The organism is Caulobacter zeae (genome assembly GCF_002858925.1).
GTDB classification, from domain to species: Bacteria; Pseudomonadota; Alphaproteobacteria; order Caulobacterales; family Caulobacteraceae; genus Caulobacter; species Caulobacter zeae.
The window spans coordinates 1-53,648 of record NZ_PJRS01000015.1; the positions used below are offsets into that span (position 1 = coordinate 1).

Here is a 53,648-nt window from a genome sequence, read left to right on the forward strand (position 1 = left end):
CTGGCGGACGCGCCCTTGCCGGATCACGGCCTGTGACGCCTGGGACCCAACGAGCTGCGCCCGCCAGCCATCAGGCGACCGCCCGACCTACATCGCAATACACAGGGACCCAGGGGACTGGGCGCGGCGGGCGGATCAAGCGCCCAAAGCGCTCGCCGGGGCATTGCGGCCGCCCCTGGGTCCCGGCTCTTCGCTTCGCGGAGCCTGTCCTCGGGCGCGCTTCGCGCGACCCGGGGGGCCGGGATGACGATTGAAGGGAGGACGGGAAGTCGCCCCTACTTCTTACCCTTGTACGCCTTCACCGCGTCCATGGTCTTGGTCACGTGGCCCTGGAAGTTGAAGTCGCTGTAGGCCAGCAGGATCTTGCCGTCCGGCGCGATGACGTAGGAGGTGCGGTTGGACATGTTGTCCTTCAGGGGCAGCTTGACGTCGTAGTCCTTGATCAGGGCCGGGCTGGCGGCGGCCACCGCGAACTTGTCGCGGCAGTGCTCCTTCGAGAAGTCCTTGATCCGGTCGACATTGCCGCCGGTGACGCCGATCACGGTCGCGCCCAGCTTTTCGAACTCGGGCGTCGCCTCGGCGAACTCGTGGGCCTCGGCCGTGCAGCCCGAGGTATAGGCGGCCGGGAAGAAATAGAGCACCACCGGCCCCTTCTTCAGGGCCTTGCTCAGCTTGAACTCGAAGTCCTTGCCGGCCAGGGCGCCGGGGGCGGTGAAGTCGGGAGCCTTGTCACCGGGCTTCAGGGCGGCGAGAGCCGGAGCGGCGGCCAGCAGGCCGAGGGCGGCCAGCGAGGCGGCGAGGGCGAGGCGTTTCATCGTACGGGCTCCGAGAGGGATTGCGCGTTCAGCTACGGCGTGGCCCGCAATGTGGACGCACCCTTACGGAAAGCAAGTATCGGCAAAACAGCGGTCCGGCTTGCCCAGTCACCGGCTTTCCCCTAACCCTCCGCGCCCAAGACATTGAATTTTAGAGGAGCGGGCCGTCATGAGCATCGCCTTCATCTTCCCGGGACAGGGCAGCCAATCGGTCGGCATGGGCGTCGAGCTGGCGGAGGCCTTCGCGTCCGCCCGCGAGGTGTTCCAGGAAGTCGACGACGCCCTGGGCCAGAAGCTGTCCCAACTGATGCGCGAAGGTCCCGAGGGCGACCTGACCCTGACCGAGAACGCCCAGCCGGCCCTGATGGCCGTCTCGCTGGCCGTCACCCGCACGCTGGAGAAGGAATTCGGCGTCGGCATCGACCGCGCCGCCTTCGTCGCCGGTCACAGCCTGGGTGAATATTCGGCCCTGGCCGCCGCCGGCGCCATCAGCCTGGCCGACACCGCGCGCCTCCTGAAGCTGCGCGGCCAGGCCATGCAGCGCGCCGTGCCGGTGGGCGAGGGCGCGATGGCCTCGCTGATCGGTCCCAAGACCGACATCGCCCTGGCCGAGGCCGCCGCCGCCGCCGGCTCGGAAGTCGGCGTCTGCGTCGTGGCCAACGACAACAACAACGGCAACGTCGTGATCTCCGGCGCCAAGGCCGCCGTGGACAAGGCCATCGAGAAGGCCAAGGAACTGGGCGCCCGCGCCATTCCGCTGAACGTCTCGGCGCCGTTCCACTGCCCGCTGATGCAGCCGGCCGCCGACGAGATGGCCGCCGCCCTGGCCAGCGCCACGATCCTGGCCCCGCGCGCGCCCTTGGTGGCCAACGTCACCGCCGCCCCGGTCCACGACCCGGACGTCATCCGCAAGCTGCTGGTCGAGCAGGTCACCGGCCGCGTCCGCTGGCGCGAAAGCATGACCTGGCTGGCCGGCGAGGGCGGCGTCACCCGCTTCGCCGAGGCCGGCGCCGGCAAGGTGCTGTCGGGCATGGCCAAGCGCATCGCCCCGGACGCCGAGGCGACCCCGCTGAACAGCCCGGCCGACCTGGAAGCGTTCGCCCAGTCGCTCTGAAGTAGACGTCGTGGTTAGCCCTCGCCCTTCGACAAGCTCAGGGTGAGGGCTAATGTCCACGGCGGATCATTCGGGTCCTCATCCTGAGCCTGTCGAAGGACGAGGATCACGCACCCCAATCCCTCCGAACCGGAGAACTCAAATGTTCGACCTCACCGGCAAGACCGCCCTCGTCACCGGCGCCACCGGCGGCATCGGCGGCGCCATCGCCCGCGCCCTGCACGGCCAGGGCGCCCACGTCGTGCTCTCGGGCACCCGCGAATCGGCGCTGACCGAGCTGAAGAACGAGCTGGGCGAGCGCGCCTCGTTCGTCGTGGCGAATCTGTCGGACGCCGAAGCCGTCGACGGCCTGGTCGCCAAGGCCGAGGAAGCCGCAGGCAGCCCGCTCGACATCGTCATCGCCAACGCCGGCATCACCCGCGACGGCCTGATCGTGCGCATGAAGGACGAGGACTGGGACACCGTCATCAAGGTGAACCTGGAAGGCTACTTCCGCCTGGCCCGCGCCGCCGCCAAGGGCATGATGAAGCGCCGCGCCGGCCGCATCATCGGCATCACCTCGATCGTGGGCGTCACCGGTAATCCCGGCCAGACCAACTACGCGGCCTCCAAGGCCGGAATGATCGGGTTTTCCAAGGCCTTGGCCCAGGAACTGGCCAGCCGCGGCGTGACCGTCAACTGCGTCGCCCCCGGCTTCATCGCCAGCCCGATGACCGACGCCCTGAACGAGCAGCAGAAGGCCGGCATCCTGTCGACCATCCCGGCCGGCAAGCTGGGCGAAGGGAGCGATATCGCCGCTGCCTGCGTTTACCTGGCCAGCGATCAGGGCGGTTACGTCACCGGTCAGACCTTGCACGTCAACGGCGGCATGGCCATGATCTAGGCGAACGCCCGCCTTGGTCCACAACGGCCATGCTTCTTGGCGGCTGACCCGCTGGTCACCCGAAAAGGAACGTGATAGGCGGTGACCCGACATCTCACGGACGGTGAAACAGATTTCATACCGTCCGGGGGTAAACAGATTTCAAAACGAGGGACTAACAGAATGTCCGACATTCTCGAGCGCGTGCGTAAGATCGTCATCGAACACCTGGATGCCGATCCCGAGAAGGTCACCGAGAAGGCCAGCTTCATCGACGACCTGGGCGCCGACAGCCTCGACAACGTCGAGCTCGTGATGGCGTTCGAAGAAGAATTCGACATCGAAATTCCGGACGACGCCGCCGAGCACATCCAGACGGTTGGCGACGCCGTGAAGTTCATCACGGAAAAGACCGGCGCCTAAGGGCGTCGGGTTCGTACCCTTACGGGCGAACAAGACTATCAGCCGCCGCGCAGCACGGGCTATTGCCATCGTGCGCGCGGCGGTTTTCGTATGTGGCCAAGATTCGCGCCGCAACCTGGCCTAGGGCTTTCGCCTTTCGTCCAGGCCGGCGCGTCGGAAGGTTTGGGAGCAATCCATGCGTAGAGTCGTCGTCACCGGGCTGGGCCTGCTGACTCCTCTGGGCCAGGGCGTCGAAGTGTCCTGGAAGAACATCGTGGCCGGCAAGTCCGGCGCGGGTCGCATCACCGCTTTCGACCCGACCGACTACGCCTGTCAGGTCGCGTGCGAAGTGCCGCGGGTCGATGGTCGTGGCGGTGGCGGTCCGGACGTCGAAGGCTCGTTCGACCCCGACCAGACCATGAGCCCGCGCGACCAGAAGCGCGTCGACGACTTCATCCTGTACGGCATCGCCGCCGCGGACGAAGCCGTGAAGGATTCGGGCTGGGTTCCCGAGACCGATGAGCAGAAGTGGCGCACGGGCGTCATCCTCGGCTCGGGCATCGGCGGCCTGTCGAGCATCGCCGACACCGCGCTGGAACTGGAAGCCAAGGGCCCGCGTCGCGTCAGCCCGTTCTTCATCTCCTCGGCCCTGATCAACCTGATCTCGGGTCAGGTCTCGATCAAGTACGGCTTCAAGGGCCCCAACCACGCGGTCGTCACGGCCTGCGCCACGGGCGCCCACGCCATCGGCGACGCCGCGCGCCTGATCAAGTACGGCGACGCCGACGTGATGATCGCCGGCGGCGCGGAAGCGGCCGTCTGCAAGCTCGGCATCGCCGGTTTCATCGCCTGCCGCGCCGTGGCCACCGACTTCAACGACACGCCCGAGAAGGCCTCGCGTCCCTATGACAAGGATCGCGGCGGTTTCGTCATGGGTGAAGGCGCCGGCGTCCTGGTGCTCGAGGAATACGAGCACGCCAAGGCCCGTGGCGCGAAGATCTACGCCGAAGTGGTCGGCTATGGCCTGTCGGGCGACGCCTATCACATCACCGCTCCGTCGGAGAACGGCGAAGGCGGCGGTCGCGCCTTGGCGGCGGCCGTCAAGGATGCGGGCCTCCAGCCCTCGGACATCGACTACATCAACGCCCACGGCACCTCGACAATGGCCGACGGCCTGGAAGCCGGCGCCGTGGCCGCGTTCCTCGGCGATCACGCCAAGAACGTGGTGATGTCGTCGACCAAGTCGATGACCGGCCACCTGCTGGGCGCGGCCGGCGCCATCGAGTCGATCTTCTCGATCCTGGCCATCCGCGACCAGATCGCCCCGCCGACCATCAACCTCGACAATCCCGACGTCGACGTGCCGATGAACCTGGCGCCCCACAAGGCCGTGCCGATGAAGATCGACGTGGCCGTGTCCAACAGCTTCGGCTTCGGCGGCACCAACGCCTCCGTCGTGTTCCGTAAAATCTCGTGAGCCAAGTCTCGTGAGCAAGCCGCCGCGTCCGCAAAAGAAGGCCCAGGCGCCCAAGCGGGCGTCGAAGGCCCGCAAGCGGGAGACCGCCACCCTGGGACGTCGCCTGGCCGCCATGGCCGGCGGCGGCCTCGTGGTCGCCGCGGTCGCGGCTCTCGCCGTCGGCGGCGGGGCTGTCTGGCTCTACAGCGGGCCGGGCCCCAAGGCCAAGAACGGTGAATACACCTCGGTGGTGCTCCGCCGCGGCGCCAGCGTCTCGGAAATCGCCGGGGCCCTGGAAGCCGGCGGCGCCATCAACTCCTCGTCGCTGTTCCTGACCGCCGCCCAGGTCACCGGCGCGGCGCGTCGGCTGAAGGCCGGCGAATACGAATTCCCCAATCGCGCCTCGCTCTCCACCGTCCTGGCCATGGTCCGCGACGGCAAGGTCGTGCGCCACCAGGTCACCGTGCCCGAAGGCGTGACCTCGGAAATGGTCGTCGAGATCCTGCAGCGCTCGCCCGTGCTGGTCGGCGACGTGCCGACCCCGCCGGAAGGCGCCGTCCTGCCCGAGACCTACCAGGTCGAGCGCGGCGAGGAGCGGGCCGCCGTCCTGCAACGGATGATGGACGACCGCGACAAGGTGCTGAACGCCCTGTGGGAGCAGCGCCAGGCGGGCCTGCCGTTCCAGACCAAGGACGAGGCCGTCACCCTGGCCTCGATCGTCGAGAAGGAGACGGCCCTGGCCAGCGAGCGTCCGCGGGTGGCGGCGCTGTTCACCAACCGCCTGCGCTTGGGGATGCGTCTCGATACCGATCCGACGGTGATCTACGGCATCACCCGCGGCCGGCCGCTGGGCCGGGGCCTGCGCCGCTCGGAACTCGACACCGTCACGCCCTACAACACCTACAAGATTACCGGCCTGCCGCCGACGCCGATCGCCAATCCGGGCCGCGAGGCCCTGGCGGCGGTGATGAATCCGCCCAAGACCGACGAGCTCTACTTCGTCGCCGACGGCACAGGCGGCCACGTCTTCGCCAGGACCTACGAAGAGCACGAGCGTAACGTCGCCCAGTGGCGTCGCATCGAGCGTGAGGCCAAGGCTTCGGAAGCAGCAGGGAACTGACCATGGCGCTGTCGGGCATGACCGGGTTCGCGCGTGTCGAGGGCGCTCTGGGCGACTGGAGCTGGGCCGTCGAGGCGCGCAGCGTCAACGGCCGCAACCTCGAGACCCGATTCCGGGGCCCGCCGGGCCTGGAAAGCCTCGACCGCGCCGCCCGCGACGGAGCCCAGGCCCGCTTCCAGCGCGGCCAGCTGACGCTCGGCGTCCAGGCCCGCAAGGCCGAGGCCGCCGCCGCGCCTCAGGTCAATGTCGAGGTGCTGGAACGCTACCTCAAGGCCGGTTCGCCCTATGTGGCCACCGGCATGGTCGGCAAGCCCAGCCTCGACGGCCTGCTGGCCCTGCGCGGCGTCATCGAGGTCCGCGAGGACGACGAGGATCCCGAGGCCCGCGCCGCCCTCGAAGCCGCCATAGCCGCCAGCATCCACCAGGCCCTCGACGGCCTGAAGGTCGCGCGGCTGGAGGAGGGCGCTTCGCTCTCGCCCGTGCTGACGGGCCTCGTCGACCGCATCGAGACCCTCACCAGCCTCGCCGCCGCCGAGGCCGAGGGCCAGCCGGCCATCCTCAAGCAGCGCTTCGAGCGCCGCATGGCCGAACTGCTGGGCGAAAGCGCCTCGCAGGACCGCATTCTTCAGGAAGCCGCCGCCCTGGCGGTCAAGGCCGACGTCCGCGAGGAGCTCGACCGCCTGGTCGGCCACGTCGCCGCCGCCCGCACCTTGCTGGCCAGCGACGGCGCTTCGGGCCGGCGCCTGGACTTCCTCTCGCAGGAGTTCATGCGCGAGGCCAACACCCTTTGCAGCAAGTCGGCGCTGACCGCGCTGACGGCCCACGGCCTCGAGCTGAAGGCCACGATCGAACAGTTTCGCGAACAGGTTCAGAATGTCGAATAACCCGGCCGAAAAGCACGGGCGCAAGCACCGCGGCCTCCTCCTGATGGTCGTGGCCCCCTCGGGCGTGGGCAAGACCTCGCTGACCCGCCGCCTGGTGGCCGACCATGGCGACCTGCACCTGTCGATCAGCGCCACCACCCGCGAGCCGCGCCCCGGCGAGCACGACGGCCGGGACTACCACTTCGTCTCCAAGGACAAGTTCAAGGAGATGATCGAGGAGAACGCCTTCTTCGAGTGGGCCGAGGTCTACGGCAACTACTACGGCAGCCCCAAGGCCCCGATCATGGAGGCGCTGGAGGGCGGCGAGAGCGTGCTGTTCGACATCGACTTCCAGGGCGCCATGAAGGTGCACGAGCAGGCCGGTCCCGACAGCGTGCTGGTCTACATCCTGCCGCCGTCCCTGGCCGAGATGAGCCGCCGCCTGCACGCCCGCAGCCAGGACAGCGAGGAAGTCATCGCCCGCCGCCTGTCGCGTGCCAAGGACGAGGTCGCCGCCTGGGAGAAGTTCGACTACGTCGTACTCAACGACGACTTCGACAAGGCCTACGCCGACCTCGCCCACATCTACCACGCCGAACGCCAGAAACGCTCGCGCAACCCCTGGATCGGCGACCTGGTCGGCGACCTGCTGGCGGAAGATATCTGAGCAGATTCATTGCGTGATCCTCGTCCTTCGACAAGCTCAGGATGAGGATCAGGGTAGGCCTCGGCGCCGGAAAAACCTCACCCTGAGCTTGTCGAAGGGTGAGGTTTTCACCCCAATCAGTAATGAAAGCTGCCGCTCTCGCGCGGCTGGATCAGCTCGCGGGCCCGCAGCACGATCTGCACTGGCGTGAACGGCTTCATCATGTAGGTCGTCGCGCCCGCGCTCATGGCCTCGACCACGCGGTCCAGGCGCCGCTCGCCGGTCATGATCACCACCGGCACCTCGCGGCCCCAGTCGCTGACCCGCAGGCGGCGCAGCACCTCGATCCCGGTCTCGCCGGGCATGCGCACGTCCAGGAACACGATGGCCGGATGGCGGTCCTGGACGTCAGCCAGCAGCCGCTGGGCGTCTTCGGCGGTCTCCACCTCGAAACCGCCGCCTTCGAGCGCGGTCGACACGAACTCCAGCATCAGCGGGTCGTCGTCGATCACCAGGGCCAGGGGGCGCGAGGTCATGGGGAACTCCGGGGACGCGTCACAGCCAGACGCGGGACTGATTCTTGGTCGCCGCCCGCACCCGCGCCAGCAGGTCGGTGACGGAGAAGGGCTTGAGGACGTAGCCGACGGCGCCGGCCTCGACGGCCGCCTTGACGTTCGCCCCGTCGGCCGAGGCGGTTATCATGATCGCCGGCACGGCCTTCAACCGCTTTCCGGCCGCAGGCGGCGCAGCAGCGTCAGGCCGTTGATCTCAGGCATGGCGACGTCCAGCAGGAACAGGTGCGGCGGCCGGCGCAGGGCGGCGGTCAAGGCGTCCTCGGCGTTGTGGGCGACCTCCACCGCGAAGCCCTCCATCTCCAGCCGAAACCTGACGAACTCGGTCACCAGCGGGTCGTCGTCGACGACCAGGACCAGATGTTGCTGCTCAGGGGCGGGCTGCATGTGGTGAAGATTCCTCCACCCGCCGGCGAATGCAAGCCGTGGTCGAGCCTGCTCAGGCCTTCAGCAGGGCCGCGGCCAGGGCCTGGAAGCCTTCGATGGGGATCGTCTCGGCCCGCGCGTCGGGGTCGATGCCCGCCGCCTCGCACAGCGCGCCGCCGCCGATCGGCTTGAGACTGGAACGCAGCATCTTGCGGCGCTGGCCGAAGGCGGCCGCCGTCACCCGCTCCAGGGCGGAGACCAGGGCCTTGTCCGGCGCCGGTTCCAGCGGCACGAGGCGCGCTACGGCCGAGGCCACCTTGGGCGGCGGGGTGAAGGCGCGGGCCGGCAGGTCCATGACCACCTTGGCGCTGCACACCGTCTGCGACAGCACCGCCAGGCGTCCGTAGGCGTCGTCGCTGTCCTGGGCGGCGATGCGGTCGGCGACCTCCTTCTGGAACATCAGGGTCATCGACAGCGGCCGGAAGGGCCCCGTGAGCCAGTTGATCAGCAGCTGGGTGCCGACGTTGTAGGGCAGGTTGGAGACCATGTGCGCCGGGCCGCCATCCGCCAGCGCCGCCATGTCGGCCCGCAGGGCGTCGCCCTCGACCAGGGTCAGGCGGCCGTCGGCCGCGTCGGCCAACTCGCCTAGCAGCGGCAGGAAGCGGCTGTCCTTCTCGACCGCCACCACCTTGGCGCCGGTTTCCAGCAGGGCCCGCGTCAGGCCGCCGGGGCCGGGACCCACCTCGATCACCGTGTCGCCTTCACCCACCTCGGCCAGGCGCGCGATCTTGCGGGTGATGTTGAGGTCGAGCAGGAAGTGCTGGCCGAAGCTCTTGCGCGCCAGCAGGCCATGGCGCTCGAGCGCCTCACGCAGCGGCGGCAGGTCGGCGAGGGAAGGGGACGTCATCGCCTCCCTCTAGAGCCAAACGCCTCGAAAGCCTAGCCGGCTCTAGGCGTTGCGGCGCGCGGCGATGTCGGCGGCCAGGCGGATGGCGGCGATCAGGCTGTCGGGACGCGCCAGGCCTCGGCCGGCGATGTCGAAGCCGGTGCCGTGGTCGGGCGAGGTGCGCACGATCGGCAGGCCCAGGGTCACGTTCACCCCGCCCCAGAAGTCGAGCATCTTCACCGGGATCAGGGCCTGGTCGTGATACATGCACAGCACAGCATCGTAGGTCGCGCGGGCGTCGGCGTGGAACAGGCTGTCGGGGGGCGCCGGGCCGCGGGCGTCGACGCCGCGTTCGCGCAGGGCCGCGACGGCCGGGATGATCGTCTCGATTTCTTCGCGACCGAGCGCCCCGCCTTCGCCGGCGTGGGGGTTCAGCGCGGCCACGGCCAGGCGGGGCGCGGCGATGCCGAAATCGGTCTTCATGGCCTGGGCGGTGACGAGGCCCGCCTCGACGATGCGCTCGATGCTCAGCGCAGCCGGCACGCTGCCTACTGACTGGTGGATAGTCACCAGCGTGGCGCGCAGGTCGCCGGCGGTCAGCATCATCACGGGGCCCCGGGCGCCCTCGAAAGGGGCCGGCGCCGTCAGTTCGGCGAGGAATTCGGTGTGGCCGGGAAACTTGAAGCCCGCCTCGTAGAGCGGGGCCTTGGCGATCGGCGCGGTGACGAGGCCCGCCACGGCGCCGGAAAGCGCCAGGCCGACGCCCGTCTCGATCCAGCGGATGATCTGGCCGGCGTGGGCGCTGGAGGGCTTGCCGGCCACCACCGGCGACTGCAAGGGCAGGTCCAGCACCGGCAGGGCTTCGGAGAACACCTGGGCGGCCTCGACCGGACCGGTCACCGGTCGCACCTTCACCCCGCCGCCGGCGGCGGCCAGGCTCTGCAGGTCGCCGACGGCCATGAACACCGGGCCGCTCTCGCGGAGGGCGGCCCAGGCCTTGGCGATGATTTCGGGCCCGACGCCGGCGGGATCGCCGACGCTCAGGGCCAGGGTGTCTGTCTTCACCGGGTCTCGATGGTGGCGGAGTTGCGTAGGTCTCGCAGGTAACGTTTGGAGATCAGCGCAAGTTGCTGACCCTTAAGGCGATTTTCGATCTGGTCGTGCGACGGGGTTCCGCCGCCCGACTGGCGCTTGCCGCACACGGCGATCAGGTGCAGCCCGGCGTCGGTGCGGATCGGATCCGACACCTGGCCGACGCTCAGGGCGTTGGCGGCCTCTTGGAACGACGGAGCCAGGTCGCCGATCTCGGCTTCGCCGAGGTCGCCGGCGACGACGCCGTTCACCTTGCCGGCCTCGGCTTCCAGGGTCTGGCAGCTGGTCAGCTTGGGCTTCAGGCCGGCCAGCAGGGCCGTGGCGGCCTGGACGTCGGCTTCGGGGGCGTCCTTGGGCAGGCCGACGGCCACTTGCTTGAGGTCGACCAGGGTCGCCTTGGCGCCCGAGCGCTTGTCGCGCAGATAGACGATGTAGACGCCGTCCTTGACCGCGATCGGGGCCGACAGCTGGCCGGGGCGCAGCTGTTCGAGCGCGGCGTCGACCTCGGCCGGCATTTCGCCCGGGCTCACCCAGCCGGCGTCGCCGCCGTTGGCGGCCGTCGAGGCGGCCGAGAACTGACGGGCCACGGCCGCGAACGGCGCACCCTGCTGCATCTGCGTCACCAGCTGGCGAGCGCCGTTCAGCGCCACTTCCGAGCCGCCGACACGCACGGCGTCGATGAACACTTCGCTGACCTGGTACTGCGGCTTGCTGGCCGAATCGGCCAGGCGGCGCTCGAAGGCCTTGATCTGGTCTTCACCGATCCGCAGGCGCGAGCCGTAGCGGCCGCTGATCCAGTTCTGCCAGCTGCTTTCGGCGCGAATCTGGGCGCGCCAGGTGTCGGCGCTGACGCCCTGGGCGGCGAGGCTGGCCAGCAGCTGCTCGCCGGTCATCTTGTTGCCCTGGGCGATGCTGGCGATCTCTTCGTCGACCTCCTTCTCGGTCGAGATGATCGTGATCTTCTGTTCGCGCTCGACGCGACGCAGCTCCTGCATCTGCACGTGCTCGTCGATCAGCGAGCGCAGGGCTTCCTGTTCCAGCTGGGGCAGGTTTTCCTGGGTCGGCTGCAGGCCCGAGGTCACCATCAGCAGGCGCATGCGCTGCATCAGGTCGTAGGACGAGATGATGTCGTCGTTGACCACGGCAGCGACGCTTTCCGACAGCGGATTGGCGCGAGGCTCGGCGGCGGCCGCCGGCGGGGCGTCGACCAGCGGCGCGGCCTGTCGGGCCTGGGCGGGAAGGCCCGCCACGGTCAGGGCGAGGATGGACGCGGCGCTGGCCGCAAAAGTCGTCACGCTACGCGCAGACCGCATGGGTAGTGTCGTTCCTCTGGAGCCCGGCTTGGCCGGCCGGTCTCGATTTCAATGTCTTTGACGCGAAGAGCTTCGGGCAGGCCTTCGGCGGTCGCGTCTGGTTGCGCCGCGGGGACGCGTGCGGACGCCCGCACGTCCCCCCGGACGTAGGATTGCTTAGTCGCTGTACCCTGTATCACCCAATGTGGCGAGCGTTAGGCGCACGACGACCGAACGGTCAGGCTGGAGCCTGAGACCGCTCACCGTCGAGCTATAGCGGTCTTCCTGTTGGTAGATGATGTCGATGCGGATGCAATCGTCCGTATAGGCCACGCCCAGGTCGCGGCGACGCCAGGTTTCGGCCACCAGGTCCAGCTGGCCGAAGGCCGTCAGGGCCCACTTCTTGGTCAGTTGCAGCTGTCCGCGGGTTTCGAAGTTCTCCTGCCGCTCGCCGTTGGAGTCGACATTGTCCTTCAGGTAGCGGAACGAGCCCTGGATCCGCGAGGTGTAGGCGTCGGCGCCGGTTTCCAGGCGATTGATCTTGGTGGTGTCGGAGTCGAGACGCGTGCGGACATAGGCGCTGATGCCCCGCACCGGGGTGACGGTGGCCGCCACGATCCAGTCGGACGACTTGTCCCGCAGGCCCGTGCGGTCGGGCAGAAGGGGATCGTACTCGGTGCGGAAGCTGCGGCCGACCAGCACGCTGCCGCCGCGTCCGTCGGCCGTGTTGAAGGTAGCCCTGCCGCCGACGTTCATGCGGGTGCCGCCCTCGTAGAGGTCGAAGCCCGGCGACTTGTTGGTGCGGAACAGGTTGGTCTCGTCGAACTCGAAGGCCGAGCTGTCCTCGTTGTAGAGGTAGGTCGTGGCGCCGTTGCGGGCGACGACCACGGGCACGCTGGAGCTGTCCGAACCGGTGGCGATCTGCACCAGCGGTTCGAGGACGACGCTGCCGCCCTTCTTGAGGCCCTTGTACAGCGGCAGGCTCAGGTCGACCCCGGCCACGCCCATGGTGCGTGAGTAATTGACCTCGGCGTCGTCGCCGGCCGCCAGGGCCTCGGTCGTCAGGTAGACGCCCTTGATCTTGTAGGCGTCGCCGCGAACCTGGGCGAAGGGCTGGATGCGCAGGCCAGGTCCGACGACGGCGCTGGCGCGCCAGTCGGCCTGGGCGCTGGCCCGCGCGCTGTCGGCGCCGTCCTGGCCGCGATAGGCCGGCAGGCCGTAGGGCGACTCGCCGAACTGCGATTCCGAGCGATTGAGCAGCACGCCCGAGCCCTGCAGCCGCAGGCGGCCGAACAGCACCGGGGATTCGGGCTCCCAGCGGCCTTCCACCAGCGGGCCGATCAGCGGGAAAGCGCCGCTGTTCTCGAACTTGTTGCCCAGGCCAGTCGTGGAGTCGGTGCCGACCACGCGCAGGCCCTGCACCGAGACGGCCGAGATCGACAGCCATGAGCGGTCGTCCTGCCGCGACGCATAGATCTGCGACGTCAGGCGGTGATCCTCGCTCGTGAACAGGCCTCGCTGCTCATAGACGTCGTTGATGTCGTACTTGTCGAAGATCAGGGCGTCCGAAGCGCGCTCGGCGCTGAAGCCCCACTTCCACTTGTCGTCGATGTCGAACGCGCCCTTGGCCAGGATGTAGCTGCGCGTCGTGGCGTCGCCGAAGCGATTGCCGCGGTTGTCGAACTCCTTCTCGTACGTCGCCCCCATGCGCGCCTCGAGCATCCCCGAGTAGAAGCGCTTGCGGTAGTTGACGTTCAGGAAGGGGTTCACCTTCGTGTTGATCTGCGGGCTGATGATCACGTCCTGCGAGGGCGAGATCACCTGCAGGTAGGGCTGCTGGTAGGACAGGCCGCGGCGTTGCGACAGGCCCACCTTTGGCGTCAGGAAGCCAGAGCTGCGCGGCGCCTGCGGGTCGGGGTGCCAAAACAGCGGCAGGTACAGCAGCGGCGCGCCCCACAGGCGAAGCTTGGCGCCGTGATAGTAGACGATCTGACGGTTCTTATCCTGGACCACCTTGTCGGCCTCGATCGACCAGGTCGGGGTGGGCTTTTCGGCGCAGACGTCGCAGGGCGTGTAGATCGCCTGGTTGAGCTCGGTGACCTGTTCGTTGCGACGGATCGCGGTGGCGGCCGCTATCTTCACGTTCTGGTCCATGCGCGTGGAGAAGTTGCGCGCGAAGCCGGCGCGCATGTCCTTGTCCAGCGTCAGGTCGTCGGCGAACTGGGCCGTTCCATCGGCGTTGATCATCGAAACCTTGCCGTGGGCGGTCACCACGCCGGTCTTGGTGTCGTAGATCACTTCCTGGGCGCGCAGGGTGCGGCCCTGGTAGCGGACCTCGACCGAGCCGCGCGCCGTCATGGTCTGGGACGCGTCGTCGCGGATCAGCAGGTCGGATTCGAGATAGTAGCCCTGGTCGCCCAGGCCATCGTCGGGCGCCGCCGGCTTGGCCGGGACTTCCGGAATCGTGGCGAGCGGCTGCTGGGCCTGGGCGACGCCGTTTGCGGCGGCCACGGCCAGCCAGGCGACGCCGGCCATCAGCAGCTTGCGAACAGCCGCGCCCGGCGCTGGGCTTATATCGATCATCAGGGGCCTCGATGCCGGCGTCACAGACTCAACCATCCTCGGTATAGCAAAGCAGGGTCAGCCCCGCCAAAAGCGCCGCGACCGGAGGGGTCCAGGCGGCCAGGATCGGCCCCAGGACGTCGGCCTTGCCGAGCGCGCCGCACAGTTCGTTGAAGAAGAAGAAGCCAAAGCCGAGCGCAACGCCAGAGCCGGCGAGGGCCGCGAGGCCCCCCAGTCGCATCAGGCGCAGCGAGAAGGCCGCGGCCAGGATCGACATGGCCGCGAAAAGCAGCGGCGTGGCCAGCATCTGCTGCAGGCGCATCTTGAACGGCGTCGCCGAGAAGCCGGCCGCTTCGGTGCGGGTGATCGTCTCGGGCAGGCGCCAGAAGGCCACGGCCTGCGGGTTCTTGAAGCGATCGGCCGCGGTGCGCTCGTCCAGGTCCGACGGCACCGAGGCGCTTTCCGAGCGCAGGGCGCCGGCCCCGGGCGTGGCCTCGCTGACGCCGGTCAGGCGCCAGAAACCGGGCTCCAGTCGGGCTTCGGCCGCCTCATAGCGGCGGGTGAACACCAGGCTGCCGTCCGGCTTGACGTCGTAGACGAAGAACGAGACCCCGCGCAGGCGCACCGCGCCGTCGACCATGTCGCGCATGCGGGCTCGAATGACGATCTGGCGCTTGTCGTCGCCCTGGCGCAGCCAGGCGCCCTTGGGGGCGTTCTTCAGGTAGCCGGCCAGCAGGGCGTCGCGCTCGGTCTCGAACCGCGCGCTCATCGCCGAGGTCAGCGGGTTCAGCAGGGTGACGGTGACCACGCCCATGGCGAAGGCCGCGAAGGCCGCCGGCAAAATAAAGCGCCAGGCCGAGACGCCGGCCGCTCGCATGGCGATCAGCTCGCTGCGGCGGTTGAGGCCGACGAACGCGCCGAGGGTGCCGAACAGGAAGATGAACGGCGTCAGGGTCAGCAGGGTGGCCGGGGCCTGCAGCACGGTCAGGTACAGCAGCTGGCCAAAGCCCGCGTCTTCCGAACGCGTGCCGACGTTGCGGGTGATGTCGACGAAGGCGATCAGCATCACCAGCGCGCCCAGCACCGCCAGGGCCGCGCCCAGCGAGGCCAGCGTCTTGCGCAGCACGTAGCGCTCGAGCATGCCGATGCCGATCACGACACGCCTCCCAGCGGCTGCAGGCCGCCCCTCGTGCTGATCGGGACGTAGCGCTGGACCTTCTGGCGGAAGATCTGCGCCAGGCCCCACCAGGTGGCGGCGATCGGCACGGCGTATTGCAGGATGTTCAGCCAGGCCTGGTCGTCGCAGGCGGCCTGGACGCCGAAGCCCAGGATCCGCACCACGGCGGCCGCGGCGCCGACGGCTGCGATGCGCTTGCCATAGCCCATGCGGCTGAATGAGCCGCCGATCACGGCGGCCAGGGCCATGGCCATCATGGCGATGTTGTAGAGCGGACTGGCCAGCCGCGAATGGCCCTCGGCCAGCATCTTCACCCGGTTATGCTGCTCCCAGTCCTGGGTCATGTCCGGGAAGAACAGCTCGTGCGGATAGCGGTCGGCGATCTTGTAGTGCAGCAGCTCGTCGCTCTGGAACAGGGTCGACAGGTCGAAGACGTATTCCTCGAACGACAGGTAGTTCAGCACGCCGGCGCTGGAGAACTCCTGGTTCGAGCCCTTGCGCATGATCAGCACCGGCAGGTCGTTGCGCTTGGCGATCACGCCTTCGCGCGCCGTATAGGTGACCGAGCCGCCGTTGGGCTTTTCCTGGTGGATGAAGAGGTTCTTGATCAGGTTGTCGCGGTCGATGGTCTGGGCGTAGACCGTCAGGCCGGGGCCGGGTTCGGTGAACTCACCGGGCCGAACCAGGGTCGACGCCAGGTCCGTCTTCATGTCGAAGGCCGTTTCGCGGATCAGCCGCGCCGACCAAGGCTGCGCCCAAAGGCCCAGGGCCAGAGAGATCAGCGCCGCGAACACCGACAGCCGCATGGCCGGCGAGATGACACGCCAGCGGCTCATGCCGCCGGCGAAGCAGACGACGATCTCCTGCTCGGTGTGCAGGCGGTTCAGCGCCACAAGGGCGGCCACGAACAGAGCGATCGGCATGATGATGTTCAGGAGCTGCGGCAGGGCCAGCAGGATCATCTTGGCGAAGATCAGCGCCGTCTGGCGCTGCTCGACCAGGATGTCGAATTCCGAAAGGCTGCGCGCCAGCAGCGCCAGCGCCGCCAGGGCCGCGGTGGCCAGGATGGTCGGCCCGACCAGCTGTCGGAAGAGATAGCGTTCGATCAGGCGCATGCAGGGGGTGATTTCGGGGGCTTCACGGATTCGCGCGGCGAACCCCGGCGTTGGCGTGTTCTACACGTCTGGCTCGGCTTGGCACAACCGAAGACATCATGTGGGACGGCGTGACGGGGCTGTGAACGGCGACGGTCTTTTCCCAAGGATCGGCATGGACTATGCCGGGCGTTCACGTCCTGTCGCGTCGGATCGCGGCCTTCTTGAGGCCGCGCCGTGATCGGATCTCCCGCTTCCTGAGGAGCGCTCAATGCGTATCGAGTTCGTCCCCGCCGACAGCCAGGCCGGCGCCACCGCCGCCCTTGCGGTTCTCGCCTACGAGGCGGCGGCCCTTTCGCCCGAGGCCAAGGCCGTCAACGACGCCGCTGGCGGCGCCATCGCCCGCGCCGCGGCCGGCGGCCGATTCATCGGCGCCAAGGGCCAGGTGCTCGACATCGTCGCCCCGGCCGGCCTGGACGCCGCCCGCGTGGTGGTGATCGGCGTCGACGGCGCCGGCGTCGTCGAGCCTGAGACGGTCGAGATCGCCGCCGCCCACGCCTACAACGCGGTCAAGACCTCGGGCGTCACCGAGCTGCTGCTCAAGCTCGGCGGCGACGCCGAGACCGCCGCTCGCGTCGCCTTCGGCGTCAAGCTGGCCGCCTATCGCTTCGACAAGTACCGCACCACCGAAAAGGCCGAGAAGAAGCCCTCGGTCGCCACGGTCAAGGTCGCCGCCGCCGACCCGGCCAAGGCCCAGAAGGCCTTCGCGGCGCTCGAGCCGATCGCCGACGCCATCCTGTTCAGCCGCGACCTCGTCTCCGAACCGGCCAATATCCTGCATCCGGAAGAGTTCGCCGCCCGCGTGAAGGGCCTCGAAAGCCTGGGCCTCGAAGTCGAGATTCTCGGCGAGAAGGAAATGGCCGCACTGGGCATGGGCAGCCTGCTCGGCGTCGGCCAGGGCAGCGTCCGCGAAAGCCAGCTGGTCATCGCCAAGTGGAACGGCGCGGCCGACAAGTCGGCCCAGCCGATCGCCTTCGTCGGCAAGGGCGTCTGCTTCGACACCGGTGGCATCTCGATCAAGCCGGCCGACGGCATGGAGGACATGAAGTGGGACATGGGCGGCGCGGCCGCCGTGGCCGGCGTCATGCACGCCCTGGCCGGCCGCAAGGCCAAGGTCAACGCCATCGGCGTGCTCGGCCTCGTGGAGAACATGCCCGACGGTAACGCCCAGCGTCCCGGCGACGTCGTCACCTCGATGTCGGGCCAGACCATCGAGGTCATCAACACCGACGCCGAAGGCCGCCTCGTTCTGGCCGACGCCCTCTGGTACACGCAGGACCGCTTCAAGCCGAAGTTCATGGTCGACCTGGCCACCCTGACCGGCGCGATCATCATCTCGCTGGGCAACGACTATGCAGGCCTGTTCAGCAACAACGACGGCCTGTCGGAGAAGCTGCTGGCCGCCGGCGACGCCGAGCGCGAGCCGCTGTGGCGCCTGCCGCTGCCCAAGGCCTACGAAAAGCAGATCGAAAGCCCGATCGCCGACATGAAGAACATCGGCGGCCGCCCGGCCGGCTCGATCACGGCGGGCCTATTCCTGCAACGCTTCGTCAACGGCGTGCCCTGGGCCCACCTCGACATCGCCTCGACCGCCTGGCGCAAGGGCTCGTCCGACCCGACCGTGCCGGACGGCGCGGTCGGTTTCGGCGTGCGCCTGCTCAACCGCCTCGTCGCCGACGCCTACGAGGGCTGACCTTCTTGAGCGCCGCGCCCTGCGAGATCTGGTTCTACCACCTGGAGCGAAGCAGCGCCGAGCAGGTGCTGCCCGAGCTTCTGGAAAAGACCTTGGGGCGCGGCTGGAAGGCTCTGGTCCGGGGAGCGGACCCGGCGCGCCTCAACGCGCTGGACGCCCACCTCTGGACCTTTCGCGACGACAGCTTCCTGCCGCACGGCCTGGCCGAGGAGCCGCTGGCCGAACGCCAGCCGGTGCTGCTCAGCGCCGCCCTCGACAACCCGAACGGCGGCGATGCGTTGTTCCTGCTCGACGGCGCCGAGCCGGGGGATCTGGGCGATTTCGCCCGCTGCATCCTGCTGTTCGACGGTCGTGACGAAGAGGCCCTGCGGCTGGCGCGGGGCCGCTGGAAGGCGTTCAAGGCGGCCGGCCACCCGGTGTCCTACTGGCAGCAGGCCGAACGCGGATGGGAGAAGAAGGCATGAAGCGGCTCCTGATGGTTCTGGGCGCCACGATGGTCCTGGCGGCCTGCTCGACCAGCACGCCTGAGCCCGCGCCGCCGCCGCCGCCGGAAACCCCCGTGGCACCGCCGGCCATCGCCCTGCCCAAGCCGCCCGAGCCTGAAAAGGACCAGTGCGGCCTCAAGGAGGCGCAGGCCTTCGTCGGCAAGAACCGCACCCAGCTGCCGGCCCCGGTCGATCCCTCGCGCTGGCGCGTGGCCTGCACCACCTGCCCGGTGACCATGGACTACCGCGCCGACCGCCTGAACATCCTGTTCAACCCCGACACCGGGGTGGTGCAGCAGGTGAAGTGCGGCTGAGGCTGTTTCCACCATTCCCTCAAAGGTCGTCATCCCGGAAAGCGCGCAGCGCTTATCCGGGGGCCAGGGGGGGGGGCCGGGCGCGGCGATGAGGTTCGCATTTTCGGCGGTTGCCGCGTCGTTGCGCGCCGCCTCTGGGTCCCGGCTCTCTGCTTCGCTGCGGCCGGATGACGAGCACGGTGGATGCTTAGCATTTTCGCCTAACCATTTGTCCTGATGGACAAATGCGGAGTCCATCTAGACAGAATCCAAGTCCCCGGGCCAAGTCTCCGCGCGACGTCGCGGCGCTCCCAACCAGCCGTGCGCGCCTGGGGAGTTTGAGCATGAAGTTCGCCGCCGTCCTGGCCGCCGCCGCCTCGTTGCTGGCCGTTTCCTCCGCCTTCGCCGCCGATCCCGCCGCGCCGCCGTCCGGGCTTCAATGGCTGAAGGCGAAAGACGGCCGCATCGTCGACGAGACCGGCGCGCCGGTGATCCTGCGCGGCATGGGCCTGGGCGGCTGGATGCTGCAGGAGGGCTACATGCTGCGCCTGTCCAAGCTGGGACAGGAGCACGTCATCCGCGGCAAGGTCGCGGCCCTGGTCGGCGCCGACCGCGAGGCGGCGATCCACACCGCCTGGCTCGACAACCACACCACCAAGGCCGACATCGACTACATGGCCGCCGCCGGCTTCAATTCGGTGCGCCTGCCGATGCACTACGCGCTCTTGACCCTGCCGGCCGACCAGGAGCCCGTTCCCGGCGCCGACACCTGGAAGGAGGACGGCTTCAGGCGCATCGACGACCTCCTGGCCTGGACCAAGGCCGCCGGCATGCACCTGATCCTGGACCTGCACGCCGCGCCGGGCGGGCAGGGCAACGACCTGGCCATCTCCGACCGCGATCCGGCCAAGCCGTCGCTGTGGGAGAGCCCGGAGAACCAGCGCAAGACCATCGCCCTCTGGAAGAAGCTCGCCGACCGCTACAAGGACGAGCCGGCCATCGGCGCCTACGACGTCCTCAACGAGCCCAACTGGGACTTCGACAAGCCGGCTGCGAAGAACGGCTGCGGCGACGAGAAGCAGGACCTGCTCTGGGACTTCCAGCGCCGCGTCACCGCGGCCATCCGCGAGGTCGACCAGCGCCACCTGGTGATCATCGAGGGCAACTGCTGGGGCAACAACTACAAGAGCATGGGCAAGCCGTGGGACGGCAACATGGCCCTGTCGTTCCACAAGTACTGGAACCGCAACGACGAGGCCGCCCTCGAGCCGTTCCTGAAGCTGCGCGAGGAAACCGGGTTGCCGGTGTGGCTGGGCGAGTCGGGCGAGAACTCCAACGTCTGGTTCGCCGACGCGATCCGGCTGGTCGAGAGCCACGGCGTCGGCTGGGCCTTCTGGCCCCAGAAGAAGATCGGCTTCAACCAGCCCCTGCAGATCGAGGTCGGCCCCGACTACGACGCCGTGGCCGCCACCCTGACGGGCGAGGCCATGGCGCCCGTCTCGGCCGACAAGGCCTATGCGGTGCTGATGAAGCTGGCCTCGCACGACGTGCGCTTCGAGAACAACACCGCCTATCCCGACGTGCTCGACGCCATGCTGCGCCAGCCGCACGATGCGACGGCCCGGCCGTTCAAGCCGCATCGGATCGCCGCCAAGGGCGGGACGATCAGGGCCGTCGACTACGACCTCGGCCCCATCGGCAAGGCCTACTGGGACAAGGACGCCGCCAACTACCACGTCGCCACCGGCGGCGAACGCACGCTCTGGAACAACGGCCGCACCGGCCGCAACGACGGCGTCGACATCGCCCTCGACGGCAAGGGCGTCACCGATTTCACCGCCGGCGAATGGCTGCGCTACACGGTCACCGCCGACCGGGCCGGGACCTATGCGGTGCGTATCGAGGGGCGGGGACCGATGACCGTGTCGGCCAATGGCGGCGCCGGCGCAGCCTCAGGCGGTTCGGTGGGCCTGCTGGCCGGGACCAACGTGCTGGTGCTGAAGTCCGACGGCGCGGCGGAGGCGGTGTCTGTGAGCCTGAACCCTCTCCCATAGGGAGAGGGGCCCCCCCTGCGACGTCCATATCGCCTTCCAGCGCAGCTGGACGGCCGTTGGCGGCATGCAATACGAGTTTCAGCGCGATCGATCGCCGGCTTGGCCTGGCATCGCCAAGGCGCTCGAGGCGTACGAAGCGGAGGAAGCTCGGCGTAAGCGCCGCTAGCGCTTGCCCAGGCCCGGGAACATAGCCGCCTCGCCGTCGAAGACGCCCAGATAGCCAAGCTCGCCAAGCAGCGGCGTCAGGTCTTCCAGCTTGTCGGCCTGGGCGCGCGCCGTCGCCAGTTCGCTGGGGCGGCCGGTCTGGTCGTGCAGGCGATAGACCGTCCACATCTTGCCCTTGGGGGCAGCGGCGCCCGGGGCGAGATAGCGGTGCTCCCAGCCCACCAGGGCGGGCGTGCGGCCGATCTCGACGTCGAACGGACGGTCGCGGAAGGCCAGGTCCATCTCCAGCCGCGTGGCCTCGGCCAGGCGCTGGTCGAGCCAGGTCGCGAAGGCTTCCAGCACGGCGGCGGCCGACAACCCTTCGGGGTTGGCGACAACGTGGTTGCGGCTGGAAAGGGCTGCGGTCATGGCCGCATTGATAGGCCCGAAGGTCTGTCGGAACGGCTAAAGCTCTTGGTTTACTGGCGTTTACCGAGAGTTGCGGATCTAGCCCTCGGCCTCGGCCAGCTGTTCGGCCAGCTCCATCCAGGCGGCCTCGGCCTCGTCGAGCTTGGCCTTGGCGTTGTCGCGACGCTTTTCCAGCTCCGGAACCTTGGCCGGCGTCTTCACATAGAGCTGCGGGTCGGCCAGCTGGGCTTCCAGTTCGGCCAGGTCGCGGGTCTTGCGGTTCATCACCTGCTCGGCGGCCTCGACCTTGCGGCGCAGGGGCTCGACGGCGACCTTCTTCGGAGCGGCCGGGGAGGCGGCCTCCGTCTTGGCCGGTTCGCGCGCCACCTGGGTGGGCTTCACCGCCTGCTTGGCGCGCTCCAGCACGAACTTGGCGTAGTCGTCCATGTCGCCGTCGAACGGCACGACCTTGCCGTCGGCGGCCAGCCACAGGCGATCGGCCACCAGCTCCATCAGCGAGCGGTCATGGGTGATCAGCAGCACAGCGCCCTCATAGTCGTTCAGCGCGTCGAGCAGGGCCCGGCGGCTGTCGATGTCGAGGTGGTTGGTCGGTTCGTCCAGGATCAGGACGTGCGGGGCGTCCATGGCCACGAGATTGAGCAGCAGGCGGGCGCGCTCGCCGCCCGACAGGTTGGCCACCGTGGTGTCCTGCTTGTCGAAGTTCAGGCCCCACTGGGCCAGGCGCGAGCGGCGCGAGGATTCGCTGGCGTCCGGCATGGCCCGGCGGACGATCTCCAGCGGCGTGTCCTTGGGATCCATCGCCTCGATCTGGTGCTGGTGGAACCAGCCGACCTTCATCTTCTTGTCGCGGTGCAGCTCGCCCTTCTGGATGTCCAGCGCGCCGGCGATCATCTTGGCGAAGGTCGACTTGCCCGCGCCGTTGACGCCCAGCAGGCCGATGCGGTCGTCCAGGTCCATGCGCAGGTTGAGGCTCTTGAGGATCGCGCGGCCGGCCTCGTAGCCGACGTCGGCCTTCTCCAGCCGGATCAGCGGCGGGGCCAGGGGCTTGGGCGGCGAGGGGAGGGTGAAGGGCGCGACGCGCTCCTCGATGGTGGTCGCCACCGGCTCCATCTTGGCCAGGCGCTTCATGCGCGACTGGGCTTGGGCGGCCTTGGAGGCCTTGGCCTTGAAGCGGTCGACGAAGGCCTGCAGGTGGGCGCGCTCGGCGTCCTGCTTGGCTTTCGCCGACAGTTGCAGGCGAGCCTTTTCGGCGCGGCGCTTTTCGAAGTCGTCGTAGCCGCCGACATAGAGCTCCAGCTTGCCGCCGGCCAGGTGCAGCATGTGCGTGCAGCTGTTGTTGAGCAGTTCGCGGTCGTGGCTGACGATCAGGGCGGTGTGCGGGTACTTCTTCAGCCGCGCTTCCAGCCAGAGGGCGCCTTCCAGGTCGAGATAGTTGGTCGGTTCGTCGAGCAGCAGCATGTCGGGTTCGGCGAACAGCGCGGCGGCCAGGGCCACGCGCATCCGCCAACCGCCCGAGAACTCGCTCATCGGCCGTTGCAGGTCGTCCTGGGAAAAGCCGAGGCCCGCCAGGATTTCCGAGGCCCGGGCCGGGGCCGAGTCGGCGTCGATCTCGATCAGCCGGCCCCAGATCTCGCCCATCTCCTCCGGATCGGCGGTCTCCAGGCGCGTCAGCAGGGCATGGCGCTCCTCGTCGGCCTCGAGCACGGTGTCGAGCAGGCTGACGGGCGTCGCCGGGTGCTCCTGGTCGACCGAGCCGATGCGGGCGTTCTTGGGCAGGCTGATTTCGTCGCCGGCGGCGACCAGATGGCCCAGGATCAGCTTGAACAGCGTCGACTTGCCCACGCCGTTGCGGCCGATCAAGCCGACCTTCGCGCCGGGCGGCAGGCTGACGGTCGCCTTTTCGAAGAACCGGCGTCCCCAGGCGTCAAAAGTAAGGTCGTTGATCTGAAGCATCTGGGAACGCGGGGTTGGCGGGGAGGAGGCGCACGGCTATAAGCCCGCAACCTCCCAATTCACAAACTTTCTCTGTGAGATTTTCGGAATGACCGAACGCACCTTCTCGATCCTGAAGCCCGACGCGACCCGCCGCAACATCACCGGCAAGATCAACGCCGTGATCGAGGAAGCTGGTCTGCGCATCGTCGCCCAGCGTCGCGTCCACCTGACCGAAGCTCAGGCCAAGAAATTCTACGAAGTCCACGCCGAGCGCCCGTTCTACGGTGAACTCGTCGCCCAGATGACCGCCGAGCCGGTCGTCGTGCAGGTCCTGGAAGCCGAAGGCGCCGTGGCCAAGTACCGCGAAGTCATGGGCGCTACGAACCCGGACAACGCCGCCGAAGGCACCATCCGCAAGCTGTTCGCCCTGTCGATCGGCGAAAACTCGGTCCACGGTTCGGACAGCCTCGAGAACGCCGGCATCGAAATCGCCCAGTTCTTCACCGACGCCGACATCGTCGGCTAAGGCTTTCGAGCTTTAGGTTATGAAAAGGCCGGCGGGGCGACCCGCCGGCCTTTTTGTTTTTGGAGCGCGGGAATGATCGACGCCAAGAGCCTGAGCGGGCTTGTGGAGCGCGAGCTGGAGGCGATCGCCGACGCAAGGGTCAGGGATCACGTCAGGAGCCTGCTTGTCGAACCCAGGCCGATCCTGCGCGACTGGGACTATGGCGAACCTGGCCAGCAGTACGTCTGCTGGACCATCGTCGAGGACCTCGCCCGTTCCAGGGTGGCCATCGCCTATTGCGAACAGGGTTTCGGCCCGGCCAACCCATGGGGTCTGGTCTGGACACGCGACGACGGGGGCGGCGAGGGATCGATCGGCATGGACAGCGCCTGGTTCTTCACGCTGGAAGAGGCGGTCTACGAATCCGTGGCGTCCGCGCTGCCCATCTGGCGGTTTTACGGGCGAGACGGTGCGCTCAGCGAGGAAATGGATTGGGAGGCCGCCTGGAAGGCGTGCGCAACTCTGCGAGCAGCGGACCCGGACGGGCTCTACGGCGTGGATCGCGCTTGCAAGGGGCCTCCGGCGGACTGAGCGCCTTAAAGCCCCCGCACGAACGCGCTCAGCACCGCCGGATAGAGCTTGTGTTCTTCCACCAGCACCCGCGCCGCCAGGGCATGATCGTCGTCGCCGGTCTCGATCGCCACGCGGGCCTGGCCTAGAATCGGGCCTTCGTCGACGCCCGCCGTGACCAGGTGCACGGTGCAGCCGGCCTCGGCCTCGCCGGCGGCGATGGCGCGGGCGTGGGTGTCGAGGCCCGGATACTTGGGCAGCAGGGACGGATGGATGTTCAGCATCCGGCCTTCCCAGGCGTCGACCAGGAAGGGCGTCAGGATCCGCATGTAGCCGGCCAGGGCGATGACCTCGATCCCGCGCTCGCGCAGGGCCGCATCGACCGCGCGTTCATGCGCCTGCCGGTCCTTGCCGTACGGCTTGCTCTCGACGCACAGCGCCTCGATCCCGGCGGCCTGCGCCGTGGCGAGGCCTCCGGCGTCGGCCTTGTTGGCCAGAACCAGAGCGATCTCGAACGGGCAGGCCGGGTCCTGGGCGGCGCGGACCAGGGCTTCCATGTTGGAGCCCCGGCCCGAGATCAGGGCGGCGACTTTTGTTCTGGTGGTCACGCGGCGGCTTTCGTGGAACCGCCCTCGTCCTTCGACGGGCTCAGGATGAGGGCTACTGAGGCGCTTGAACTGAAATCCTCATCCTGAGCTTGTCGAAGGACGAGGATTTCACTCAGCCGATCAGGCCTTGGCCAGCTGGCCGCAGACAAACGCGTCTTCGCCGGCGTTCAGCAGGGCGGCCAGCACCGGCTCGACGTCCGACTGGGCGACGATCAGGATGAAGCCGACGCCGCAGTTGAAGGTGCGGCGCAGTTCATGGGCGTCGATCTGGCCGACCTCTTGCAGCCATTCGAACACGGGCGGCAGGGGCCAGGCGTTCCAGTCGAACTCGGGAACCAGGCCCTCGGCGATGCAACGCGGCGGGTTCTCGATCAGGCCGCCGCCGGTGATGTGGGCGCCGCCCTTGACCCGACCCGACTGAAGGAGGGGCAGGATCGACTTCACATAGATGCGGGTCGGGGCCATCAGGGCCTCGGCCAGCGTCTTGCCGTCTTCAAACGGGCAGGGGGCGTCCCAGGCCAGGCCCGAGCGCTCGACCACGCGGCGCACCAGCGAATAGCCGTTCGAGTGCGGGCCCGACGAGCCGATGCCGATGATCACGTCGCCGGCGCGCTGCTTGTCCAGCTTGGGCAGGACGCCGTCGCGCTCGACCGCGCCGACCGAGAAGCCGGCCAGGTCGTACTCGCCGTCGCCGTACATGCCCGGCATTTCGGCGGTTTCGCCGCCCACCAGCGCCGCGCCGGCCAGCTTGCAGCCTTCGGCGATGCCGGCGACGACGCTCTTGGCGGTCTCGACGTCGAGCTTGCCGGTGGCGAAGTAGTCCAGGAACATCAGCGGCTCGGCGCCTTGCGCCAGCAGGTCGTTGACGCACATGGCCACCAGGTCGATGCCGACCGTGGCGTGCATGCCCGCGTCGATGGCGATGCGCAGCTTGGTGCCGACGCCGTCGGTGGTGGTCACCAGCAGGGCGTCCTCGTAGCCGGCGGCCTTGAGGTCGAACAGCGCGCCGAAGCCGCCGAGGCTGGCTTCCGCGCCCGGACGGCGAGTCGCCTTGGCCAGCGGCTTGATCGCGTCGACGAGGGCGTTGCCGGCATCGATGTCCACGCCCGCCTGGGCGTAGGTCAGGCCGCCGGATTGGTCGGTCTTCGGATCGCTCATCGGGTCGCTCATCTGTGGTTCCAGGCCCTCGGCGACCCTTGTTCGGCGCTTTGGGACAGAAAAGTGGCTGCTCCGCAACGCTTGACGCTTGCAGACTCGGGGGTGCGCGAGGCTATTAGCAGCCGATGACGCCGATCACCACCACCGCCGAGCTGGCGGAGTTCTGTAATGGTTTGAAGGGGCAGCCCTTCATCGCCGTGGACACCGAGTTCATGCGCGAGACCACCTATTGGCCCAAGCTCTGCCTGATCCAGGTCGCTTCGCCCGTTTCCGACGCGGTGATCGATCCGCTGGCGGAGGGCATCGACCTCGAGCCGCTGCTCGAGCTGATGCGCGACGAGACCCTCTTGAAGGTGTTCCACGCCGCTCGTCAGGATGTCGAGATCTTCAATAATCTCAAGGCGATGCCTACGCCTCTGTTCGACACCCAGGTGGCCGGCATGGCTGCGGGTTTCGGCGAGCAGATCGCCTATGACGCCCTCGTGCGCCAGATGCTTAAGATCGAGATCGACAAGTCGAGCCGCTTCACCGACTGGGCGCGCCGTCCGCTGACCGACGCCCAGCTGGCTTACGCCCTGGCCGACGTGACGCATCTGGCGCGCTTGTTCCCGGTGCTGCGCGATCGCCTCCAGGAATCAGGCCGCCTGGCCTGGGTGGAGGAGGAGATGAAGGCGCTGAGCGATCCGGCCGCCTATGACGTCGATCCGGAGAAGGCCTGGCGCCGCCTGCGTCCGCGCAAGACGCAAGCCAAGTACCTGGCCGTCTTCAAGTCGGTCTCGGCCTGGCGCGAGCGCACGGCTCAGCAACGTGACCAGCCGCGCGGCCGCATCCTCAAGGACGAGGCCATCGACGAGCTGGCCACCCAGGCCCCGACCTCGCTGGAGGGGCTCAACACCCTGCGCGGCGTGCCCAAGGGCTTCGGCGGCAGCAAGTTCGGTCCCGACCTGATCGCCGCGATCAAGGCCGCCCTGGCCGATCCCGAGGGCTACGCCCCCGTGGTCGACAAGCCCGGTCCGCCGCCGCCGCCTTCGGCCGGCGCCGTGGTCGAACTGCTCAAGGTGCTGCTCAAGGCCCGCGCCGAGGAAGCCGGCGTGGCCTCCAAGCTGATCGCCACCGTCTCGGACCTGGAAAAGATCGCCGCCGACGACGAGGCCGATACGCCGGCCCTGCAGGGCTGGCGTCGCGAGGCCTTCGGCAGCGACGCTCTCAAGATCAAGCGGGGCGAACTGGCCCTGGTGCTCGACGGCGTCAAGGTCCGCGTCGTGGAAGTTCGCCGGACCCCGCGTCCGGCCTGATCGAGACCTGTCGGCGGCGCGACTCAAAAGAGGGTTGCGCCGCCGTCGTCTCCGGCGCGAAGTGCAAGCGACGTCTTTGTGCAAGACGCCACAGGCGCCTCATGGCCGACATGCTTTGAAAAATGATTGTTGACCTCCGGGCGCTATAAGCGTCGCGGGGGCAGTCGGCTGTGGGGACGGCCGAAGACTGGGGAACTAGGTCGAGTTGGCGTACGCGGAACCGGATCCGTGGCTGGTCAGGGCCGCGCGTAACTATGCAAGGCCCGCCAAGGCCCTGCGGCAGCAGATTCCGCTGCGCCTGTTCGTCATCGCGATGGTATGCGCGGCGGTCGGCGTGCAGCCGCGTTTCGCCTTCATGCTGCCGTGGACGCTGGCCTGCCTCGCGGCTCAAGGCCTGCAAGCCTTTGTCCTGCACGCTTTCGGGCGCAATCCGCGCGGCTGGGTTCTTCCTTGCCTGGCCGCGGACTTCCTGCTGGCCGTCACGTTCGGCTGGCTGGCGGTGCCGCTCTGGCGGACAGGCCTGCCTGCCGGCGCGGCGGGCGCGGCCCTGTTGCTGGCCGGCTCGGTGATGACCGCCCTGATGGGCGCCAAGGGCTCGCGCCTGGCCTTCGCGGTCACCGCCACGCCGCACCTGAGCTATCTGTTCGTGGCCCCGATCCTGGCCGCCAACCACGAAGACGTAGGCGTGAAGGCGTTCCTGATCGGCAGCGGGCTGATGGTGCTGGTCACCTCGCTGGTCTTCGGCTGGTCGCGGCAGACCCTGCTGGCCGAGCGCGAGGCTCGCGCCGCCGCCGAGATCCGCCGCGAACAGGCCGTGACCGCCGACGCCGCCAAGAGCGCCTTCGTCGCCATGGTCAGCCACGAACTGCGCACGCCGCTCAGCGCCATCCTGGCCGGGGCGGGCGAACTGGCCCGCGGGACGGGGGGCGCCGCCAAGGCCAAGGCCGAACTGATCGCCGACGCCGGGGTGATGATGCGCGCCCTGCTCAACGACCTGCTCGACCTGTCGAAGATCGAGGCCGGCCGCATGACCGTCGAGACGATCGATTTTTCGCCGCGCACCCTGATCTGCGACACCCTGCGGTTCTGGCGCGCCGAGGCTCGCGAGAAGGGCCTCGCCTTGCGCTTCAAGGGCGGCCGTCGCCTGCCGCGCTGGATCAAGGGCGACCCGGTGCGCCTGCGCCAGGTGCTCAACAATCTGCTGTCCAACGCCATCAAATTCACGCCCGAGGGACGGGTCTGCATCGAACTCGTGATGACCCCCCGAGCCGAGGGCGGGCTGATGCTGAGCCTGGCGGTGACCGACACCGGGCCGGGCCTTGGTCCTGAACAACTGGCGCGGCTGTTCACGGCCTATGACCAGTTGGGCGCCGACACCACGCGCACCTTCGGCGGCACGGGCCTGGGTCTGGCCATCAGCCGCGACCTCTCCCGCCTGATGGGCGGCGACCTGACGGCGAAATCGGCCGAGGGGCGCGGCGCGCGCTTCGTGCTGACCCTGCCGGCGCCCGAAGGCGAGGAGCCGCCGACGCCCCAGCCGCTTGATGCGGCCACGGATGGCTTCTCCGACACCCCGGCGGTGCTGGTGGTCGACGACCACGAAATCAACCGCCGCACCCTGGCTCAGGTTCTGGAAGCCTTCGGCCTTGAAGTCGTTCTCGCCGCCGATGGCGAGACGGCGCTGCTGCTGGCCGGCGAGACCCGTTTCGACGCCATCCTGATGGACGTCAACATGCCGGGCCTCGATGGATTGGACACCACCCGTCGCCTGCGCGCGCAAGGGCTGAACCGCGCCACGCCGGTGATCGCCGTCACCGGCGCCGTAGCCGAGGGCGACATCGCCGCCTGCCGGGCCGCCGGCATGCAGGACTTCGTCGAGAAGCCGTTCGAAGTCAGCGCGCTCTACGCGGTCCTGCTGCGGGTGCTCGGCGGCGAGGAGGCCGCCTAGCCGGCGACGTGGCCGAAGGTCTCGGCGGCCGCCAGGACAAGGGCGGACAGGATCACACCGTGATAGGCCGCGCCCAGCACGACCGTGCGTCGCACCGACCATCCACGCCTGGCGCCGAAGGCCGCGGCGACATCGCGCTGCAACTGCCTGGCCGGACTGTCCACGGGCTTGGCGGCGGCGCCGGCCAGCCGGACTGCCGCGGGCCTCGCCGGCGGGTGTTGGGCTGTGTCGATCTCGTCTTGAACGTCGTAGGCGACCTGCTTCTGCATGTCGGTTTTCTCCCCGTGCTGAGGGGGAGAAGCTTCGGTGTGGCGTGGCTAACAAACCATGCTGGAAGAACGTTGTTCGCCTGCGACCCGCTGTCGCGGCCTAGAGCGGCAGGACCTTGAGCTTCAGGCCCAGGACCTGGGCCAGGGTGCTGGCCCGCTTGGCGGTCTGTTCGCCCAGCAACAGCGCCGCATAGCCGGGCTCGGCGGACAACTGCACATCGGCCTTTTCGATCGCCAGCCGGGAGCGCGACAGCAGCGCGGGACTGCGGCCCGACAGGTCGCAGCCCAGGCGGATCGCCGCGCCCAGGGCCCGGGCGCGCTTCAGGCGGGCCGAGGTCAGCAGCCGTTCCAGCACGTCCATCTCGGGCGGGTTGAACGGCGTCGAATGGCGGGCGAAGGCGGCGGCGGCCAGGAAGGCGCGCTCCACATGGGTTTGGCCGGCGATCGGGGCGCGCAGCACCTGCTCGAACACCAGGTCGGCCCGATGGTCGGGGTGCAGGCGCGCGCCCAGGTCGGCCAGGCGGCAGGCGGCCGCCGTCAGCACCGCGTCTCGGCCGTCGAACAGGCTTTCCAGCTTGCCGAAGGCCGGCTCCAGCCAGGTTTGCAGCGCCACGCCCAGGTCGTCGGCCACGCCTTGGCGGGCGGTCAGCGAGGCGCAGCCCTCGATCAGCGGGTCCAGGCCCCGCACGCGCGGCGCCATGGCCTCGAACAGCAGGCCCTCGCGCACGCCGAAGGCCGAGATCTCGATGCGCTTGAGGTCCAGGCGCTCGATCAGGCTCTCCAGCACCACGGCGGCGTAGGGCAGGGTCTCGATGCGCTTCTTGGACATGCCCTCGATGCGCTCGAGCGAACTCCTGGACTGATGCGAGACCAGGCGCGCGGCCTCCAGGGCCTCGCTGCGGCCGATCTCGTACTGGTGCACCACCTGTAGCGGATAACCCGACAGTCGCATGTGCAGCAAAGCCAGGTTGCGCCAGGCGCCGCCTACAGCGTGGAAGGCGTCGGCCTTGAACACCTCGGCCACCGGGGCCAGGCGCTGGGCGGCCAGGCGGCGTACGCGGTCGGCGTCGAAACCCTCGGTCAGGCCCAGGCTGAACGGACCCAGCGGCAGGGTCACGCCCTGGCCGGCGCCGGTCGGCTCCAGCCGCACCAGTTCCAGGCTCGCGCCGCCCAGGTCGCCGACCACGCCGGTGGCGTCGGGGGCGCCGGCCAGCACGCCGAGCGCGGCGTAGCGGGCTTCTTCCTCGCCGGAGAGCACGCGGATGGTGAGGCCGGTCTCTTCAGCCACGCGCTTGACGAAGGCGGCGCCGTCACTGGCCTCGCGCACGGCGGCGGTGGCGGCCACGAAGGTCTCGGCCGGCTGCACGGCCTCCAGCACCGCCTTGAAGCGCTTCAGCGCCGCCAGGGTCTGGGCGACGCCGTCCGGCGCCAGGCGGCCCTTGGAGCCGAGCTCACGGCCAAGGCCGGCCAGCACCTTCTCGTTGAAGACGGTCCAGATGGCGCGACCTTCCAGCCGGTACACCACCAGGCGGACCGAGTTGGAGCCGATATCGATCACGGCCGCGTCGCGCGGCGCCGAGAGAGGCATGAGGCTGGTTTAACGCATTCGTCGCGCAGGGGAAGCGGCGGCCTTGGACGAAACCGCCACGAAAGCCGTCGCTCCCCAGATTTTCAGCGTTTCCGCTTCGGGCCGACGTGGTCAAAGGCGCGCGGCAGGTCCTGCACGTGATGACCGCGGCCCGACAGGCTGGGATTGGTCATGAAGTACTCGTGGGCCGAGAATGCGCCCTTGCTGTCCCAGGCCGGATCGCGGGCGTAGTGGCCCTCGCTGTCGAGGCGCCAGCTCTGGGCCTCGTCGTTGAGGTTGGCGACCATGATCTGGCTCAGCACCTGCTGGTGCACGGTCGGGTTCTCGATCGGCACCAGGCTTTCCACCCGGCGGTCGAGATTGCGCGGCATCCAGTCGGCCGAGCTGATGAAGGCGCGGGTCTGGGCGCTGGGCATGTCGGCGCCGTTGGCGAAGGCCACGACGCGGGCGTGCTCCAGGAAGCGGCCGACGATCGACTTGACCCGGATGTTCTCCGAAAGGCCTGGAATGCCCGGGCGCAGGCAGCAGATGCCGCGCACCACCAGATCGATCTGCACGCCGTCCTGGCTGGCGGCGTAGAGGGCGTCGATGATCTGCGGGTCGACCACGGCGTTCATCTTGGCCCAGATGCCGGCCGGCTTGCCGGCGCGGGCGTTGGCGGCCTCGGCGGCGATCATGGCCAGGAGGTCGGGCTTGAGGGTCTGGGGCGAGAACGACAGCTTTTCCAACGCGCCGGGCTGGGCGTAACCGGTGATGAAGTTGAACAGCTTGCCGCCGTCGCGGCCCATGGCCGGGTCGCAGGTGAACAGCGAAAGGTCGGTGTAAACCCGGGCCGTCTGCGGGTGATAGTTGCCGGTGCCGAAGTGGCAGTAGGTGCGCAAGGCGTCGCCCTCGCGGCGCACCACCACCGACAGCTTGGCGTGGGTCTTCCAGTCGACGAAGCCGAACACCACGTGCACGCCGGCCCGCTCCAGGTCGCGCGCCCACTTCAAATTGTTTTCTTCGTCGAACCTGGCCTTGATCTCGACCAGGGCGGTGACGTTCTTGCCGTTGTCGGCCGCCTCGATCAGGGCCGCCACGATCGGGCTGTCCTTGGAGGTGCGGTACAGCGTCTGCTTGATGGCCAGCACGTTGGGGTCGCGGGCGGCCTGGCGCAGGAACTGCACCACCACGTCGAAGCTCTCGAACGGGTGGTGGACCAGGATGTCCTTCTCGCGGATCGCCGCGAAGCAGTCGCCGCCGTGGTCGCGCACGCGCTCGGGGAAGCGGGCGTTGTAGGGCTTGAACTTCAGGTCCGGACGGTCGGGCGGGATCAGCTCGCTCATCTGGGCCAGGCCCAGCTTGCCGTCGACCAGCACCACGTCCTCGGGCTGGGCGCGCAGGCCCTCGATGATGAACTCGCGCAGGTCGGCGGGCATGGTGGTCTGGATCTTCACCCGCACCACGCGGCCCAGGCGCCGCTTCTTCAGGCGCGCCTCGAACTCGCGCACCAGGTCTTCGGCCTCTTCTTCGATCTCCAGGTCGCTGTCGCGTATCAGGCGGAACAGGCCGCGCCCTTCGACCTCGTAGCCTGGGAACAGGTGGTCGAGGAACAGGATGATGAAGCTTTCCAGCGCCACGATCTTGCGTTCGCGCTTGCGGCCGCGGGCGGTGCTGGCGATCTCCCAGAAGCGCTGCACCTGATAGGGGATCGGGGCCAGGGCGTAGAGATGCTTGTCATCCGAAATCCGGCGCAGCTTCAGCGCCAGGCAGAAGCCCAGGTTCGGGATGAACGGGAAGGGGTGGGCCGGATCCACCGCCAGCGGCGTCAGCACCGGGAAGATGCGTGACTTGAAGATCTCCTCGGCCCGCTCGCGGTCGGCGCCGACGATGTCCTTGGCGTCCAGCAGCTTCAGGCCCTCGGCCCACAGCTCGGCGCGTACTTCGCGCCAGATCTTCTGCTGCTCGCTCATCAGCTGGAAGGCCGACGCGTTGATGCGGGTCAGCTGCTCGCCAGGGGTCAGGCCGTCCTGGCTGACCACGCGCACGGCCTCGCGCACCTGGCCCTTCAGGCCGGCCACGCGGACCATGTAGAATTCGTCGAGGTTGTTGGCGCTGATCGACAGGAAGCGCAGGCGTTCCAGCAGCGGGTGGCGCGGGTTGGCGCTTTCCTCGAGCACGCGCTGGTTGAAGGCCAGCCACGAGAGTTCGCGATTGAAGAACCGTTCCGGCGAGGCCAGCAGGTCCTCGTCCAGAGTCAGGCGCACGCAATCCTCTGGCGCGGGCTCCACCTTGTGAGGGGCGGGCGCGAGGGCGGCGGCGTCTGTCATCGTCTACTCCGGGGCAATGCCCGACATGGTGGACGAGCCCGATGACAGTCGCAAGACAAACGCTGATTTCTTAAAGAAAAGCCGGGCTTTCGATCAGTCTCGTTCAGTCCTCGAACGCCTCGTCTTCGCCGAAGGCCAGCACCTGGGCGACGAAGGCGCGGGTGATGCCGCGATTGCCCTCCGAGGCGGCCTCGTCCAGCAGCGCCACCAGGGCCACGGCTTCCGGCGCGCTGCGCGGAATGCGACGCAGCAGATAGGCGTAGACGTCGTCGGCGGGACGGATCAGGCGGTCGGCGAAGGCGCGGCGCAGCACGGCCTCCAGCACCACGTCGTCGGGCTCGTCGATGACCGCGGCGGTCATGGCGTTCAGGCGCGAACGCAGGTCCGGCACGATCGTCTGCCATTCCAGCGGCGCGGTCTGGGCGGTCAGCAGCAGGCTGCCGCCGTCGACGCCGGCCATGTTCAGGAGGTGAAACAGGTCCTCGTCCGACACGACGCCGCCCAGGGCGCGGCGGTCGGCGTTCTCGACCAGCACGGTGCGGCCGCGCAGGGCCGGCAGGTTCAGCGGCGCCTGGTGGGGATCGGTGGCGTCGATGATCACCGCGCCGGCCTCCGCGGCCCAGGCGCGCGCCAGGTGCGTCTTGCCGCTGCCAGACGGGCCGATCAGGGCCAGGCGGCCGTTCGGCCATTGCGGCCACGCGTCGACGGCGCGCACGGCGTCCTCGTTGGCCGGCGAGACGGCGAAGTCGACCCGCTCGAAGGTGGGCAGGCGTTCCAACGGCAATTTCAGCTGGCTCAAGGTCGTCGCGAAGTCACATGGTGAATGGGTAAGCAAGGTATAGGCGGCGGGCCGCTGCGCCGCGAGACGGCGGGCGGGCGGTCTTGGGGATATAGGCCACTATAGGTGTGGACGCAGGAAGCGCGTGTGGATGCTCGTGTGGACGCCGGTGTGGACGGCCGTGGTCAAATGATCCACTGGCCTGTTGAGCGTTAATCTTCTGGGGACTTCGACCGTCTCGCCGACTGCGGCATGATCCGGCGGCGAACGCTTCGGCGCCGCCGCGATTCACTTCGGAGCTTCAACCTGGCCCAGACCGCCGCCACCGCCGACCTCGCCGCCTGGCGAGCCGAGATGACCAGGCCGCCCGGCGCGCTGGGCATGGCCGCTCGCGCCGTCCAGCTGAAGGTCAACCGGATCATTCCGGAAAAGGTCCATGCCGCCATCACCACGGCGATGCAGGGCATGACCCGGGCGATCCTCACCGGCTCGGACTTCGCCACCGGCGCGCCGCTGGTTCAGGCCACCCTGGACGAGCGGCTGGAGCGCGTGCGCGCGGCGATCGACAACTGGAAGAAGACCGCCGCCGCCGAGGGCGGGATCGCCGGAGCAGGGGGCTTCGTGCTGGCCGCCGCCGATTTCCCGCTGCTGATGAGCTTCAAGATAAAGCTCCTGTTCGAGATCGCCGCCGCCTTCGGTCACGAGGGCTCGGAGCTGTCGGAACGGCTCTACATCCTGCACATCTTCGAGCTGGCGTTCTCCGACGCGGCCCATCGCGCCAAGGTCTTCGAGGCGATGGACGGTTGGGACGCGCAGACGCATCCGACCGATCTGTCGGGCTTCGACTGGCGGGCCTTCCAGCAGCAGTACCGGGACCACATCGACCTGGCGAAGCTGGCCCAGCTGCTGCCGGTCGTGGGCGCGCCGGTGGGCGCGATCGTCAACTGGCGCCTGGTCGAGAAGCTGGGCCACACGGCGGTGATGGCCTATCGGATGCGGCTGGAGGCGCAGCCGCCGCTGGCTTAAGAACCTCCCCCTCTGGGGGAGGTTCCCTAGGCCAGTGCCTGCTCGATGGCCTTCTGAACGTTCTCGGGGCTCTCGGCTCCAACCACCGCCACCTTGCCGGCGAAGATCGCGACCGGCACGCCGGTGACGCCGCCCTGCACGGCCATGGCGTGCTGCTGGGCGATCACGTCCTTGTCGGCGCCCTCCGACAGCAGTTGCAGCACGGCGACCTCGTCCATGCCGGCGGCCTTGGCGATCTGGCCCAGCACGACGGGATCGCCGATGTCGCGGCCTTCTTCGAAATAGGCGGCGAACAGGCCTTCGACCACGGCGTCCTGCACGGCCGCGCCGCGCGCCCAGCGGATCAGGCGGTGGGCGGCGCTGGTGTTGGGCGACAGGGCGATCTTGTCGAAGGCGAAGTCGATGCCTTCCTCGGCGCCGGCGTCTTGCAGCGCCTTGTGCACGGCCTTCAGGCGCGTCTGGTCCTTGAACTTGCCGGCCATGTAGGCGGCGCGGTCGACGCCTTCCTCGGGCAGGGTGGGATCCAGCTGGTATGGGCGCCAGATGACGATCGGCTCGAGGTCGGGCCGCGCGGCCAGGGCGCTCTTCACCCGGCGCCAGCCGAGATAGCACCACGGGCAGACGACGTCGGCGACGACGTCGACGGTGATCGGCTGGCCCATGGGGAAACTCCTAGACTAGATGGCCTTCTGGAGGGCCTGGGAAGCGGCGCGCTCCAGCGCGTGGATGGCGGTCTCGCCCGGCTCGATCTGGGCGACGCCGATGTCGAACTCGCAGACGAACGGGCTGCGGTCCTCGCCGGCGTCGAAGGCGGTGCAGCCGATGACGGCGGCGATGCGTTCGGCGGCGGCCTTGGCGGCCGTCAGGTTGGTGGCCGGCAGGGCCAGGGCGAAGACTTCCGGCGCCAGGCGCGCGGCGGTGTCCTCGACGCGGACCAGGCGTCCGACCATCGAGCCGATCTGCGGGATGGCGCGGTCCAGCCAGCCGTTCTGGCGCGCCCAGACCACGTCGGCCTTGTCGGCCACGCGCAGCACGCCGATCGACAGCGGGCGTCCGCGTTCGCGCGCGGCGCCGGCCAGGCGGGCCAGGTGGGCGGCGAACAGGTCGCGGGTGAACAGGCCCGTGGCCGCGTCCATCAGGCCAGAGCTGCGGGCCTTTTCCAGCGCGCCGCGAATGGCTTCGCCGCGACGGTAGTTACGGGCCAGTTCGATCACGCGGCGGGCGGTGTCGCCCTCTGGCGTCTGCGGCGAGGCCACGTCCGACACGCCGCGATGGAACGCCTCGGACATGGTCACGTAGCTCTCGGCGTTCATGTAGAGCAGCGCCGGGATGTGGAAGAGGCGGGTGTTGCGCCGCATGCCGGCGGCGATCGACAGCGCTTCCTGCTGGTTCTCGCCGGCCCACAGCACCACCGCGTCGAAGGCCCGCTCGTGCAGGTAGTCGAAGGCGGTGTAGGCGGTGAAGGCGCCGACCACGTCGGCTCCGCCGCGGGTCAGGGCGTTGGACAGGGCCAGGAACTGCGGGGCCGGCTCACCGATGGCCAGCACGCGATAGGGCGCGCTGGAGGCTTCCGGGAGGTCCAGCCGGCGGCCGCGATCGCCGAAGGTGGTCAGGCGAAGCTCGAACTCTTCCTCGGCGATGGCCGTGCGGACCAGCGATTCGAGGCGCAGCACTGCCTGCGAGGGATGCAGCGGCGGCGACAGGGTCAGGTCGAAGGCGCTCTGGCCGACATCCGTGCCCGGCTCGCCGATGGCGATCACCGGCAGGCGGCGCGGAGCGACAGCCGCCTTCAGGCGTCGGGCCAGGGTCTGGCTGTCGGGGCCGGCCGCGTCCAGGTCGACGATCACCGCCTCGATCTGCAGGTCGCCCAGCGCGGCGAGGGCGGCGTAGGGGCCGCGCGCGGTGATGGTGCGCCAGCCCAGGCGGTCCAGCCCTTCGGACAGGGGACCGGCCCGCGTGTCGTCACGCGCCACGATCAGGATCCGGGCGTTCACCGCCAAATTCGTTCTCCGCTGGCGCAGGCCTTCGATTCGCGAGCCAACATAGCAGAGGCGAGGGTGCGGCAAAGGGATGCGTGGTCGCAGTCTTTACCTTGTCGACAGGCGATTTCTCCCGGGCTTGCCTGACCGGGCGTCAACCGGGTCCTACTGCCGCCAACAAGATCGAAACGGGAGGATGCGATGGGCCAGGGACCGCTGTCGGGGCTGAAGGTGCTGGAGTTCGCCGGGATCGGCCCCGGGCCGTTCTGCGGCATGCTGCTGTCGGACCTCGGCGCCGACGTGGTGCGCATCGACCGCAAGGGCTCGGGCCGCTCCTCGCCGGCCGACGTCACCGCACGCGGGCGCCGCTCGGTGGCGTTGGACCTCAAGCAGCCCGCCGCCGTCGAGACCTGCCTTAAGCTGATGGAAACCGCTGACGCGGTGTTCGAGGGCTTCCGTCCCGGCGTCATGGAGCGCCTCGGCCTCGGGCCCGACGCCGCCCTGGCCCGCAATCCCAGGCTCGTCTATGGCCGCATGACCGGCTGGGGGCAGACCGGCCCCTACGCCAAGGCCGCTGGCCACGACATGAACTACATCGCCATCACCGGCGCGCTCGACGCCATAGGCACGGAAGACAAGCCGATCCCGCCGCTGAACTTGGTCGGCGACTTCGGCGGCGGGGCGCTCTATCTGGCCTTCGGCCTGCTGGCGGGTGTCATCCATGCGCGCGAGACCGGGCAGGGCCAGGTCATCGACTGCGCCATGAGCGACGGCGCGGCCTCGCTGATGGCCATGTTCTACGGCTTCAAGGCCATGGGCATGTGGCGCGAGGGCCGGCGCGGCAACCTGCTCGACGGCGGGGCCCATTTCTACGACACCTACCAGTGCGCCGACGGCAAGTGGGTGTCGATCGGCTCGATCGAGCCGCAGTTCTATCTGCTGCTGCTGGAGAAGACTGGCATCACCGATCTGCACTTCCAGGCCCAGATGAGCCGCGACGACTGGCCGGCCCTGCGCGAGAAGCTGGCCGCCGTCATCGCCACCAAGACACGCGACGAGTGGTGCCAGATCATGGACGCCACCGACGTCTGCTTTGCGCCGGTGCTGTCGATGGACGAGGCGCCGGGCCACGCTCACAACAAGGCGCGCGAGACCTTCGTGGAGGTCGCCGGCGTCATCCAGCCCGCGCCTGCGCCGCGTTTCTCGGCCACGCCTGGGGTCATTCAGGGCCCGCCGCCCAAAATTGGAGCCGACAACGCCGCCGCGCTCGGCGATTGGGGCTTCGATCCCGAAGCCATCGCGGCGTTGGAGGCCGTGGGGGCGCTGTAGTCGTCCTGCGCGATTCCCGTCCTTCGACGAGCTCAGGATGAGGATCAAGGCGCAGGCGGCGCAGTAGAAACCCTCACCCTGAGCCTGTCGAAGGGCGAGGGTTTCGCTATCCATGCGCAAGCTGACAACCGCGTTCAGATGCGGTTCAGGCGGCGAATCCTACCTTCGAATTGTGACCGGCCGCTGCGCCAACCCGTCCCTCGATGTGGCGGCCGGTTCAGGCAAGACCTGCGGAGACGCGTCGCTTTCCCTGAGGCGGCGCGTCTTTGACTATCCAGGCAAGCGCGACTTTCTGGAGAGCGGCGCCGTCCAAGGGTTGCTTCACCGGGCCGCCGGGGGCAGTTTCCGCCGAATGCAGCCCCCCAAGGCCCCCATTCGCTGGCGAGACCTCGATCTCGACCCGATCCACTGGGTTCAGGAAATCCTTCGCGTTCTCGGCCTGGCCTTGTCCAGGCTGTGGGGGCGTGACGTCATGCTCTATGTGGGCGGCGTCTCGTTCTTCGCCCTGCTGGCGGTGTTTCCCGGCCTGGCCATCCTGATCGGGCTCTACAGCCTGCTGCTCGACCCCAACACCGCCGCCCGCCAGGCCGACGCCCTGGCCTTCATGATGCCCACCGGCGCGCGGCCGATCTTCCAGAGCGAGATGCAGCGACTGGCCCACGCGCCGGTCTACACCGTCTCTCTGCAGAGCCTCGTCATCCTGGTCATCGGCGTCTATGCCGCCCATCGCGGCTTCAAGGCCCTGCTGGCCGGCCTGTCGTTCATCCACGACGAAGAGGACCAGCGCGGCTTCTTCGGCTTCAACCTGATGGCCCTGTTCGTGCTGATCGCCGCCTTCGGCCTGCTGTTCCTGATGTCGGGCGTGTTCCTGACCTTCCGGCTGCTCTCAAGCACTCTGAACCTGCGGCCCCTGGAAGGGGTGTCATGGATCCAGAGCGAGTGGACCTGGGCGACCATGGGCCTGATCGTGGGCATGACCCTGATCTATCGCTACGCCATGTCCCGCCAGCCGGTGGGCTGGCGCGCCTCGCTGACCGGCGGCTTCGCGGCGGGCCTGTTCTGCGTCTTCATGTCGTGGGCCAGCGCCTTCTACGTCGAGAAGGTGGCGCACCTGGGCGCGACCTACGGCTCGATCTCGGCCGTGATCATCTTTCTGATCTGGCTGTCGTGGAGCGTGAACGCGGTGTTCTTCGGCGGCGCCCTGGCCACCGAGGTCGAGATCGCGCTGGACGAGCGGCCCCAGGCCCTTGTCGACGGCCCCAAGGCCATCGCCCTCAAGGCGCCTTCGTCACCCGAAAGCTGATCACGCCGCCAGGCTGGTCCTCGACGCTTTCCAGCGTCGCGCCCAGTTGGCGGGCGAAATGCGGCACGTCGATGCGCGCCAGCGGGTCGTCGGCCAGGAGGCGCACCGTCGCCCCCGCCGGCGCGTGCTCCAGCGCCCGGCGCAGCCGAAGCGTCGGCACGGGGCAGCGATGGCCGCGCGCGTCGACCTCGATGTCGCTCACGAAAACACCTGCTCGGCTTCCTCGGCGCTGAGGATGCGGTGCTTGCCGGGCTCCAGGTCGTCCGGCAGCGTGATGCCGCCGATCCGCTCGCGGTGCAGCGCCACGACGTGGTTGCCCATGGCCGCGAACATCCGGCGCACCTGGTGATAGCGACCCTCGGTGATGGTCAGGCGGGCGGTCTTGTCGTCCACCACGTCCAGCTGCGCCGGCAGCAGCGGCTTTTCCTCGCCTTCCAGTATCAGCGTTCCGCTGGCGAAGGCCTCGGCCTCCTTGCCCGACAAGGGCCGATCGAGGCTGGCCAGATAGGTCTTGGCCACATGGCGCTTGGGCGAGATCACCCGGTGCAGGAAGTCGCCGTCGTCGGTGATCAGCAAGAGGCCCGAGGTGTCCTTGTCCAGCCGGCCGACGCTCGACAGGGCCGGATCGCGGATCTGCCAGCGGCGCGGCAGGAGATCGTAGATCTTGGCGCCGTCCTCCCGGTGCGAGCACACCACGCCCAGGGGCTTGTTCATCAACAGCACCAGCGGCGCGGGCGGATCGATCGGTACGCCGCGAACGAACAGGTGCTGGGGCAGGTCGGCGGTCACGGCGATGCGCTTGCCGGCGTCCTTCAGCGGCGCGCCGTCGAAGGTCACCTTGCCGGCCGCGACCAGGGCCTGGACCTCGCGCCGCGCGCCATAGCCCAGATTGGCCAGCAGACGGTCCAGCCGCGCCATCAGCGCCTTGGTCATTTCACGGCCTCAAGCACCTTGAAGCCTTCCTGGTCGACCACCGGCTTCACGCGGGCGAAATGATCGGCCAGCACCGCCTCGTAGGGCAGGTGACGGTTGGCCACCAGCCACAGCACGCCGCCCTTCTTCAGCAGCGCGGCCGCGCCCCGGATGAAGGCCTGGCCCAGCGCCTTGTCCTCGCCGCCGCCCTCGTGGAACGGCGGGTTGGAGACCACGAAGTCGAGGTTCGACAGTTCCGGCAGGCCCAGGCGGATATCGGCGTGCGAGAAGCTGACCCGCGCGTCGTCGACATTGCGCTGCGCCGCGTCCAGCGCCCGGCGATCGATGTCGATCAAGGCAAGCTTGGTCACCTTGGGCGAAGCCAGCACCTGGTGGGCCAGCACGCCGATGCCGCAGCCCAGGTCCGCGCCGGCGCCGGAAAAGGCGGGCAGGGCCTGCATGAGGAGGGCGGTGCCGGTGTCGAGACGATCCCAGCTGAACACGCCCGGCTGGGTCCACAGGCCCTCGCCGTCGATGCGGCGCGGCGCGCCTTCGGCCAGGGCTTCGGAGAGGCCCGTCGGCGCTTCGGGGCGCAGGGTCACGCAGATGCGGTGGTGACGACGGGCGTCCTCGCCGATGGCGCAGCCGAAGGCCGACAGCTCCTTCTTCAGGCGCAGGCCGCCGCGATCCTTGGGCGCGGCGACGGTCAGGCGGCCACCGGGCCTAAGCGCGCGGAGGGCCTGGGCCAGCACATAGCGGCGCTCCACCGCGCCGGCCGGGGCCAGGACGACGAAAGCGTCGAGCGAGGCGTCGGCCAGGCCCTCCAGCGGCTGCGCGCCCGGCACGGTCGGCGCGGTCTGCACGGCGCCGCGCGGCGTCTCGATCACCTCGCGGGGAGGAAAGCCATAGACGGCGGCGGAGGCAGTGTCGGTCATGAGCTAAGGATCTTGGGCCGTGGAACGCAAAGGGCGGGAAAGGGGCGTTGGTTACCTTGGGCGGGCCTCCGACGCCAGACTTTCACGCTTTGACCGCTCGCGCGCCATTGCCTGGCGTAGGGCGTCGAAGCAAGCTTTGGCCATGAACGCCACGGCCCTCATCCTCATCGACCTGCAGCGCGGCATGCTTTCGGAGAACACCGGGCCGCGCAACAACCCGCAGGCCGAGGACAATGCCGCCCACCTGCTGCACGCCTGGCGGGTTCGCGGCCTGCCGCTGGTCCATGTGCGCCACATGAGCCGCTCGCCCGACGGCTCGTTCTGGCCGGGCTCGTCTAACTGCGAGTTCCAGCCGCGCTTCGAGCCCCTGCCGTCCGAGCACCGGATGGAGAAGAACGTCCCTGACGCCTTCGCCGGCAGCGGGCTGGAGCGCTGGTTGCGCCTGCGCGACGTGAATCACCTGGTCGTGGTCGGCGTGGCCACCAACAACTCGGTGGAAGCCACCGTGCGTTCAGCCGCCTGCCTGGGATTCGACGTCGCCGTGCCGGCCGACGCCTGCTTCACCTTCGACAAGGCCGATCTCGAAGGCGTCGTCCGCGGTGCGGAGGAGTGGCACCTGATGGGCCTCTCCAACCTCGACGGCGAATATGCGGTGGTGAGACGGACGGACGAGATCCTGGCGAGGCTGGGCTAGAACGTAAAACCCTCTCTCATCGAGAGAGGGAGGGGCCCACGCCAAAGGCGTGGGAGGGTGAGAGGTTACACCCTCTCAGAACTAGGCACGGTCGTTTGGCTGGTCAGTTTGAACATTCGAGCCGCCCGGGCAGGATAGCGCCAAGGGGATGTTCTCGGCTGGCGCTGAAACCTCTCAACCTCCCACCGCTTCGCGGCGGGCCCCTCCCTCTCTCCAAGAGAGAGGGTCTATATGCGGCTCTCTACGGCTCCCGCCGCTCCAACAGCAGGATCTGAAGGTCCTTCTCCGGCCGCCAGTTCTTGCGGCGCACCTCGAATTGGGTCGGGCCGATCTTCTTCACGCCATCGGCGCAGAAGCTGACGAGGTTCCTCGGCGCGCCCTTGTCGACCACCAGCCGGAAGTCGCCGATCGGCTCGCTCCAGTTGCCGCCGGTGACCAGCACGTAGTCGATCCACTTCTCGATGAAGGCGCCGTCCTCGCCGCCGGCGCGCTTGACCGCGGCGACCATGCCGGGATCCACGCAGTACTTGGCCTCCGTCTCCGCGCCATAGGCGCTGCCCACCGAGGTCGCCACCGTCGCGCCGACCGAAGGCGTGTAGGCGTGCTCCACCACGATCGGCTTGCCGGCCGGGAAGGTCTGGCTCCAGTGATAGGTGGTCTTCAACACCCAGATCGGCCCCTGGTCCTCGTCGTAGAGGCCCAGCGCCTGAGCCTCCTTCAGCTTGGCGGGCGGCAGGGCCTCCATGGCCTTGGTCGCCGCGTCCTGGTGCACGGCCAGCGGGATCCTGTTGGCGACCAGCCAGCCGGTGCGGTCGACGCCGCCGGCGAACGCCTTCTGCTCGACCTGGGCCTTCACAGGCTTGCCGTCGACCTTGGTCGAGAAGCCCAGGATGTTGGCCGGGTCGTCCACCGGGATCGACACATCGCCCATGAAAAAGCCGTCGCCGCCGATGTCGGGCATCGGGAAGGCCACGCGCAGGGTCACGTCCTTGCCGCTGGTGTTTTCGAACACGTAGCGAACCCGCACGGCCGTCGGCGAGATGTAGAGGTCCTCCGATCGCATGGCGACGGCGGCGGTCCTGGTCAGCACCAGCCCGCCGGCGGCCAGTTCGGCCGAGCTGTCGTTGGCCATGGCCGGAGCCGCGCAGGCGAGCGCGCCGGCAAGAAGGGCTGAGCGGAGGAGGGGGCGAAAGGTCATGTCGTCGGGATAGCACGGCGACGACGACGAAGGAGTGGCGGACAGGGTGGGATTCGAACCCACGGTAGGCTTTCACCTACGGCGGTTTTCAAGACCGCTGCCTTAAACCACTCGGCCACCTGTCCGGAGCGGGCGGCTATATCAGCGCTTGTGCTTCGGCTCCAGAACGATCTGTCGCAGGCATCCTTAACCAAGCCTAAAAACATCTGAACGAAGCTGAAACCATGATGGGGGACGAACCATCCGGAGTTTTGGCGACGTATGCGGCGCGAGCACAGATCTGAAATCCGGGCGCTGAAGGTCCTGGGCCTTGTGGCGTTGGGCGCCGCGGGCCTGGCCGCCTGCGCCACGCCGACCCCGCGCCTGCCGATCGCCAAGGGCGTTCCTAAATCCACGCCCGACCGCGAGTATCACGGTCCGCCGCCGCCCGGTTACGGCCAGGGCCTGCGCGGCACCGAAAAGCCCTATCAGATCAAGGGTATCTGGTACTATCCGAAGGCTGATCCGAACTACGACGTGGTCGGGACCGGCTCGTGGTACGGCGAGCAGTTCCACAACCGCCGCACCGCCAACGGCGAGGTCTTCGACATGGACCTGCCGTCTGCGGCTCACAAGACGCTGCCGCTGCCGTCGATCGTCGAGGTCACCAATCTGGAGAACGGCCGCAAGATGCGCCTGCGGGTCAACGACCGCGGGCCGTTTGTCGGCGATCGCCTGATCGATCTGTCCAAGGCCGCCGCCGACGAACTGGGCTATCGCGGCAAGGGCCTGGCCAAGGTGCGCGTGCGCTATATCGGCCCCGCGCCCAAGAACGCCGCCGACCAGCCCCGTCGCTATGCCTCGGCGCCCGCCACGCCTCCGCCAGCCGCGCCCTATCGTCCGCCCGTGGCCCCGCCGCCGCGCGAGTCAGAGATCTTCACCGTCGCCGCCCCGCCGTCGGGCGCCTACCGCGTCCAGGCCGGCAGCTTCGCCAATCGCGACAACGCCGAGCGCGCCGCCGAACGCCTGTCGGGCGCCGGCCGCGTGACGGTCGAGCCCATGGAGCGCGCCGGCGGCACGCTCTATCGCGTGCTGGTCAGCGCCGGCGACGACGAGGGCCTGGCCTGGGGCGTTCGCGACCGCGTCGCTTCGCTGGGCTTCGGCGACGCCACGGTGCTGCGGCCCTAACCGGGTCTGGACAAGCCTCGCGTTCCGGCCGATTTGAGGCCGATGGCCAGCGGAACGTTCATCAGCTTCGAAGGCGGCGAGGGCGCCGGCAAATCCACCCAGGTGCGCCTCCTGGCGCAGCGCCTGGAAGCGCTTGGCCGCGAGGTGGTCGTCACCCGCGAGCCGGGCGGCAGCCCTGGCGGCGAGGCGATCCGCGAGCTGCTGGTGCATGGCGCGGCCGACCGCTGGTCGCCGGTCACCGAGACCCTCCTGATGTACGCCGCCCGCCGCGACCACGTGGAGCGGGTGATCCGTCCGGCCCTGGCGCGCGGGGCGGTGGTCGTCTGCGACCGCTTCGCCGATTCGACCCGGGCCTATCAGGGCGCCGGCGGCGACGCGCCCGCCTCGCTGATCGCCAGCCTGGAAGAGCACGTGCTGGGCGCCACGATCCCGGCCCTGACCCTGGTCTTCGACCTGCCCGCTACGGTGGGTCTTGAGCGCGCCAACGCCCGGGGCGGCGCCGCACGCTTCGAATCCAAGGGGCTGGATTTCCACGAGCGCCTGCGCGCCGGCTTCCTCGAGATCGCCCGCCGCGAGCCCGAGCGCTGCGCGGTCATTGACGCCACCGCCTCGATCGAAGAGGTCTCGCGCGCCGTCTGGGGCGCCGTCAGCGAACGGCTGGACCTGGCATGAGCGACGCCCCTCCGCACCCCCGCGACGTCTTCTCGCTGGACGGCCAGGAGAAGGCCGAACTGTCGTTCCTCGACGCCCTGGGCCGAGGCCGCCTGCACCACGCCTGGCTGCTGACCGGGCCCGAGGGCGTGGGCAAGGCCACTCTGGCCTACCGCATGGCCCGCCGCCTGCTGGGCGCGCGCGAGGACAGCTCGTTCGGCGTGCTGGGCTCAGCCCCGTCCGACTTCGTCAGCCGGCAGGTCGCCGCCCGCTCGCATCCCGACCTGATGGTGCTGGAGCGCGCCACCGACGACGGCAAGGCCCGCAAGTCGATCCCCGTCGACGAGGCCCGCCTGCTGCCGGGCTTCTTCGCCAATTCGCCGGCGACCTCGCCCTACCGGGTGGCGATCATCGACGCCGCCGACGACCTCAACGTCAACGCCGCCAACGCCGTGCTCAAGACGCTGGAGGAGCCGCCGCCGCGCGGGATCATCCTGCTGATTAGCCATTCGCCCGGCAAGCTGCTGCCCACGATCCGCTCGCGCTGCCGCCGCCTGGCCGTACCCGCGCCTGGCGTCGAGCGCGCCGCCGAGATGGTCGAGCACCGCCTGGGCCTGGATCGCCGCCAGGCCGAGCGCCTGGGCCGCATGGCCCACGGCGCGCCCGGCAAGGCCCTGCAACTGGCCGCCGCCAAGGCGCTGGAGGCAGACGACACCGCCGGCGAGATCCTGCGCAAGCTGCCAGAGATCGACGAGGCCGCGCTGCTGGCCCTGGCCGACACCTTCAAGGGCGCCGAGGGCCAGGCCCGCTTCGAGCTTTTGTTCGAGCGCCTGGCCGACCAGATCCACGCCATGGCCGTGGGCATGGCCGGCGAGCGCACGCCGTCGGGCCTCGACCGCTGGGCGGCCGCCTGGGAGCGCCTGGTGCGCTGGCCGATCGAGGCCGAGGCCGTGAACCTCGACCGCGCCGACGTGTTCTGGACGGCGATTGCGGACTTGCGCGCCGCGGCGAAGGCCTCCATCTGACCGCATGCTCATCGACAGCCACGTAAACCTGCACGCGCCCCAGTTCGCCGAGGACCGCGACGCGGTCATCGCCCGCGCTCGCGAGGCCGGCATCGAAATGATGCTGACCATCTGCGACAAGATCCCCAACTTCCCGGCCGTCCACGCCATCGCCATGGCCGAGGCCGACATCTGGTGCACGGTCGGCGCCCACCCGCACGAGGCCAAGGACCACACGGATCTGACGACGGCTCACCTGGTCGAGCTGGCCGGCAAGCCCAGGGTCGTCGGCATCGGCGAAACGGGTCTGGACTTCCACTACGACCTGTCGCCGCGTGACGTGCAGGCCGCCGTGTTCAAGGAGCACGTCGCCGCCGCCCGAGAGACCGGCCTGCCGCTGGTGGTCCACACCCGCGAGGCCGACGACGTCATGGGCCAGATCCTCGAGGAAGAGCACGCCAAGGGCGCCTTCAAGATCCTGATGCACTGCTACACCAGCGGCGCGGATCTCGCCCGCCGGGCCGCCGCGCTGGGCGCCTGGTTCTCGGTCTCGGGCATCGCCACCTTCAAGCAGGCAGAGGACGTGCGCGGGGTGATCCGCGACATGCCCGCCGACCGCATCATCGTCGAGACCGACTGCCCCTATCTGGCCCCGGTGCCGATGCGCGGCCGTCGCTGCGAGCCGGCCCACCTGCCGCATATCGTCGACAAGCTGGCCGAGATCCGCGGCTGGACACGCGCCGACGCCGAGAAGCGCTCGGAAGACGCCTTCTTCGCCCTGTTCGACGCGATACCGCGTCCATGACCGGCGGCCGGCTCGAGTTCACCATCCTCGGCAGCGGCTCCTCGGGCGGGGTGCCGCGCGCCGACGGCAATTGGGGCGACTGCGATCCGGCCGAGCCGAAGAATCACCGCAGCCGCTGCTCGATGCTGGTGCGCCGGCTGTCGGGCAGGGATCCGCGCGGCGACACCACCGTGCTGGTCGACACCTCGCCGGACCTGCGCCTGCAGACGGCGCGGGCCGGGGCCGGGCGGATCGACGCGGTGCTGTTCACCCACGATCACGCCGACCAGGCCCATGGCATCGACGACGTCCGGCCGTTCTTCCTCAATCACCGCTTCAAGATCCCGACCTACATGGATCCGGCCACCTATGACGGCCTCCTGGCGCGCTTCGGCTACGTTTTCGAGACCAAGGGCGGCTATCCGGCCATCTGCGAGGCCCGCCACCTGCCGCCGCACGGTCAGGGCTGGGTCGTCGACGGGCCCAGCGGCGAGATTCCGGTCGTGAGCTTCGACGTCGACCACGGCGAGATCCGCGCCGCGGGCTTCCGCTTCGGCGGCGTGGCCTATGCGCCCGACGCGCTACAGATCCCCGAGGAAAGCTGGCCGGTGCTGGAGGGTCTCGACGTGCTGATCGTCGACGCCCTGCGCTGGACCCCGCATCCCACTCACGCCAATGTCGAGCGAGCGCTGTCGTGGATCGAGCGGGCGCGGCCAAAGAGGGCGATCCTCACCAACCTGCACATCGACCTCGACTACAACGCCCTGGCCGCCAGGCTGCCGCCGGGCGTCGAGCCGGCCTATGACGGCATGCGGTTCGAGGTCTCGATCTAGGCGCTAGTGCAGCGTCGCCGTCTGCATCGGCCGCGCATCCTCGGCCGGTTCGCCCATGCGAACGGGCAGGGGCGCGCCATCCAGCGCCATGGCGTGGTTGAGGGCGCGGGCCAGCACCGCCGTCACGTCCGGGCGCGCCACCAGCGGCGACAGCAGGCGCGAGGCCAGGCCCGGCGCCGCCGCGGCCAGGCCGCAGGCCGTCACCAGCCGTTGTTCGTCGATGGCGTAGCCCGCGCAGTGTGGGCACTGGATCTGTAGCGGGCGCACCAGTTCGCCTTCGATCAGCATCATGGTCTGAAGGAACAGCGAGGCCGTGCGGGGCGAGGCTGCGCGCGCGAAGGCGGCTCCTATCGTGGCGTCGGCCGGCTTGCCTTGCAGGCGCAGCGCGGCCCAGGTGCGCAGGCCCCACAGCAACAGCCGTTCGCCACGCGCCAGGCCTTCGGGGCCGGTGTCTTCGAAATCGAGGTCCAGTCCGCAGGCGCAACTCATCAAGGGCTCCGGGCGGGAAAAGGCGTCCGGCGGAGGGGAGCCCCGCCGGACGCAGTCGATGTGGGTGAGGGGAGGAAACCCGACATCGGATTTGAGAATTGATCGCAACAAGATCTAGGTTGGCTGTTGTTGCGAGTCAATCTCATAAAATCATATACATCCTATGCGATAGTTTGTGCTTCTATCGACGCGAACCGGTCGTGTTGGGGGTGGCATGGCGCGACGATCGATGATGCTTGCCTGGATGACTCTGGCGATCCCGCTGGGCGTGGCCGGACGGGGCGAGGCCGCGGCCTGGACCCAGGCCAAGGGCGACAAGGAGGTCATCGTCAGCCTCCATCGCCAGGACAGCACCCATGGCTTCGGCCTGGATGGCGAGGCGGTCGACATCGTCGATTATCGCAAGGACGAGTTGCAGGCCTTCGCCGAATACGGGTTGTCGGACCAGCTGACCGTCAGGGCCCAGGGCTCCGTCCGGCGGCTGCGTACGCGCAACGCCCGCGACACCGAGCCTGGCCACGTGGAGCTGGCCGCTCGCTACAGGATCCTGTCGGGCAAGACCTGGGTGTTGTCTGGCGAGAGCGCCGTGCGGCTGCCGGGCGGCGACGGCGATCCGGGCGCGGCCCAGCGCGGTTCGCCCGACGCCGAGTACGACGCCCGCTTTCTATTCGGAAAGAGCGGCAAGCTGGCGGGGCGGCCCGTCTTCCTCGATCTGCAAGCAGGGCTGCGCCGCCGCGAGGGCGACGCGCCGGACGAGCGACGGCTCGACATCACCGTCGGCGGGCGGCCCGGCGCGCGGTTGATGCTGCTGGGCCAGCTCTTCGATGTTTCCTCGGCGGGCGCGGGTCAGGGGGTCTTCGAGGCCTACCGCTATCGCAACCTGCAACTCACCGCGGTCTACGACCTGCCGGCCGGCTGGTCGGTGCAGGCCGGGGCCGTCGGCACGGCCTCGGGCCGCAACGCCCTGCGCGAGCGGGGCGCGGTGCTGGCGGTGTGGCGGCGCTTCTGACGGGTCAGGAAGGAATGCGCCGGGCCAGTTCTTCCAGCCGGCGGGCAGGGGCGTCCGAGATCGCCGACCACAGCAGGCGGGCCAGTTCCAGGCGATAGATGGCGGTATAGCCGGCCGTGAACGGCGAGGTCGCGCTGCCGGGCGGTTCGGCCGCCTTGGCGTTGGCCAGGTCGCGACGGGTCAGCACCAGATCGCGGGGAATCGGAACATCGCCGGCCCCGGTGGCCACCCAGCGATCGGCTTCGACGGCGGCCAGCGCGGCGGCCTGGACCAGGGCCCGGGCGCCGCGCACGTCGCCCAGGGCGCCCGTCATCACCGGGGTCCCGATCGTGGAGTCGCGAGTCACCTTGAAGTCTAGGCTGGCCACGCCGCGCTGGAGCGTGACGGACCACTGGTCGTCAGGTTCGTTCATCATGAACGCTTTAGCGACCGAGTCGCGCCGCGGGAAGGGAGCGGCGTACCGCCGTTACACATTGCCGCGACGGTCGCCGCCTGGGGTGCGGCGGCCTGCGACCTTTTGGCAGGGGTTGTGGAAATTAAGGTATGATTAACCATGATTGGCGAGCTTGGGGCCGTCTTCTTTTGAAGGCGCCCCACCATCACTCAACTTTTCACAGCCCGGCTTTCTGGCCGGGCTGTTTTTTTGTCAGAAGGCGCTTGCGCCGAGTCAGTCGGGCGGCTATCAACCGCGCCTCGACAGAGAGCGACCTGTTCCGCGGTAGCTCAGTGGTAGAGCAGCCGGCTGTTAACCGGCTGGTCGTAGGTTCGAATCCTACCCGCGGAGCCACTCTTCCTTCGATCCTTCGAAGTCGCCTCGTCGAGATATTCCTCCACAAGAACATAAGCTTTTGTTTTCGATGCGGCGTTCATGCGTCTTGCGTCGAGTCGCGGCGGCCGCTATCAACCGCCTCCTCAACAGAGAGCGACCTGTTCCGCGGTAGCTCAGTGGTAGAGCAGCCGGCTGTTAACCGGCTGGTCGTAGGTTCGAATCCTACCCGCGGAGCCACTCTCCTTCGTTCGCGAAGGTTTCGTCGCGGTGAAAGATATCCCAGCATTCGACTTCGTGGCGTGAGTTCTCGACGCGCCTGTCTCAGGCGGTCAGGAGCTTCTGAAGTTCCCGATAGTACGTCTCGGTATATTGGTGCTGGCGATCCAGCGCCTCCAGCATCCCGGGGCGGGTGAACACCTCTGCGGGAATCGTCACCCCCTTGCGGCCGTGCCGCACGCACAGGCCGTCGGCGATCAATGCGCTCACGTGGCGACGCACCGTCTCGGCCGGCATGGCCAGCGAGTCGGCGACCTGCACGACCGTGATCGGCCGCCGCTGGCCGTCCTTGGCCAGTTCGTCCTTGGCGTCGAAGCCGGCGTTGGGTCGAATGTGGGCGACGTTGGCCACCCAGATGGTGGTGAAGACGATGGCCCGCACTGGGTCGTCCTGGTGCAGGCTCTTGGCCACGTCCAGCGTGCGCAGGAAATAGCCCGCCGATAGGCGGATGACCGCGCGCCGAACATCCGTGCTCATGCCTGCTCCCAGAGAAAGCCGCTCGGTGCAGGCTGAGGCCGAGTCGTCTCTGTGAGAAAATTCACCATGTCCCCATTTTGGGGACAGTGTGCTTTTCGAGGAGGCGCCGCGCCGCGATTTGCGCCATACGGGCCGCCGATTCAGGGGAAAGCGGACGCGGGGGGCGCGTTGGGGCATGAGTGAAATCGAAGCCAGATTGCGAGAAGCGGCGGCCGCCGTCGGTGTGGCCGAGCGGATCGAAGCGCTGCTGAAGAGCGTAGAGGAAGCTATCGAGGCCTATCCGGACGACGCCGACCCGCGTTACCTGACCCGGCTGATCGACCAGCGCACGGCCTTGCTGGAGCCCGATCTGCCGCTGATCGCGCGCATCGCCGTGCAGCTTTGCGAGAACGACGCCTCGCGCGCCGCCGTGCTTGGTCCGCCGCTCGCCACCGCCGCCACCGTCTGCCCGCTGATGAAGCCGGCGGTGAACCAGTTGCGCCGCCTGCTCGGCGAGACGGCCTGAGTCGGGCAAATCCTCGGCGTGATTGGATGCACGGGCCTGATTGCCTTCCGGCGAGGCCCGGACCTATAAGCCTCTCGAACTGCTGTCCGAGGAAGTCCATGAGCTCCGATTTCGCGGCTGCCCGCCTGAACATGGTGGAAAGCCAGATCCGCACCGCCGACGTGACCGACCTGCCGTTGCAGGACGCCCTGCGGGTGGTTCCGCGCGAGAACCTCGTGCCCGCAGGCAAGGCCTACCTGGCCTATGCCGACGCCGAGGTCGAATACGCTCCGGGCCGCACCCTGATGCGCCCGCGCGACATCGGCAAGCTGCTGCAGAACCTCAAGCCGCGCGCCGGCGAGAAGGCTCTGGCCATCGCCGCGCCCTACGCCGCCGTGGTTCTCGAGACCATGGGCCTTCAGGTCACCCGTCTCGACGGCGACGACCTGACGGCCGTTCAGGGCGGCGAGTACGACGTCATCGTCTGCGAGGGCGCCGTGCCGAAGGCCCCGGCGTCGTGGACGGGCGCCCTGGCCCTGAACGGCCGCCTGGGCGTCGTCGAGCGTGAAGGCCCGGTCGGCCGCGCCGCCATCTATGCCCGCGCCGAGGACGGCGTGGCCCGTCGCGCCGCCTTTGATTCGACCCCGTCGCTTCTGGCCGGCTTTCCGGTCGAGGCCGGTTTCGCGTTCTAGTCTTTTGAAAAATGGGCGTTCGGGTGCTGAACCCGCCCGGACGCTTCATTCAAGTCCTTGAAGCCAGGGATTGCTGCCCAGGGTTGGGTATTCCATCCAAGCTTGGCCGGGCCTAGTCTGGCGTCTTCGGTGACAAGCGCGCAAACTCCGCGTGAAAAAAGCTTAACTAGCGATGGTCCACGGTGGGCCTTACAGCGCTTGGGTGTAAAGCGCGGACTTCGCGTGTGTTGGGGAATGAGGGATGTCGAAGAGCCGTCGGGCCGGGTTGCTGGCCGCTGCTTGCTGCATGGGTTTTCTGGCCTCGGCGGCTAGCGCCGAGACCCTGACCGACGCGGTCGCCCTGGCCTACCAGACCAATCCCACCATCCAGCAGCAGCGCGCCGTGCAGCGCGCCGCCGACGAGGGCGTGGTCCAGGCCAAGACCGGATTCAGGCCGACCGTGGGCCTCGACGGCTCTATCTCGGGATCGCGCACCGATCTGGCCCACCCCCGCACGTCCGTGGTCGGCGGCCAGGTGGTGACCGGCGACGTCACCAAGTCCGCCTCCAGCGGCGCCACGCTTTCGCTGTCGCAGCCGCTCTACACGGGCGGCCAGGCCAGCGCCCGGCTGTCGGCCGCCGAAGCCGACGTGCTGGCCGGTCGCGAAGACCTGCGCGGCGTCGAGCAGGGCGTGCTGGCCAATGTCATCACCGCCTATGTCGATGTCCGCCGCGGCCAGGAAAGCCTGCGCATCGCCCAGGAGAACGTCAGCGTCCTGACCCGTCAGCTCGACGAGTCGAACGCCCGCTTCGAGGTCGGCGAGATCACCCGCACCGACGTCGCCCAGTCCCAGGCCCGTCTGGCCGCCGCCAAGGCCAGCCTGTCGTCGTCTCAGGCCAATCTGGCCGTCGCCCGCGCCAACTACGCCCAGGTCGTCGGCCAGAACCCGACCGATCTGGCGCCCGAGCCGTCGCTGGCCGAGTTGCTGCCGGCCTCTGTCGAGCAGGCTTTCGACGCCGCCGAGGCCAATAACCCGACGGTCCAGGCCGCCCGCTACAGCGAGCGGGCCGCTTCGGCGCGTGTCGCCCAGGCCAAGTCGGCCTACCTGCCCACCGTCTCGGCCGGGGCCAGCCTCGGCTACTCGGCCAACGAGGTGAACGGCGAGTACAAGCAGTTCGGCGAGTACGATCGCGCCATCAGCGGCTCGGTCACCGCCCG

General features: G+C 68.9%; 55 protein-coding genes, 3 tRNA genes and 2 pseudogenes (1 of these 60 running past the window's edge). 32 read left to right on the plus strand and 28 right to left on the minus strand.

Annotation, left to right across the window (positions count from 1 at the left end; translation table 11 throughout):
• Positions 1 to 275 precede the first annotated feature (275 nt).
• Positions 276 to 815 (minus strand): peroxiredoxin, encoded by a 540-nt coding sequence (locus SGCZBJ_RS07335; protein ID WP_101717378.1) that lies wholly within the window; start codon positions 813 to 815, stop codon positions 276 to 278.
• A 169-nt stretch (positions 816 to 984) separates the two neighbouring features.
• Here SGCZBJ_RS07335 and fabD point away from each other — a divergent pair, with 169 nt between their 5' ends.
• The 9 genes and pseudogenes from fabD to SGCZBJ_RS26485 form a co-directional block, all read left to right on the plus strand.
• Positions 985 to 1,929, plus strand: coding sequence for an ACP S-malonyltransferase (gene fabD / locus SGCZBJ_RS07340; RefSeq protein WP_101717379.1), 945 nt, complete (start codon positions 985 to 987; stop codon positions 1,927 to 1,929).
• Between the two features lie 18 nt (positions 1,930 to 1,947).
• Positions 1,948 to 2,036, plus strand: a pseudogene (locus tag SGCZBJ_RS26480) (hypothetical protein); the annotation flags it as partial.
• A gap of 35 nt (positions 2,037 to 2,071) precedes the next feature.
• A complete protein-coding gene (gene fabG, locus SGCZBJ_RS07345; protein WP_101717380.1) occupies positions 2,072 to 2,812 on the plus strand; it encodes a 3-oxoacyl-[acyl-carrier-protein] reductase in 741 nt (246 codons plus the stop codon).
• 162 nt (positions 2,813 to 2,974) lie between these two features.
• The gene (locus SGCZBJ_RS07350) at positions 2,975 to 3,214 is read left to right on the plus strand and encodes an acyl carrier protein (RefSeq protein ID WP_007672577.1); all 240 of its coding nucleotides are present in this window, start codon (positions 2,975 to 2,977) and stop codon (positions 3,212 to 3,214) included.
• 175 nt (positions 3,215 to 3,389) lie between these two features.
• The gene (gene fabF / locus SGCZBJ_RS07355; protein WP_101717381.1) at positions 3,390 to 4,670 is read left to right on the plus strand and encodes a beta-ketoacyl-ACP synthase II; all 1,281 of its coding nucleotides are present in this window, start codon (positions 3,390 to 3,392) and stop codon (positions 4,668 to 4,670) included.
• Positions 4,671 to 4,680: 10 nt separating this feature from the next.
• Positions 4,681 to 5,769 (plus strand): endolytic transglycosylase MltG, encoded by a 1,089-nt coding sequence (mltG, locus tag SGCZBJ_RS07360; RefSeq protein ID WP_420808151.1) that lies wholly within the window; start codon positions 4,681 to 4,683, stop codon positions 5,767 to 5,769.
• A 2-nt stretch (positions 5,770 to 5,771) separates the two neighbouring features.
• Positions 5,772 to 6,653 (plus strand): YicC/YloC family endoribonuclease, encoded by an 882-nt coding sequence (locus tag SGCZBJ_RS07365; RefSeq protein ID WP_101717382.1) that lies wholly within the window; start codon positions 5,772 to 5,774, stop codon positions 6,651 to 6,653.
• Positions 6,643 to 7,299, plus strand: coding sequence for a guanylate kinase (gene gmk / locus SGCZBJ_RS07370; protein ID WP_101717383.1), 657 nt, complete (start codon positions 6,643 to 6,645; stop codon positions 7,297 to 7,299). The genes SGCZBJ_RS07365 and gmk overlap by 11 nt, the downstream gene beginning before the upstream one ends.
• A pseudogene (locus SGCZBJ_RS26485) lies at positions 7,292 to 7,398 on the plus strand (hypothetical protein); the annotation flags it as partial. The gene gmk and the pseudogene SGCZBJ_RS26485, both read left to right, overlap by 8 nt.
• A gap of 17 nt (positions 7,399 to 7,415) precedes the next feature.
• On the opposite strand, the gene SGCZBJ_RS07375 reads toward SGCZBJ_RS26485, so the two are convergent.
• The 9 genes from SGCZBJ_RS07375 to lptF all read right to left on the minus strand — a co-directional run bounded on the left by SGCZBJ_RS07375 (position 7,416) and on the right by lptF (position 16,340).
• A complete protein-coding gene (locus tag SGCZBJ_RS07375) occupies positions 7,416 to 7,814 on the minus strand; it encodes a response regulator (protein ID WP_101717384.1) in 399 nt (132 codons plus the stop codon).
• Between the two features lie 19 nt (positions 7,815 to 7,833).
• Positions 7,834 to 7,992: a response regulator gene (locus SGCZBJ_RS26350; protein ID WP_165799269.1), complete on the minus strand. Its 159-nt coding sequence runs from the start codon at positions 7,990 to 7,992 to the stop codon at positions 7,834 to 7,836.
• Between the two features lie 5 nt (positions 7,993 to 7,997).
• Positions 7,998 to 8,237, minus strand: coding sequence for a response regulator (locus SGCZBJ_RS26355; RefSeq protein WP_101717386.1), 240 nt, complete (start codon positions 8,235 to 8,237; stop codon positions 7,998 to 8,000).
• A gap of 52 nt (positions 8,238 to 8,289) precedes the next feature.
• Positions 8,290 to 9,123, minus strand: coding sequence for a 16S rRNA (adenine(1518)-N(6)/adenine(1519)-N(6))-dimethyltransferase RsmA (gene rsmA, locus SGCZBJ_RS07390; protein ID WP_101717387.1), 834 nt, complete (start codon positions 9,121 to 9,123; stop codon positions 8,290 to 8,292).
• A gap of 42 nt (positions 9,124 to 9,165) precedes the next feature.
• Positions 9,166 to 10,167: a 4-hydroxythreonine-4-phosphate dehydrogenase PdxA gene (gene pdxA / locus SGCZBJ_RS07395; RefSeq protein WP_101717388.1), complete on the minus strand. Its 1,002-nt coding sequence runs from the start codon at positions 10,165 to 10,167 to the stop codon at positions 9,166 to 9,168.
• The gene (locus SGCZBJ_RS07400) at positions 10,164 to 11,507 is read right to left on the minus strand and encodes a peptidylprolyl isomerase (protein WP_101717389.1); all 1,344 of its coding nucleotides are present in this window, start codon (positions 11,505 to 11,507) and stop codon (positions 10,164 to 10,166) included. Before SGCZBJ_RS07400 ends, pdxA begins: the two co-directional genes overlap by 4 nt.
• A gap of 156 nt (positions 11,508 to 11,663) precedes the next feature.
• A complete protein-coding gene (locus SGCZBJ_RS07405) occupies positions 11,664 to 14,069 on the minus strand; it encodes an LPS-assembly protein LptD (protein WP_240621447.1) in 2,406 nt (801 codons plus the stop codon).
• Between the two features lie 28 nt (positions 14,070 to 14,097).
• Entirely contained in the window at positions 14,098 to 15,189 is a 1,092-nt protein-coding gene (lptG, locus tag SGCZBJ_RS07410) for an LPS export ABC transporter permease LptG (RefSeq protein ID WP_420808152.1), read from the minus strand.
• 11 nt (positions 15,190 to 15,200) lie between these two features.
• Positions 15,201 to 16,340 (minus strand): LPS export ABC transporter permease LptF, encoded by a 1,140-nt coding sequence (gene lptF / locus SGCZBJ_RS07415; protein ID WP_101717392.1) that lies wholly within the window; start codon positions 16,338 to 16,340, stop codon positions 15,201 to 15,203.
• 250 nt (positions 16,341 to 16,590) lie between these two features.
• On the opposite strand from lptF, the gene SGCZBJ_RS07420 reads away from it, so the two are divergent.
• The 4 genes from SGCZBJ_RS07420 (at position 16,591) to SGCZBJ_RS07435 (ending at position 20,904) form a co-directional block, all read left to right on the plus strand.
• Positions 16,591 to 18,072 (plus strand): leucyl aminopeptidase, encoded by a 1,482-nt coding sequence (locus tag SGCZBJ_RS07420; RefSeq protein WP_101717393.1) that lies wholly within the window; start codon positions 16,591 to 16,593, stop codon positions 18,070 to 18,072.
• 5 nt (positions 18,073 to 18,077) lie between these two features.
• A complete protein-coding gene (locus SGCZBJ_RS07425) occupies positions 18,078 to 18,536 on the plus strand; it encodes a DNA polymerase III subunit chi (RefSeq protein ID WP_101717394.1) in 459 nt (152 codons plus the stop codon).
• Entirely contained in the window at positions 18,533 to 18,871 is a 339-nt protein-coding gene (locus SGCZBJ_RS07430) for a peptidase inhibitor I78 (protein ID WP_165799270.1), read from the plus strand. The genes SGCZBJ_RS07425 and SGCZBJ_RS07430 overlap by 4 nt, the downstream gene beginning before the upstream one ends.
• Positions 18,872 to 19,194: 323 nt before the next feature.
• A complete protein-coding gene (locus SGCZBJ_RS07435; protein WP_101717396.1) occupies positions 19,195 to 20,904 on the plus strand; it encodes a cellulase family glycosylhydrolase in 1,710 nt (569 codons plus the stop codon).
• Positions 20,905 to 21,066: 162 nt separating this feature from the next.
• On the opposite strand, the gene SGCZBJ_RS07440 is transcribed toward SGCZBJ_RS07435, so the two are convergent.
• Both SGCZBJ_RS07440 and SGCZBJ_RS07445 read right to left on the minus strand, forming a co-directional pair.
• Positions 21,067 to 21,477, minus strand: a complete 411-nt coding sequence (locus SGCZBJ_RS07440) for a hypothetical protein (protein WP_101717397.1) — start codon at positions 21,475 to 21,477, stop codon at positions 21,067 to 21,069.
• Between the two features lie 78 nt (positions 21,478 to 21,555).
• The gene (locus SGCZBJ_RS07445; RefSeq protein ID WP_101717398.1) at positions 21,556 to 23,430 is read right to left on the minus strand and encodes an ABC-F family ATP-binding cassette domain-containing protein; all 1,875 of its coding nucleotides are present in this window, start codon (positions 23,428 to 23,430) and stop codon (positions 21,556 to 21,558) included.
• 88 nt (positions 23,431 to 23,518) lie between these two features.
• On the opposite strand from SGCZBJ_RS07445, the gene ndk reads away from it, so the two are divergent.
• Together ndk and SGCZBJ_RS07455 are read left to right on the plus strand one after the other, a co-directional pair.
• Positions 23,519 to 23,938 (plus strand): nucleoside-diphosphate kinase, encoded by a 420-nt coding sequence (gene ndk, locus SGCZBJ_RS07450; RefSeq protein ID WP_058350417.1) that lies wholly within the window; start codon positions 23,519 to 23,521, stop codon positions 23,936 to 23,938.
• A 72-nt stretch (positions 23,939 to 24,010) separates the two neighbouring features.
• Complete coding sequence (locus tag SGCZBJ_RS07455) at positions 24,011 to 24,508, plus strand: hypothetical protein (protein WP_101717399.1); 498 nt, start codon at positions 24,011 to 24,013, stop codon at positions 24,506 to 24,508.
• A 5-nt stretch (positions 24,509 to 24,513) separates the two neighbouring features.
• On the opposite strand, the gene purN is transcribed toward SGCZBJ_RS07455, so the two are convergent.
• Together purN and purM are read right to left on the minus strand one after the other, a co-directional pair.
• Positions 24,514 to 25,095 carry a phosphoribosylglycinamide formyltransferase gene (gene purN / locus SGCZBJ_RS07460; RefSeq protein ID WP_101717400.1) on the minus strand — a complete coding sequence of 194 codons (582 nt, stop codon included), beginning with the start codon at positions 25,093 to 25,095 and terminating at the stop codon, positions 24,514 to 24,516.
• 120 nt (positions 25,096 to 25,215) lie between these two features.
• Positions 25,216 to 26,253: a phosphoribosylformylglycinamidine cyclo-ligase gene (gene purM / locus SGCZBJ_RS07465; protein WP_101717440.1), complete on the minus strand. Its 1,038-nt coding sequence runs from the start codon at positions 26,251 to 26,253 to the stop codon at positions 25,216 to 25,218.
• Positions 26,254 to 26,378: 125 nt separating this feature from the next.
• Here purM and rnd point away from each other — a divergent pair, with 125 nt between their 5' ends.
• Together rnd and SGCZBJ_RS07475 are read left to right on the plus strand one after the other, a co-directional pair.
• Positions 26,379 to 27,548 carry a ribonuclease D gene (gene rnd / locus SGCZBJ_RS07470; protein WP_101717401.1) on the plus strand — a complete coding sequence of 390 codons (1,170 nt, stop codon included), beginning with the start codon at positions 26,379 to 26,381 and terminating at the stop codon, positions 27,546 to 27,548.
• Positions 27,549 to 27,753: 205 nt separating this feature from the next.
• Positions 27,754 to 29,496: an ATP-binding protein gene (locus SGCZBJ_RS07475; protein WP_240621448.1), complete on the plus strand. Its 1,743-nt coding sequence runs from the start codon at positions 27,754 to 27,756 to the stop codon at positions 29,494 to 29,496.
• Here SGCZBJ_RS07475 and SGCZBJ_RS07480 read toward each other — a convergent pair.
• The 4 genes from SGCZBJ_RS07480 to hdaA form a co-directional block, all read right to left on the minus strand.
• Positions 29,493 to 29,765, minus strand: coding sequence for a hypothetical protein (locus SGCZBJ_RS07480; RefSeq protein ID WP_101717402.1), 273 nt, complete (start codon positions 29,763 to 29,765; stop codon positions 29,493 to 29,495). The two genes, SGCZBJ_RS07475 and SGCZBJ_RS07480, sit on opposite strands and share 4 nt — an antisense overlap.
• 100 nt (positions 29,766 to 29,865) lie before the next feature.
• A complete protein-coding gene (locus SGCZBJ_RS07485) occupies positions 29,866 to 31,353 on the minus strand; it encodes a Ppx/GppA phosphatase family protein (protein WP_101717403.1) in 1,488 nt (495 codons plus the stop codon).
• Between the two features lie 83 nt (positions 31,354 to 31,436).
• A complete protein-coding gene (locus SGCZBJ_RS07490; RefSeq protein WP_240621449.1) occupies positions 31,437 to 33,662 on the minus strand; it encodes an RNA degradosome polyphosphate kinase in 2,226 nt (741 codons plus the stop codon).
• 103 nt (positions 33,663 to 33,765) lie between these two features.
• Positions 33,766 to 34,497 carry a DnaA regulatory inactivator HdaA gene (gene hdaA / locus SGCZBJ_RS07495; protein WP_476695734.1) on the minus strand — a complete coding sequence of 244 codons (732 nt, stop codon included), beginning with the start codon at positions 34,495 to 34,497 and terminating at the stop codon, positions 33,766 to 33,768.
• A 249-nt stretch (positions 34,498 to 34,746) separates the two neighbouring features.
• Between hdaA and SGCZBJ_RS07500 the strand changes: the two genes are divergently transcribed.
• Positions 34,747 to 35,466, plus strand: a complete 720-nt coding sequence (locus tag SGCZBJ_RS07500) for an EcsC family protein (RefSeq protein WP_276308938.1) — start codon at positions 34,747 to 34,749, stop codon at positions 35,464 to 35,466.
• Between the two features lie 26 nt (positions 35,467 to 35,492).
• Here the strand turns inward: SGCZBJ_RS07500 and SGCZBJ_RS07505 are convergent, their stop codons facing one another.
• Entirely contained in the window at positions 35,493 to 36,128 is a 636-nt protein-coding gene (locus tag SGCZBJ_RS07505; protein WP_101717406.1) for a DsbA family oxidoreductase, read from the minus strand.
• A gap of 15 nt (positions 36,129 to 36,143) precedes the next feature.
• Complete coding sequence (locus tag SGCZBJ_RS07510; protein ID WP_101717407.1) at positions 36,144 to 37,466, minus strand: diguanylate cyclase domain-containing protein; 1,323 nt, start codon at positions 37,464 to 37,466, stop codon at positions 36,144 to 36,146.
• 180 nt (positions 37,467 to 37,646) lie between these two features.
• Here SGCZBJ_RS07510 and SGCZBJ_RS07515 point away from each other — a divergent pair, with 180 nt between their 5' ends.
• On the plus strand, positions 37,647 to 38,774 hold the full coding sequence (locus SGCZBJ_RS07515; protein WP_101717408.1) for a CaiB/BaiF CoA transferase family protein: 1,128 nt from the start codon (positions 37,647 to 37,649) through the stop codon (positions 38,772 to 38,774).
• 352 nt (positions 38,775 to 39,126) lie between these two features.
• Positions 39,127 to 40,077, plus strand: a complete 951-nt coding sequence (locus tag SGCZBJ_RS07520) for a YihY/virulence factor BrkB family protein (RefSeq protein ID WP_101717409.1) — start codon at positions 39,127 to 39,129, stop codon at positions 40,075 to 40,077.
• Here the strand turns inward: SGCZBJ_RS07520 and SGCZBJ_RS07525 are convergent.
• The 3 genes from SGCZBJ_RS07525 to SGCZBJ_RS07535 are packed head-to-tail and all read right to left on the minus strand — an operon-like array spanning position 40,049 to position 41,924.
• The gene (locus SGCZBJ_RS07525) at positions 40,049 to 40,279 is read right to left on the minus strand and encodes a sulfurtransferase TusA family protein (protein WP_101717410.1); all 231 of its coding nucleotides are present in this window, start codon (positions 40,277 to 40,279) and stop codon (positions 40,049 to 40,051) included. The two genes, SGCZBJ_RS07520 and SGCZBJ_RS07525, sit on opposite strands and share 29 nt — an antisense overlap.
• Positions 40,276 to 41,010 carry a pseudouridine synthase gene (locus tag SGCZBJ_RS07530; RefSeq protein ID WP_101717411.1) on the minus strand — a complete coding sequence of 245 codons (735 nt, stop codon included), beginning with the start codon at positions 41,008 to 41,010 and terminating at the stop codon, positions 40,276 to 40,278. The genes SGCZBJ_RS07525 and SGCZBJ_RS07530 overlap by 4 nt, the downstream gene beginning before the upstream one ends.
• A complete protein-coding gene (locus SGCZBJ_RS07535) occupies positions 41,007 to 41,924 on the minus strand; it encodes a class I SAM-dependent methyltransferase (protein WP_101717412.1) in 918 nt (305 codons plus the stop codon). Before SGCZBJ_RS07535 ends, SGCZBJ_RS07530 begins: the two co-directional genes overlap by 4 nt.
• A gap of 142 nt (positions 41,925 to 42,066) precedes the next feature.
• Here SGCZBJ_RS07535 and SGCZBJ_RS07540 point away from each other — a divergent pair, with 142 nt between their 5' ends.
• Positions 42,067 to 42,618, plus strand: a complete 552-nt coding sequence (locus tag SGCZBJ_RS07540; RefSeq protein ID WP_101717413.1) for a cysteine hydrolase family protein — start codon at positions 42,067 to 42,069, stop codon at positions 42,616 to 42,618.
• Between the two features lie 241 nt (positions 42,619 to 42,859).
• On the opposite strand, the gene SGCZBJ_RS07545 is transcribed toward SGCZBJ_RS07540, so the two are convergent.
• A complete protein-coding gene (locus tag SGCZBJ_RS07545; RefSeq protein WP_205685341.1) occupies positions 42,860 to 43,750 on the minus strand; it encodes a DUF4424 domain-containing protein in 891 nt (296 codons plus the stop codon).
• Positions 43,751 to 43,851: 101 nt separating this feature from the next.
• Positions 43,852 to 43,941 (minus strand) — tRNA-Ser (locus SGCZBJ_RS07550).
• Positions 43,942 to 44,077: 136 nt separating this feature from the next.
• On the opposite strand from SGCZBJ_RS07550, the gene SGCZBJ_RS07555 reads away from it, so the two are divergent.
• Genes SGCZBJ_RS07555 through SGCZBJ_RS07575 form a run of 5 tightly spaced genes read left to right on the plus strand, consistent with a single transcriptional unit; the run spans position 44,078 to position 48,255 of the window.
• On the plus strand, positions 44,078 to 44,983 hold the full coding sequence (locus SGCZBJ_RS07555) for a septal ring lytic transglycosylase RlpA family protein (RefSeq protein ID WP_101717414.1): 906 nt from the start codon (positions 44,078 to 44,080) through the stop codon (positions 44,981 to 44,983).
• Between the two features lie 42 nt (positions 44,984 to 45,025).
• Positions 45,026 to 45,655 carry a dTMP kinase gene (gene tmk, locus SGCZBJ_RS07560; RefSeq protein ID WP_101717415.1) on the plus strand — a complete coding sequence of 210 codons (630 nt, stop codon included), beginning with the start codon at positions 45,026 to 45,028 and terminating at the stop codon, positions 45,653 to 45,655.
• Complete coding sequence (locus SGCZBJ_RS07565) at positions 45,652 to 46,659, plus strand: DNA polymerase III subunit delta' (protein ID WP_101717416.1); 1,008 nt, start codon at positions 45,652 to 45,654, stop codon at positions 46,657 to 46,659. Before tmk ends, SGCZBJ_RS07565 begins: the two co-directional genes overlap by 4 nt.
• Positions 46,660 to 46,663: 4 nt before the next feature.
• Complete coding sequence (locus SGCZBJ_RS07570) at positions 46,664 to 47,443, plus strand: TatD family hydrolase (protein WP_101717417.1); 780 nt, start codon at positions 46,664 to 46,666, stop codon at positions 47,441 to 47,443.
• Positions 47,440 to 48,255: an MBL fold metallo-hydrolase gene (locus SGCZBJ_RS07575; RefSeq protein ID WP_101717418.1), complete on the plus strand. Its 816-nt coding sequence runs from the start codon at positions 47,440 to 47,442 to the stop codon at positions 48,253 to 48,255. Before SGCZBJ_RS07570 ends, SGCZBJ_RS07575 begins: the two co-directional genes overlap by 4 nt.
• Positions 48,256 to 48,258: 3 nt before the next feature.
• On the opposite strand, the gene SGCZBJ_RS07580 is transcribed toward SGCZBJ_RS07575, so the two are convergent.
• Positions 48,259 to 48,744 (minus strand): hypothetical protein, encoded by a 486-nt coding sequence (locus SGCZBJ_RS07580; protein ID WP_101717419.1) that lies wholly within the window; start codon positions 48,742 to 48,744, stop codon positions 48,259 to 48,261.
• A 214-nt stretch (positions 48,745 to 48,958) separates the two neighbouring features.
• Here SGCZBJ_RS07580 and SGCZBJ_RS07585 point away from each other — a divergent pair, with 214 nt between their 5' ends.
• On the plus strand, positions 48,959 to 49,753 hold the full coding sequence (locus SGCZBJ_RS07585) for a hypothetical protein (RefSeq protein WP_133149208.1): 795 nt from the start codon (positions 48,959 to 48,961) through the stop codon (positions 49,751 to 49,753).
• Between the two features lie 4 nt (positions 49,754 to 49,757).
• On the opposite strand, the gene SGCZBJ_RS07590 is transcribed toward SGCZBJ_RS07585, so the two are convergent.
• Positions 49,758 to 50,168, minus strand: a complete 411-nt coding sequence (locus SGCZBJ_RS07590; RefSeq protein ID WP_101717421.1) for a hypothetical protein — start codon at positions 50,166 to 50,168, stop codon at positions 49,758 to 49,760.
• Between the two features lie 297 nt (positions 50,169 to 50,465).
• Between SGCZBJ_RS07590 and SGCZBJ_RS07595 the strand changes: the two genes are divergently transcribed.
• A tRNA-Asn gene (locus tag SGCZBJ_RS07595) sits at positions 50,466 to 50,540 on the plus strand.
• Positions 50,541 to 50,684: 144 nt separating this feature from the next.
• Positions 50,685 to 50,759 (plus strand) — tRNA-Asn (locus tag SGCZBJ_RS07600).
• A gap of 84 nt (positions 50,760 to 50,843) precedes the next feature.
• On the opposite strand, the gene SGCZBJ_RS07605 is transcribed toward SGCZBJ_RS07600, so the two are convergent.
• Entirely contained in the window at positions 50,844 to 51,275 is a 432-nt protein-coding gene (locus SGCZBJ_RS07605; RefSeq protein WP_101717422.1) for a helix-turn-helix domain-containing protein, read from the minus strand.
• A 175-nt stretch (positions 51,276 to 51,450) separates the two neighbouring features.
• On the opposite strand from SGCZBJ_RS07605, the gene SGCZBJ_RS07610 reads away from it, so the two are divergent.
• The 3 genes from SGCZBJ_RS07610 to SGCZBJ_RS07620 all read left to right on the plus strand — a co-directional run.
• Positions 51,451 to 51,780, plus strand: coding sequence for a hypothetical protein (locus SGCZBJ_RS07610; protein ID WP_133149210.1), 330 nt, complete (start codon positions 51,451 to 51,453; stop codon positions 51,778 to 51,780).
• 98 nt (positions 51,781 to 51,878) lie between these two features.
• Entirely contained in the window at positions 51,879 to 52,451 is a 573-nt protein-coding gene (locus SGCZBJ_RS07615) for a protein-L-isoaspartate O-methyltransferase family protein (RefSeq protein WP_101717424.1), read from the plus strand.
• A 241-nt stretch (positions 52,452 to 52,692) separates the two neighbouring features.
• Positions 52,693 to 53,648 carry the 5' portion of a TolC family outer membrane protein gene (locus SGCZBJ_RS07620; RefSeq protein WP_101717425.1) on the plus strand. Its footprint extends 511 nt past the window's final position, so only the first 956 of its 1,467 coding nucleotides appear in the window; it begins with the start codon at positions 52,693 to 52,695; the stop codon falls past the right edge of the window.

Bases quoted from the DNA above. Each gene is read 5' to 3' on its own strand.
- SGCZBJ_RS07335 (WP_101717378.1), bottom strand. From the start codon at position 815: ATGAAACGCCTCGCCCTCGCCGCCTCGCTGGCCGCCCTCGGCCTGCTG.
- fabD (WP_101717379.1), top strand. From the start codon at position 985: ATGAGCATCGCCTTCATCTTCCCGGGACAGGGCAGCCAATCGGTCGGC.
- fabG (WP_101717380.1), top strand. From the start codon at position 2,072: ATGTTCGACCTCACCGGCAAGACCGCCCTCGTCACCGGCGCCACCGGC.
- SGCZBJ_RS07350 (WP_007672577.1), top strand. From the start codon at position 2,975: ATGTCCGACATTCTCGAGCGCGTGCGTAAGATCGTCATCGAACACCTG.
- fabF (WP_101717381.1), top strand. From the start codon at position 3,390: ATGCGTAGAGTCGTCGTCACCGGGCTGGGCCTGCTGACTCCTCTGGGC.
- SGCZBJ_RS07365 (WP_101717382.1), top strand. From the start codon at position 5,772: ATGGCGCTGTCGGGCATGACCGGGTTCGCGCGTGTCGAGGGCGCTCTG.
- gmk (WP_101717383.1), top strand. From the start codon at position 6,643: ATGTCGAATAACCCGGCCGAAAAGCACGGGCGCAAGCACCGCGGCCTC.
- SGCZBJ_RS07375 (WP_101717384.1), bottom strand. From the start codon at position 7,814: ATGACCTCGCGCCCCCTGGCCCTGGTGATCGACGACGACCCGCTGATG.
- SGCZBJ_RS26355 (WP_101717386.1), bottom strand. From the start codon at position 8,237: ATGCAGCCCGCCCCTGAGCAGCAACATCTGGTCCTGGTCGTCGACGAC.
- rsmA (WP_101717387.1), bottom strand. From the start codon at position 9,123: ATGACGTCCCCTTCCCTCGCCGACCTGCCGCCGCTGCGTGAGGCGCTC.
- SGCZBJ_RS07400 (WP_101717389.1), bottom strand. From the start codon at position 11,507: ATGCGGTCTGCGCGTAGCGTGACGACTTTTGCGGCCAGCGCCGCGTCC.
- SGCZBJ_RS07405 (WP_240621447.1), bottom strand. From the start codon at position 14,069: ATGATCGATATAAGCCCAGCGCCGGGCGCGGCTGTTCGCAAGCTGCTG.
- lptG (WP_420808152.1), bottom strand. From the start codon at position 15,189: ATGCTCGAGCGCTACGTGCTGCGCAAGACGCTGGCCTCGCTGGGCGCG.
- lptF (WP_101717392.1), bottom strand. From the start codon at position 16,340: ATGCGCCTGATCGAACGCTATCTCTTCCGACAGCTGGTCGGGCCGACC.
- SGCZBJ_RS07420 (WP_101717393.1), top strand. From the start codon at position 16,591: ATGCGTATCGAGTTCGTCCCCGCCGACAGCCAGGCCGGCGCCACCGCC.
- SGCZBJ_RS07430 (WP_165799270.1), top strand. From the start codon at position 18,533: ATGAAGCGGCTCCTGATGGTTCTGGGCGCCACGATGGTCCTGGCGGCC.
- SGCZBJ_RS07435 (WP_101717396.1), top strand. From the start codon at position 19,195: ATGAAGTTCGCCGCCGTCCTGGCCGCCGCCGCCTCGTTGCTGGCCGTT.
- SGCZBJ_RS07440 (WP_101717397.1), bottom strand. From the start codon at position 21,477: ATGACCGCAGCCCTTTCCAGCCGCAACCACGTTGTCGCCAACCCCGAA.
- SGCZBJ_RS07445 (WP_101717398.1), bottom strand. From the start codon at position 23,430: ATGCTTCAGATCAACGACCTTACTTTTGACGCCTGGGGACGCCGGTTC.
- ndk (WP_058350417.1), top strand. From the start codon at position 23,519: ATGACCGAACGCACCTTCTCGATCCTGAAGCCCGACGCGACCCGCCGC.
- SGCZBJ_RS07455 (WP_101717399.1), top strand. From the start codon at position 24,011: ATGATCGACGCCAAGAGCCTGAGCGGGCTTGTGGAGCGCGAGCTGGAG.
- purM (WP_101717440.1), bottom strand. From the start codon at position 26,253: ATGAGCGATCCGAAGACCGACCAATCCGGCGGCCTGACCTACGCCCAG.
- rnd (WP_101717401.1), top strand. From the start codon at position 26,379: ATGACGCCGATCACCACCACCGCCGAGCTGGCGGAGTTCTGTAATGGT.
- SGCZBJ_RS07480 (WP_101717402.1), bottom strand. From the start codon at position 29,765: ATGCAGAAGCAGGTCGCCTACGACGTTCAAGACGAGATCGACACAGCC.
- SGCZBJ_RS07485 (WP_101717403.1), bottom strand. From the start codon at position 31,353: ATGCCTCTCTCGGCGCCGCGCGACGCGGCCGTGATCGATATCGGCTCC.
- SGCZBJ_RS07490 (WP_240621449.1), bottom strand. From the start codon at position 33,662: ATGACAGACGCCGCCGCCCTCGCGCCCGCCCCTCACAAGGTGGAGCCC.
- SGCZBJ_RS07505 (WP_101717406.1), bottom strand. From the start codon at position 36,128: ATGGGCCAGCCGATCACCGTCGACGTCGTCGCCGACGTCGTCTGCCCG.
- SGCZBJ_RS07515 (WP_101717408.1), top strand. From the start codon at position 37,647: ATGGGCCAGGGACCGCTGTCGGGGCTGAAGGTGCTGGAGTTCGCCGGG.
- SGCZBJ_RS07520 (WP_101717409.1), top strand. From the start codon at position 39,127: ATGCAGCCCCCCAAGGCCCCCATTCGCTGGCGAGACCTCGATCTCGAC.
- SGCZBJ_RS07530 (WP_101717411.1), bottom strand. From the start codon at position 41,010: ATGACCAAGGCGCTGATGGCGCGGCTGGACCGTCTGCTGGCCAATCTG.
- SGCZBJ_RS07535 (WP_101717412.1), bottom strand. From the start codon at position 41,924: ATGACCGACACTGCCTCCGCCGCCGTCTATGGCTTTCCTCCCCGCGAG.
- SGCZBJ_RS07540 (WP_101717413.1), top strand. From the start codon at position 42,067: ATGAACGCCACGGCCCTCATCCTCATCGACCTGCAGCGCGGCATGCTT.
- SGCZBJ_RS07545 (WP_205685341.1), bottom strand. From the start codon at position 43,750: ATGGCCAACGACAGCTCGGCCGAACTGGCCGCCGGCGGGCTGGTGCTG.
- SGCZBJ_RS07555 (WP_101717414.1), top strand. From the start codon at position 44,078: ATGCGGCGCGAGCACAGATCTGAAATCCGGGCGCTGAAGGTCCTGGGC.
- tmk (WP_101717415.1), top strand. From the start codon at position 45,026: ATGGCCAGCGGAACGTTCATCAGCTTCGAAGGCGGCGAGGGCGCCGGC.
- SGCZBJ_RS07565 (WP_101717416.1), top strand. From the start codon at position 45,652: ATGAGCGACGCCCCTCCGCACCCCCGCGACGTCTTCTCGCTGGACGGC.
- SGCZBJ_RS07570 (WP_101717417.1), top strand. From the start codon at position 46,664: ATGCTCATCGACAGCCACGTAAACCTGCACGCGCCCCAGTTCGCCGAG.
- SGCZBJ_RS07575 (WP_101717418.1), top strand. From the start codon at position 47,440: ATGACCGGCGGCCGGCTCGAGTTCACCATCCTCGGCAGCGGCTCCTCG.
- SGCZBJ_RS07580 (WP_101717419.1), bottom strand. From the start codon at position 48,744: ATGAGTTGCGCCTGCGGACTGGACCTCGATTTCGAAGACACCGGCCCC.
- SGCZBJ_RS07585 (WP_133149208.1), top strand. From the start codon at position 48,959: ATGGCGCGACGATCGATGATGCTTGCCTGGATGACTCTGGCGATCCCG.
- SGCZBJ_RS07590 (WP_101717421.1), bottom strand. From the start codon at position 50,168: ATGATGAACGAACCTGACGACCAGTGGTCCGTCACGCTCCAGCGCGGC.
- SGCZBJ_RS07605 (WP_101717422.1), bottom strand. From the start codon at position 51,275: ATGAGCACGGATGTTCGGCGCGCGGTCATCCGCCTATCGGCGGGCTAT.
- SGCZBJ_RS07610 (WP_133149210.1), top strand. From the start codon at position 51,451: ATGAGTGAAATCGAAGCCAGATTGCGAGAAGCGGCGGCCGCCGTCGGT.
- SGCZBJ_RS07615 (WP_101717424.1), top strand. From the start codon at position 51,879: ATGAGCTCCGATTTCGCGGCTGCCCGCCTGAACATGGTGGAAAGCCAG.